The organism is Arthrobacter sp. SAFR-044, from assembly GCF_051965175.1.
GTDB lineage: Bacteria > Actinomycetota > Actinomycetes > Actinomycetales > Micrococcaceae > Arthrobacter.
In genome coordinates this window covers 393,123-450,127 of record NZ_JBQCMK010000002.1, presented here as the reverse complement: position 1 = coordinate 450,127, position 57,005 = coordinate 393,123, and the positions used below count along the sequence as shown (strand labels likewise).

General features: G+C 67.1%; 50 protein-coding genes and 1 tRNA gene (1 of these 51 only partly in view). 33 read left to right on the top strand and 18 right to left on the bottom strand.

Annotated elements, in window-relative coordinates:
- Positions 1-65: the 5' end (the start) of a hypothetical protein gene (locus ACTHQS_RS04840; RefSeq protein ID WP_440166545.1), read on the bottom strand. Its footprint begins 367 nt before the window's first position; the window shows 65 of its 432 coding nt (coding positions 1-65); the start codon lies at positions 63-65; the stop codon falls past the left edge of the window.
- A gap of 51 nt (positions 66-116) precedes the next feature.
- Positions 117-770, bottom strand: a complete 654-nt coding sequence (locus ACTHQS_RS04835; RefSeq protein ID WP_440166543.1) for a trimeric intracellular cation channel family protein — start codon at positions 768-770, stop codon at positions 117-119.
- A 61-nt stretch (positions 771-831) separates the two neighbouring features.
- Between ACTHQS_RS04835 and ACTHQS_RS04830 the strand changes: the two genes are divergently transcribed.
- Genes ACTHQS_RS04830 through ACTHQS_RS04810 form a run of 5 tightly spaced genes read left to right on the top strand, consistent with a single transcriptional unit; the run spans position 832 to position 6,573 of the window.
- The gene (locus ACTHQS_RS04830; protein WP_440166541.1) at positions 832-1,689 is read left to right on the top strand and encodes a sirohydrochlorin chelatase; all 858 of its coding nucleotides are present in this window, start codon (positions 832-834) and stop codon (positions 1,687-1,689) included.
- A 54-nt stretch (positions 1,690-1,743) separates the two neighbouring features.
- Positions 1,744-3,489, top strand: coding sequence for a nitrite/sulfite reductase (locus ACTHQS_RS04825; protein WP_440166539.1), 1,746 nt, complete (start codon positions 1,744-1,746; stop codon positions 3,487-3,489).
- Positions 3,489-4,217 carry a phosphoadenylyl-sulfate reductase gene (locus ACTHQS_RS04820; protein ID WP_440166536.1) on the top strand — a complete coding sequence of 243 codons (729 nt, stop codon included), beginning with the start codon at positions 3,489-3,491 and terminating at the stop codon, positions 4,215-4,217. The genes ACTHQS_RS04825 and ACTHQS_RS04820 overlap by 1 nt, the downstream gene beginning before the upstream one ends.
- A complete protein-coding gene (cysD, locus tag ACTHQS_RS04815; RefSeq protein ID WP_018769004.1) occupies positions 4,214-5,158 on the top strand; it encodes a sulfate adenylyltransferase subunit CysD in 945 nt (314 codons plus the stop codon). Before ACTHQS_RS04820 ends, cysD begins: the two co-directional genes overlap by 4 nt.
- Positions 5,158-6,573, top strand: a complete 1,416-nt coding sequence (locus ACTHQS_RS04810; protein ID WP_440166534.1) for a sulfate adenylyltransferase subunit 1 — start codon at positions 5,158-5,160, stop codon at positions 6,571-6,573. Before cysD ends, ACTHQS_RS04810 begins: the two co-directional genes overlap by 1 nt.
- Before the next feature lie 91 nt (positions 6,574-6,664).
- Here ACTHQS_RS04810 and ACTHQS_RS04805 read toward each other — a convergent pair whose 3' ends face one another.
- Entirely contained in the window at positions 6,665-7,102 is a 438-nt protein-coding gene (locus tag ACTHQS_RS04805; RefSeq protein ID WP_440166532.1) for an SRPBCC family protein, read from the bottom strand.
- Positions 7,103-7,177: 75 nt separating this feature from the next.
- On the opposite strand from ACTHQS_RS04805, the gene ACTHQS_RS04800 reads away from it, so the two are divergent.
- The 6 genes from ACTHQS_RS04800 to ACTHQS_RS04775 all read left to right on the top strand — a co-directional run bounded on the left by ACTHQS_RS04800 (position 7,178) and on the right by ACTHQS_RS04775 (position 14,371).
- Positions 7,178-8,344 (top strand): RtcB family protein, encoded by a 1,167-nt coding sequence (locus ACTHQS_RS04800; RefSeq protein ID WP_440166530.1) that lies wholly within the window; start codon positions 7,178-7,180, stop codon positions 8,342-8,344.
- A gap of 130 nt (positions 8,345-8,474) precedes the next feature.
- Positions 8,475-9,602, top strand: a complete 1,128-nt coding sequence (locus ACTHQS_RS04795) for an ABC transporter substrate-binding protein (RefSeq protein WP_440166673.1) — start codon at positions 8,475-8,477, stop codon at positions 9,600-9,602.
- Between the two features lie 27 nt (positions 9,603-9,629).
- On the top strand, positions 9,630-10,355 hold the full coding sequence (locus tag ACTHQS_RS04790) for an ABC transporter ATP-binding protein (RefSeq protein ID WP_159631168.1): 726 nt from the start codon (positions 9,630-9,632) through the stop codon (positions 10,353-10,355).
- Positions 10,345-11,283: an ABC transporter permease gene (locus ACTHQS_RS04785; protein ID WP_440166528.1), complete on the top strand. Its 939-nt coding sequence runs from the start codon at positions 10,345-10,347 to the stop codon at positions 11,281-11,283. The genes ACTHQS_RS04790 and ACTHQS_RS04785 overlap by 11 nt, the downstream gene beginning before the upstream one ends.
- A 271-nt stretch (positions 11,284-11,554) precedes the next feature.
- Positions 11,555-12,817, top strand: coding sequence for a uroporphyrinogen-III C-methyltransferase (cobA, locus tag ACTHQS_RS04780; protein WP_440166526.1), 1,263 nt, complete (start codon positions 11,555-11,557; stop codon positions 12,815-12,817).
- An 87-nt stretch (positions 12,818-12,904) separates the two neighbouring features.
- Entirely contained in the window at positions 12,905-14,371 is a 1,467-nt protein-coding gene (locus ACTHQS_RS04775) for an FAD-dependent oxidoreductase (RefSeq protein ID WP_440166524.1), read from the top strand.
- Between the two features lie 69 nt (positions 14,372-14,440).
- Here ACTHQS_RS04775 and ACTHQS_RS04770 read toward each other — a convergent pair whose 3' ends face one another.
- The 3 genes from ACTHQS_RS04770 to ACTHQS_RS04760 are packed head-to-tail and all read right to left on the bottom strand — an operon-like array spanning position 14,441 to position 16,808.
- Positions 14,441-15,658, bottom strand: coding sequence for an SRPBCC family protein (locus tag ACTHQS_RS04770; RefSeq protein ID WP_440166522.1), 1,218 nt, complete (start codon positions 15,656-15,658; stop codon positions 14,441-14,443).
- A 28-nt stretch (positions 15,659-15,686) separates the two neighbouring features.
- Positions 15,687-16,514 carry a DUF1206 domain-containing protein gene (locus tag ACTHQS_RS04765; RefSeq protein ID WP_440166520.1) on the bottom strand — a complete coding sequence of 276 codons (828 nt, stop codon included), beginning with the start codon at positions 16,512-16,514 and terminating at the stop codon, positions 15,687-15,689.
- 3 nt (positions 16,515-16,517) lie between these two features.
- A complete protein-coding gene (locus ACTHQS_RS04760; protein WP_440166519.1) occupies positions 16,518-16,808 on the bottom strand; it encodes a hypothetical protein in 291 nt (96 codons plus the stop codon).
- Positions 16,809-16,964: 156 nt separating this feature from the next.
- On the opposite strand from ACTHQS_RS04760, the gene ACTHQS_RS04755 reads away from it, so the two are divergent.
- Positions 16,965-17,504: a hypothetical protein gene (locus ACTHQS_RS04755; RefSeq protein ID WP_440166517.1), complete on the top strand. Its 540-nt coding sequence runs from the start codon at positions 16,965-16,967 to the stop codon at positions 17,502-17,504.
- A 75-nt stretch (positions 17,505-17,579) separates the two neighbouring features.
- Here ACTHQS_RS04755 and ACTHQS_RS04750 read toward each other — a convergent pair whose 3' ends face one another.
- The 3 genes from ACTHQS_RS04750 to ACTHQS_RS04740 form a co-directional block, all read right to left on the bottom strand.
- A complete protein-coding gene (locus ACTHQS_RS04750; protein ID WP_440166515.1) occupies positions 17,580-18,827 on the bottom strand; it encodes an AI-2E family transporter in 1,248 nt (415 codons plus the stop codon).
- A gap of 134 nt (positions 18,828-18,961) precedes the next feature.
- Positions 18,962-19,642, bottom strand: coding sequence for a FadR/GntR family transcriptional regulator (locus tag ACTHQS_RS04745; protein WP_440166513.1), 681 nt, complete (start codon positions 19,640-19,642; stop codon positions 18,962-18,964).
- A gap of 4 nt (positions 19,643-19,646) precedes the next feature.
- On the bottom strand, positions 19,647-20,921 hold the full coding sequence (locus ACTHQS_RS04740; protein WP_440166511.1) for an MFS transporter: 1,275 nt from the start codon (positions 20,919-20,921) through the stop codon (positions 19,647-19,649).
- 136 nt (positions 20,922-21,057) lie between these two features.
- Here ACTHQS_RS04740 and ACTHQS_RS04735 point away from each other — a divergent pair, with 136 nt between their 5' ends.
- A complete protein-coding gene (locus tag ACTHQS_RS04735) occupies positions 21,058-22,647 on the top strand; it encodes a CYTH and CHAD domain-containing protein (RefSeq protein WP_440166510.1) in 1,590 nt (529 codons plus the stop codon).
- Positions 22,648-22,668: 21 nt separating this feature from the next.
- On the opposite strand, the gene ACTHQS_RS04730 is transcribed toward ACTHQS_RS04735, so the two are convergent.
- The gene (locus tag ACTHQS_RS04730) at positions 22,669-24,105 is read right to left on the bottom strand and encodes a PucR family transcriptional regulator (protein WP_440166508.1); all 1,437 of its coding nucleotides are present in this window, start codon (positions 24,103-24,105) and stop codon (positions 22,669-22,671) included.
- Positions 24,106-24,273: 168 nt separating this feature from the next.
- Between ACTHQS_RS04730 and ACTHQS_RS04725 the strand changes: the two genes are divergently transcribed.
- The 7 genes from ACTHQS_RS04725 to ACTHQS_RS04695 all read left to right on the top strand — a co-directional run bounded on the left by ACTHQS_RS04725 (position 24,274) and on the right by ACTHQS_RS04695 (position 34,873).
- Positions 24,274-25,704 carry an aminobutyraldehyde dehydrogenase gene (locus ACTHQS_RS04725; protein WP_440166506.1) on the top strand — a complete coding sequence of 477 codons (1,431 nt, stop codon included), beginning with the start codon at positions 24,274-24,276 and terminating at the stop codon, positions 25,702-25,704.
- Between the two features lie 56 nt (positions 25,705-25,760).
- The gene (gabT, locus tag ACTHQS_RS04720; protein ID WP_440166504.1) at positions 25,761-27,131 is read left to right on the top strand and encodes a 4-aminobutyrate--2-oxoglutarate transaminase; all 1,371 of its coding nucleotides are present in this window, start codon (positions 25,761-25,763) and stop codon (positions 27,129-27,131) included.
- 530 nt (positions 27,132-27,661) lie between these two features.
- The gene (locus ACTHQS_RS04715; protein WP_440166502.1) at positions 27,662-28,162 is read left to right on the top strand and encodes a hypothetical protein; all 501 of its coding nucleotides are present in this window, start codon (positions 27,662-27,664) and stop codon (positions 28,160-28,162) included.
- A gap of 3 nt (positions 28,163-28,165) precedes the next feature.
- Positions 28,166-29,506, top strand: a complete 1,341-nt coding sequence (locus ACTHQS_RS04710) for a glycosyltransferase family 2 protein (protein WP_440166500.1) — start codon at positions 28,166-28,168, stop codon at positions 29,504-29,506.
- A gap of 22 nt (positions 29,507-29,528) precedes the next feature.
- On the top strand, positions 29,529-31,310 hold the full coding sequence (locus tag ACTHQS_RS04705; protein ID WP_440166498.1) for a polysaccharide deacetylase family protein: 1,782 nt from the start codon (positions 29,529-29,531) through the stop codon (positions 31,308-31,310).
- A gap of 55 nt (positions 31,311-31,365) precedes the next feature.
- Positions 31,366-33,153 (top strand): polysaccharide deacetylase family protein, encoded by a 1,788-nt coding sequence (locus ACTHQS_RS04700; protein WP_440166496.1) that lies wholly within the window; start codon positions 31,366-31,368, stop codon positions 33,151-33,153.
- Between the two features lie 37 nt (positions 33,154-33,190).
- Complete coding sequence (locus ACTHQS_RS04695) at positions 33,191-34,873, top strand: endo-1,4-beta-xylanase (RefSeq protein WP_440166494.1); 1,683 nt, start codon at positions 33,191-33,193, stop codon at positions 34,871-34,873.
- 50 nt (positions 34,874-34,923) lie between these two features.
- Here ACTHQS_RS04695 and rarD read toward each other — a convergent pair whose 3' ends face one another.
- Positions 34,924-35,994 (bottom strand): EamA family transporter RarD, encoded by a 1,071-nt coding sequence (gene rarD / locus ACTHQS_RS04690; RefSeq protein ID WP_440166671.1) that lies wholly within the window; start codon positions 35,992-35,994, stop codon positions 34,924-34,926.
- 103 nt (positions 35,995-36,097) lie between these two features.
- Here rarD and ACTHQS_RS04685 point away from each other — a divergent pair, with 103 nt between their 5' ends.
- From ACTHQS_RS04685 to ACTHQS_RS04645, 9 genes are all read left to right on the top strand, one after another.
- Positions 36,098-37,093 carry a DNA topoisomerase IB gene (locus ACTHQS_RS04685; protein WP_440166492.1) on the top strand — a complete coding sequence of 332 codons (996 nt, stop codon included), beginning with the start codon at positions 36,098-36,100 and terminating at the stop codon, positions 37,091-37,093.
- Positions 37,094-37,138: 45 nt separating this feature from the next.
- The gene (locus ACTHQS_RS04680; protein ID WP_440166491.1) at positions 37,139-38,599 is read left to right on the top strand and encodes an FAD-dependent oxidoreductase; all 1,461 of its coding nucleotides are present in this window, start codon (positions 37,139-37,141) and stop codon (positions 38,597-38,599) included.
- 40 nt (positions 38,600-38,639) lie between these two features.
- Positions 38,640-39,245 (top strand): TetR/AcrR family transcriptional regulator, encoded by a 606-nt coding sequence (locus ACTHQS_RS04675; RefSeq protein ID WP_440166489.1) that lies wholly within the window; start codon positions 38,640-38,642, stop codon positions 39,243-39,245.
- Positions 39,245-40,519 (top strand): glycosyltransferase, encoded by a 1,275-nt coding sequence (locus ACTHQS_RS04670; protein WP_440166488.1) that lies wholly within the window; start codon positions 39,245-39,247, stop codon positions 40,517-40,519. Before ACTHQS_RS04675 ends, ACTHQS_RS04670 begins: the two co-directional genes overlap by 1 nt.
- A gap of 81 nt (positions 40,520-40,600) precedes the next feature.
- Entirely contained in the window at positions 40,601-41,941 is a 1,341-nt protein-coding gene (locus ACTHQS_RS04665) for a GAF domain-containing protein (protein WP_440166486.1), read from the top strand.
- Positions 41,942-42,089: 148 nt separating this feature from the next.
- The gene (exaC, locus tag ACTHQS_RS04660) at positions 42,090-43,613 is read left to right on the top strand and encodes an acetaldehyde dehydrogenase ExaC (RefSeq protein ID WP_440166484.1); all 1,524 of its coding nucleotides are present in this window, start codon (positions 42,090-42,092) and stop codon (positions 43,611-43,613) included.
- 40 nt (positions 43,614-43,653) lie between these two features.
- Positions 43,654-44,676, top strand: a complete 1,023-nt coding sequence (gene adhP / locus ACTHQS_RS04655) for an alcohol dehydrogenase AdhP (protein ID WP_440166483.1) — start codon at positions 43,654-43,656, stop codon at positions 44,674-44,676.
- A complete protein-coding gene (locus ACTHQS_RS04650) occupies positions 44,676-45,083 on the top strand; it encodes a DUF779 domain-containing protein (RefSeq protein ID WP_440166482.1) in 408 nt (135 codons plus the stop codon). The genes adhP and ACTHQS_RS04650 overlap by 1 nt, the downstream gene beginning before the upstream one ends.
- Before the next feature lie 174 nt (positions 45,084-45,257).
- On the top strand, positions 45,258-46,820 hold the full coding sequence (locus tag ACTHQS_RS04645) for an amino acid permease (RefSeq protein ID WP_440166480.1): 1,563 nt from the start codon (positions 45,258-45,260) through the stop codon (positions 46,818-46,820).
- Positions 46,821-46,938: 118 nt separating this feature from the next.
- On the opposite strand, the gene ACTHQS_RS04640 is transcribed toward ACTHQS_RS04645, so the two are convergent.
- The 3 genes from ACTHQS_RS04640 to ACTHQS_RS04630 form a co-directional block, all read right to left on the bottom strand.
- Positions 46,939-47,574: a DUF2461 domain-containing protein gene (locus ACTHQS_RS04640; RefSeq protein WP_440166478.1), complete on the bottom strand. Its 636-nt coding sequence runs from the start codon at positions 47,572-47,574 to the stop codon at positions 46,939-46,941.
- A gap of 138 nt (positions 47,575-47,712) precedes the next feature.
- A complete protein-coding gene (locus ACTHQS_RS04635) occupies positions 47,713-49,209 on the bottom strand; it encodes a catalase (RefSeq protein ID WP_440166476.1) in 1,497 nt (498 codons plus the stop codon).
- 7 nt (positions 49,210-49,216) lie between these two features.
- Positions 49,217-49,702 carry a Fur family transcriptional regulator gene (locus ACTHQS_RS04630; RefSeq protein ID WP_440166474.1) on the bottom strand — a complete coding sequence of 162 codons (486 nt, stop codon included), beginning with the start codon at positions 49,700-49,702 and terminating at the stop codon, positions 49,217-49,219.
- A gap of 80 nt (positions 49,703-49,782) precedes the next feature.
- On the opposite strand from ACTHQS_RS04630, the gene ACTHQS_RS04625 reads away from it, so the two are divergent.
- Both ACTHQS_RS04625 and htpX read left to right on the top strand, forming a co-directional pair.
- Positions 49,783-51,054, top strand: a complete 1,272-nt coding sequence (locus ACTHQS_RS04625) for an MFS transporter (RefSeq protein ID WP_440166473.1) — start codon at positions 49,783-49,785, stop codon at positions 51,052-51,054.
- A 28-nt stretch (positions 51,055-51,082) separates the two neighbouring features.
- On the top strand, positions 51,083-51,949 hold the full coding sequence (gene htpX / locus ACTHQS_RS04620; RefSeq protein ID WP_440166471.1) for a zinc metalloprotease HtpX: 867 nt from the start codon (positions 51,083-51,085) through the stop codon (positions 51,947-51,949).
- 33 nt (positions 51,950-51,982) lie between these two features.
- On the opposite strand, the gene efeB is transcribed toward htpX, so the two are convergent.
- From efeB to ACTHQS_RS04600, 4 genes are all read right to left on the bottom strand, one after another.
- Positions 51,983-53,359 carry an iron uptake transporter deferrochelatase/peroxidase subunit gene (gene efeB / locus ACTHQS_RS04615; RefSeq protein WP_440166468.1) on the bottom strand — a complete coding sequence of 459 codons (1,377 nt, stop codon included), beginning with the start codon at positions 53,357-53,359 and terminating at the stop codon, positions 51,983-51,985.
- Complete coding sequence (efeO, locus tag ACTHQS_RS04610) at positions 53,356-54,567, bottom strand: iron uptake system protein EfeO (RefSeq protein WP_440166466.1); 1,212 nt, start codon at positions 54,565-54,567, stop codon at positions 53,356-53,358. Before efeO ends, efeB begins: the two co-directional genes overlap by 4 nt.
- 30 nt (positions 54,568-54,597) lie before the next feature.
- Complete coding sequence (gene efeU, locus ACTHQS_RS04605; protein WP_440166464.1) at positions 54,598-55,458, bottom strand: iron uptake transporter permease EfeU; 861 nt, start codon at positions 55,456-55,458, stop codon at positions 54,598-54,600.
- A 238-nt stretch (positions 55,459-55,696) separates the two neighbouring features.
- Positions 55,697-56,188 (bottom strand): YajQ family cyclic di-GMP-binding protein, encoded by a 492-nt coding sequence (locus ACTHQS_RS04600; RefSeq protein WP_440166462.1) that lies wholly within the window; start codon positions 56,186-56,188, stop codon positions 55,697-55,699.
- Positions 56,189-56,374: 186 nt separating this feature from the next.
- On the opposite strand from ACTHQS_RS04600, the gene ACTHQS_RS04595 reads away from it, so the two are divergent.
- Positions 56,375-56,629 (top strand): hypothetical protein, encoded by a 255-nt coding sequence (locus ACTHQS_RS04595; protein WP_440166460.1) that lies wholly within the window; start codon positions 56,375-56,377, stop codon positions 56,627-56,629.
- Between the two features lie 166 nt (positions 56,630-56,795).
- Positions 56,796-56,877, top strand: a tRNA-Tyr gene (locus tag ACTHQS_RS04590).
- Positions 56,878-57,005 lie beyond the last annotated feature (128 nt).

Genomic DNA, 57,005 nt, shown 5'->3' with positions numbered 1-57,005 from the left:
TGCCATTCATCCTCGAGATACTTCGGAACAAGCGCGCGGAACTTCTCGAGGAACATGTCAGTCATGCTCATATCCTAGCTAATCGCGGCGCTCCCAAAATGACATCGAAACCAACGTCACAGCCCCGAATCGCTGGCCCTCCGGTGCCACCCGCGGACGGCGAGCGGCGCCTGCCAGGAGCGCCGCCAGGCCAGGACACGGAACGTGAAAACCAGTGCCGCAATGCCGGCTGCGGTCAGCACATTGAACACGCCGAGGACCCACAGCACGGCTGTCAGCGAGGAACCCACGAATGCCGGCAGAGCGTAGATATCCTTCGGGTTGAACAGCTCGGGTACCTCATTGGCCGTGATGTCGCGGAGCAGGCCGCCGCCCACCGCCGTCGTCACCCCCAGCAGCACGGATGCCACCGGGTTCAGGTCGGTGGCGAGGGCCTTGAGCGTGCCGGTCATGCAGAACAGGGCCAGACCGGCGGCGTCGAAAAGGATCAGCAGCGAGGTGTAGCGCTGCACGCTGGAGAACAGGAAGAACACCAGCACCGTGGCCAGCAGCGGCGGGGCCAGGTATGCCGGGTTGGTGAACGCCGCGGGGACAAGGGCGAGGATGATGTCCCGGATGACGCCGCCGCCGAGCCCCACCAGGGAGGCGAGCAACAGTGATCCCACAATGTCGATCTGCTTCCGCGCCGCCAGCAGCGATCCCGAGACGGCAAAGAAGAACACGCCGAGCAGATCCAGCCACACCGGGGAGTTGTCAAAGGCGAATGTCATGGGGCGTCCCCGGTATTTCAAAGAGGGCGGACAGGGCGGCTCCAACGTTACGCTAGCCCCTATGAACAGCCCCATCATGATTGCCTGTGCCCATGGGACGTCCAACACACAGGGGGCCGCGGAGGTCAATGCCCTGCGCGCCGCCATTGCTGAACTGCGGCCGGGCCTTGATGTCCGGGAAGCCTATGTGGACGTCCAGCAGCCGGACCTGGTGGATGTGGTGGCGGGCCTGCCTGAGGGGGAGGCCGCCGTGGTGGTTCCCTTGCTGCTGAGCGTCGGCTACCACGTCAAGGTGGACATCGCCCGGGCCGTGAAGAGCCGTCCGGGCAGTGCGGCCGCCGCGCCGCTGGGCCCCGACCCGCGGCTGGCCAAACTGCTGGACCAGCGGCTGCGCGAGGCCGGCGTGACGGACAACGATGTGATCGTCCTGGCCGCGGCGGGCTCCTCCAACCCCAACGCCGCCGTCAGCGTCGAGGAACTGCTGGGCCAGCTGCGCGAGTTGCGGTCCAACCGGATGGTGGCCGCCTATGGTGCCTCGGCCAAACCGTCAGTGCCCGACGCCGTCGCGATGCTTCGTGAGGAACTGGAAGGAGGTGCCGGGGCGGGGGAGTCCGCAGGGGCTGTGGACGTCGGCGGCCGCGTGGTGATTGCCTCCTACCTCCTGGCACCGGGGTTCTTCCACGACCAGCTGGCCAAGGCGGGGGCCGACGTCGTGACCGAACCCCTGCTGCCGTCCCCGGTGCTCGCGGAAATCGCGCTGGACAGGTACGACGCCGCCGTCGCAAAGATGAACGAAGCGCCCGCAGCAGCACCCCGGGAACCGGCTGCGGCGGCCCCCGCGGAAGCGCCAGCAAATGCACAGGAGGGTGGCTTCTTCAAGGCCGTCCGGCGTTTCGTGACGAAATATTTCCCTAGGTGACTTAGCGTTTCCGGGCCTTTGTGACGCGATTCGGGCGGGACCTACAGTCGATGCATGACTGATACAGCTCTAGCCGGAGCGTCTGCGGACTCCGCTGCCGCCAAGCGCCCCGCCCGCCCGTCACGACCCGCTGCGAAGCCGCACGGGCAGTGGAAAGTGGACGGCAAGACGCCCCTGAACGCCAACGAAACCTGGAAACAGGAAGACGACGGCCTTAACGTGCGCGAGCGTATCGAAACCATTTACGCCAAAGAGGGCTTCGACGCGATCCCCGGCCAGGACCTGCACGGCCGGTTCCGCTGGTGGGGCCTGTACACCCAGCGCAAGCCCGGGATCGACGGCGGCAAGACCGCAACCCTTGAGCCGCACGAGCTCGAGGACAAGTACTTCATGCTCCGCGTGCGCATCGACGGCGGCGCCCTCACTACCGAACAGCTGCGCGTCATCGGCCAGATCTCCGTGGACTTCGCCCGGGACTCCGCCGACCTCACCGACCGGCAGAACATCCAGCTGCACTGGATCCGCGTCGAAGACATTCCGGAAATCTGGAACCGCCTGGAAGGCGTTGGCCTGTCCACCACCGAGGCCTGCGGTGACGTTCCCCGCGTCATCCTGGGCTCCCCGGTGGCCGGCATTGCCAAGGACGAGATCATCGACCCCACCCCGCTCATCGAGGAGCTGGGGGAGCGGTTCATCGGCAACCCGCTGCTGTCCAACCTGCCGCGCAAATACAAGACCGCCATCACCGGCCACCCCAGCCAGGACGTGGTGCACGAGATCAACGACTGCGCCTTCGTGGGCATTGAGCACCCCGAACTGGGCGTGGGCTACGACCTGTGGGTGGGCGGCGCGCTGTCCACCAACCCGATGCTCGGCAAGCGGCTGGGCGCCTTCGTCCAGCCGGACCAGGCAGCGGACGTATGGCTGGGCGTCACCAGCATCTTCCGCGACTACGGCTACCGCCGCATGCGCACCAAGGCCCGCCTGAAGTTCCTGCTGGCCGACTGGGGTCCGGAGAAGTTCCGCCAGATCCTCGAGGACGAATACCTGGGCTACAGGCTGGCCGACGGTCCCGCCGCGCCGAAGCCGACCACCCCGGGCGACCACATTGGCGTGCACGAGCAGAAGGACGGCAAGTTCTTCATCGGCGCCACCCCGCTGGCCGGCCGCCTCTCCGGCTCCGGTCTGGTCAAGCTCGCGGACACGCTCGAGGCCCGCGGCTCCTACCGGCTGCGCACCACCCCGCACCAGAAGCTCGTGGTCCTGGACGTCGAGAAGGACCACGTGGAGCCCCTGGTGGCCGAGCTGGATGCCCTGGGCCTGTCCGCCCGCCCGTCCGTGTTCCGCCGCGGCACCATCGCCTGCACCGGCATCGAGTACTGCAAGCTGGCCATCGTGGAGACCAAGCACACCGCCGCAACCGCCGTGGCCGAGCTGGAACGCCGCCTGGCCGACCTCGCCGGCTCGGGCCAGCTGCCGCAGGCACTGTCGCTGCACATCAACGGCTGCCCCAACTCCTGCGCCCGCATCCAGACGGCGGACATCGGCCTGAAGGGCATGATGCTGCCAACGCCCGACGGCGACCCCTCCCCGGGTTTCCAGGTCCACCTGGGCGGCGGGCTGGCTTCCAACGACCGCGAGGAAGCAGGGCTGGGACGCACCGTCCGCGGCCTGAAGGTGTACGTGGACGACCTGCCCGACTACGTGGAGCGCGTTGTCCGCCGCTTCGTCGCCGACCGCGCCGAAGGCCAAACCTTCGCCGAATGGGCCCACGCAGCAGACGAGGAGGCACTCCAGTAATGGCGAAACACCTGGCACCCGCACCCGCCAAGCGCCCCGTGGAGGAGCTCAAGGCCCTGGCCGAAGCCGGCGCTGCCGAACTCGGCTGGGACGCCCCCGCCCGCGACGTGATCGCCTGGGTGGAGCGCAACTTCGAACTGCCCGCCGTCGCCGTCGCCTGCTCCATGGCCGACGCCGTCCTGCCCGCCCTCGTGGCAGACCAGATGCCCGGCGTCGACGTCCTTTTCCTGGAGACCGGCTACCACTTCCCGGAAACCTACGCCACGCGCGATGAGGTGGCCGCGAACCTCCGCGTCAACGTGGTGGACGTGCTCCCCGAGAACACGGTGGAGCAGCAGGACCGGCTGCTGGGCAAGGACCTCTTCGCCCGTGACGCCGCCCAGTGCTGCGCCCTCCGCAAGGTGGCCCCGCTGCAGCGCACCCTGGCCGGCTACGAACTTTGGTTCACCGGCGTCCGCCGCGACGAAGCCCCCACCCGGACCAACACGCCGCTGGTCTCGTGGGACGAGAAGAACGGCCTGGTCAAGGTCAATCCCATGGCCGCCTGGACGTTCGACCAGCTGGTCCAGTACTCCGACGACAACCTCCTGCCCGTCAACCCGCTGCTTTCCCAGGGCTACCCCTCCATCGGCTGCCAGCCCTGCACCCGCAAAGTGGCACCCGGCGAGGATCCCCGCGCCGGCCGCTGGGCAGGATCCGACAAGACAGAATGCGGGCTACACGTATGAGCACTTCACTTACCGAGGAGACCCAGGTGACTGACGCCGCCGTATCCACGCGCCTGTCCAGCCTGGACACCCTCGAGTCCGAGGCCATCCACATCATCCGCGAGGTTGTTGCCGAGTTCGAGAAGCCTGCGCTGCTGTTCTCCGGCGGCAAGGACTCCGTGGTGATGCTGCACCTGGCCACCAAGGCGTTCTGGCCGGGCAAGGTTCCGTTCCCCGTGCTGCACGTGGATACCGGCCACAACTTCCCCGAAGTCATCGACTTCCGCGACCGCACGGTGGAGCGGCTGGGCCTGAAGCTGGTGGTGGGCTCCGTGCAGGAGTTCATCGACCGCGGCGAACTGGCCGAGCGTGCCGACGGCACCCGCAACCCCCTGCAGACCGTCCCGCTGCTGGACGCCATCCAGCAGAACAAGTTCGACGCCGTGTTCGGCGGCGGCCGCCGCGACGAAGACAAGGCCCGCGCCAAGGAGCGCATCCTGAGCCTGCGGGACGAGTTCGGCCAGTGGGACCCGCGCAACCAGCGCCCCGAGCTCTGGAACCTGTACAACGGCCGCCACACCGTGGGCCAGCACGTCCGTGCGTTCCCCATCAGCAACTGGACCGAGCTGGACATCTGGCGCTACATCGAGCGTGAGAACATCGAGCTGCCCGGCCTGTACTACGCCCACGAGCGCGAGGTCTTCGCCCGTGACGGCATGTGGCGCGCGGTGGGTGAAGTGTCCCAGCCCCGCGACGGCGAAGAGGTCATCACCAAGACCGTCCGCTACCGCACCGTTGGGGACATGTCCTGCACCGGCGCCGTCGAATCCAACGCCTACACCGTGTCCGACGTCGTGGTGGAAGTCGCCGCGTCCACCCTCACCGAACGTGGCGCCACCCGTGCAGATGACCGCATCTCCGAGGCCGCCATGGAAGACCGCAAGAAGGACGGGTACTTCTAATGACCACCGCAACTGTTTTGTCCGGCTCCGCCGGTGGCCTGGAAACAGCCCTGCCCACCACGCTCTTCCGGTTCGCCACGGCAGGGTCGGTCGACGACGGCAAGTCCACTTTGGTGGGCCGCCTCCTCCACGATTCCAAGGCCATCCTGGCTGACCAGCTCGACGCCGTCGCCCGCACGTCTGCCGACCGCGGCTTCGGTGGCGAGAAGGGCGGCATCGACCTGGCCCTGCTGACCGACGGCCTGCGCGCCGAACGCGAACAGGGCATCACCATCGACGTGGCCTACCGCTACTTCGCCACCGACCAGCGCAGCTTCATCCTGGCCGACTGCCCCGGGCACGTGCAGTACACCAAGAACACGGTGACCGGCGCCTCCACTGCGGATGCCGTCGTCGTCCTCATCGACGCCCGCAAGGGTGTCCTGGAGCAGACCCGCCGGCACCTGTCCGTGCTGCAGCTGCTGCGCGTTGCGCATGTGATCGTGGCCGTGAACAAGATCGACCTGGTGGACTTCAGCGAATCCGTGTTCCGCGGTATCGAGGCTGACGTGCAGCAGGTGGGCCGCGAACTGGGCCTAGGATCCGACGGAATCAGCGACCTGCTGGTCATCCCCGTTTCCGCGCTCGACGGCGACAACGTGGTGGAGCGCTCGGAGCGCACCCCCTGGTACACGGGTCCCGCGCTGCTGGAGGTCCTCGAAACCCTGCCCGCTGCGGACGAACTCGAGAGCCACCTGGAAAGCTTCCGCTTCCCGGTGCAGCTGGTCGTCCGGCCCCAGGGAGCCCTGGCTCCCGACGCCGTGGCCGCCGGCCTGAACGTGGAGGCCTACCGCGACTACCGCGCGTATGCAGGCCAGATCACCGAAGGGTCCGTGAAGGTAGGGGACCAGGTGTCCGTGCTCACGCCGGGCCAGTCGCCGAGGACCACCGCCGTGGTGGGCATCGACTTCGCCGGGAAGTCCCTGGAGGAAGCTGCCGCCCCCCAGTCGGTAGCCATTCGCTTGGCCGACGAGTTCGACGTGGCCCGCGGTGACACCATTGCCGCTGCCGGCACTGTCCGCGAAGCCTCCGCCGACCTCTACGCGGCCCTGTGCTGGCTGTCCCCGAAGCCGCTCCGCGAGGGCCAGAAGGTGCTGGTCAAGCACGGCACCCGCACCGTGCAGGCGATGGTCCGCAGCGTCTCCGGCAAGCTGGACCTGGCCACCTTCAAGCTCGAGGGCGCGTCCAGCCTGGAGCTCAACGACATCGGGCACGCGCAGCTCCGCCTTGCCGCCCCGCTGCCGCTGGAGAACTACCTGCACCACCGCCGCACGGGCGCGTTCCTGGTGATCGATCCGCTGGACGGCAATACGCTGGCCGCGGGCCTGGTCAAGGACCACCCCGGCGACCACGAGGACGAGCGGTACTCGATCTAGTCGTCGCCCAAATCGCCGGAATGCTGCGGGTTCGCCGGATCACTACGGCTATCCCGCAGCAGTCCGGCGATTTCGCGTTAAGAAGAGGCTGCTATCGCCGGCCCTCAAGGATCGATTTCAGCCGCTGCAGGTCCTTCCGGTTCTCGCGGCGCATCACCGGTTCCATGACCAGTCCGGCCAGCCGCGAGAAACCCGAGGGGCTCCCGCTGTTGCCGAGCGTCATCCGGGTCCCGCCGCCGTCGTCCGTCCAGGTGTAGGTGGTTTGCATGGGAAACGGGCCCTGGTCGGTGCGCATCACCAGCTTTTCGCCCGGGACGTACTCCACGAACTCGTACGTGTAGTTGAGCTCGCGGCCCAGGAACTTCGCCGTGAAGGCCACCTTGGAACCCGGGCGGAGGGGGCCGCCGTCCAGCCGCTGGGATTTGTGGATGTTGACGTACCACCGGGGCGCATTCTCCGGGTCCGCCGCAAAGCCGGCCACCTCGGCGCACGGCCTGTCGATGTGGATGTCCGTCTGGACGCTGACCATTGCTGCATCTCCTTTCGAAGCCCGGGTTAGCCTAGGACTTACCCTAGCCCTGGTGATCGAAGCAGGAGGCGGCACGTGGAAACCATCAGCCCGAAGCTGCTCAACTGGGCGTCCATCCTGGATGACAAGACCCGCGAGCAGGCGGTCATGACGGCCGGACTGCCGTTCATCTACCCGCACCTGGCACTGATGCCGGACGCGCATCTGGGCAAGGGGGCCACAGTGGGCTCCGTCATCCCCACGCTGCGCGCCATCATTCCGGCAGCGGTGGGCGTCGACATCGGCTGCGGCATGATTGCGGTGCGCACCCAGTACTCCGTGCAGGACCTGCCGAAAGACCGGAAGAGCCTGCGGGAGGACATCGAGCGGGTCATCCCGCTGTCCGCCGGGCACAACAACAAGCAGGTCCTGCCCACCGCGGAGCCGCGGATCGCCGAGCTGAAGCAGCGGGCGGCGAAGGCCGGCTTCAACCCGGCCCAGTATGTTGCCAAGTGGGAGCTGCAGCTGGGGTCCCTGGGCTCGGGGAACCATTTCATCGAAATCTCCGCGGATGAGGGCGACGGCGTGTGGCTCTTCCTGCATTCGGGCTCGCGGGGCATCGGCAACAGGATTGCCCAGCACCACATCGGAGTGGCCCAACATGTGAGCCGGAAGAACCAGGTCTACCTGCCGGACCCGGACCTGGCATACCTGGACGAAGGGACGCCCCAGTTCGAGCGGTACATTGCCGAGCTGCGGTGGGCCCAGCACTTCGCGCTGCTGAACCGGGAGGAAATGATGGACCGGGTGGCTGCCCAGTTCAGCCGCTGGGTGGGCGGGCCGGTCCGGGAGCTCGAACGGATCAACTGCCACCACAACTTCACCCAGCAGGAGACGCACTACGGCAAGCCGGTCTGGGTGTCCCGCAAGGGAGCCATCAAAGCCGCCCCCGGCGATCCCGGACTGATCCCCGGATCTATGGGGACGGCGTCGTACGTTGTGGAAGGCCGTGGCAACGCTGCGTCCCTGAACTCCTCCCCGCACGGGGCCGGGCGTGAGTACTCGCGCAACGCCGCCCGGAAAACCTTCACGCTGGAGGAGCTGAAGCGGGCCATGCGCGGGATCGAGTTCCGGGCGTCGGAGGCCTTCATCGATGAAATCCCGGCCGCGTACAAGCCGATCGACCAGGTCATGCAGGACGCCGCGGACCTGGTCACGGTGCGGCACAAGCTGCGGCAGTTGGTCAACGTCAAAGGCAACTGAATCTGCCAAACCGGGCGGCCGTGCGGCGAAATGTGACGCCGGATGAACGTGCGTGACCCCCCGTTTCCGCTTCATTGAACGGGTTTGGGCCACTCCCTATGGTGAAACAATGACTAGTTCCAAGCCCGGGATGACCCGCATCGTGGCAGGCGAAAGCGCGGTCCCTACGCGCAGGCGCGCCTTCGAGGCTGCCCTGGCCATAGGGCTGGTCCTGCTGATCGCCGTCGGGGCCATTGTTGCCTCGAACATCTCCCGCAACACCGAGGCACAGGCCGCCGAACCCACCCCGGCCGCGGAACTGAAACTCGGCTACTTCGGCAACGTCACGCACGCCCCGGCCCTGGTGGGCATCAGCAAGGGGTTCCTGGCGGAGGCGCTGGGCGGCACAAAGCTCAGCTCCGAGACCTTCAATGCGGGACCGGCAGCGATTGAGGCGCTCAACGCAGGTGCCATCGACGCCGCCTACATTGGTCCCAACCCGGCCATCAACTCGTTCGCCAAGAGCCAGGGCCAGTCCGTGCGCGTGATTGCCGGAGCCGCGGCAGGCGGGGCGCAGCTGGTGGTCAAGCCCGGCATCACCTCCGCCGCGGACCTGCGGGGCAAGACCCTGGCAACGCCGCAGCTGGGCGGGACCCAGGACGTTGCCCTGCGCGCGTGGCTCACCAAACAGGGCTACAGAACCAACGTTGACGGCAGCGGCGACGTCGCCATCAACCCCACGGACAACGCCCAAACCCTCAAGCTGTTCCAGGACGGAAAGCTCGACGGCGCGTGGCTGCCTGAGCCGTGGGCGTCACGCCTGGTGCTCCAGGCCGGAGCCAAGGTGCTGGTGGACGAAAAGGACCTGTGGGACGGAAGCGGCACCGGCAAGCCCGGCGAGTTCCCCACCACCGTGCTGATCGTGAACCAGAAGTTTGCTGCCGACCACCCGGACACGGTCAGGGCGCTGCTGGCCGGGCATGCCAAGTCGGTCGCGTGGCTCAACTCGGCACCCTCTGACGAGAAAGCCAAACTGGTCAATGAAGCCCTGCAGGAATCCGCCGGGGCCGCACTACCGGCTGATGTGCTGAACCGTTCCCTTGCCAACATCACCTTCACCCTCGACCCGCTGGCCGGCAGCTATCCCAAGCTGCTGCAGGACGGTGTGGACGCCGGCACCACCAAAAAAGCCGACATCAACGGCCTCTTCGACCTCACCGCGCTCAACCAGGTCACCGGCGCCGGCAAGATTTCGGCAGCCGGCCTCGGCCGGGACTGACCCCCACCACTACATAAGGACGCCACCATGCCAGTCGTACTGGAACACCTGGGCAAGCGCTTCGGCGACGGCGCCCCGGTACTGGACGACGTCAACGCCAACATCAAGCAGGGCGAGTTCGTTGCCCTCCTTGGTGCCTCCGGCTGCGGCAAATCCACCCTCCTGAACATCATCGCGGGACTGGAAGCGCCGACGTCGGGCGCCCTGGAAGTACCCAGCGACGGCGCCGCCTTCATGTTCCAGGACGCGGCACTGTTCCCGTGGCTCACCGCCCGGGAGAACATCGAGCTGGCCCTGAAACTGCGTGGCGTGGGCAAGGCCGAACGCCGCACCAAGGCCCAGGAACTCCTCGAACTGGTGCACCTGGGGTCCGCCGGGGACAAGCGCCCGCACGAACTGTCCGGCGGCATGCGGCAGCGCGTATCCCTGGCCCGCTCCCTGGCCCAGGACCGGCAGCTGCTGCTCATGGATGAACCCTTTGCCGCCCTCGACGCCATCACCCGTGACTTGCTGCACGACGAGCTGGAACGCATCTGGAAGGAAACCGGGCGGACCATCGTCTTCGTGACCCACAATGTCCGCGAGGCCGTCCGGCTGGGCCAGCGCGTCCTGCTGCTGTCCTCCCGCCCCGGACGCGTGGTCCAGGAATGGGACGTCACCGAGGAACACCGAACCGACGCCGGGCTCGCCGGCCAGCTGACCGGGGTCATCACCGCCCGGCTGCGGGAGGAGATTCGCCGCCATGCCAAGTAACCCGACGCCGCTCGCCGAGGTGACCGAAACCCGCGAGCACGTGCATGCCGCCTTGACGCGGACGTCCACGGGCAATGAGGACCTCCGGGAGCTTGAGTCCGGCCTGGACTCGCTGCAGTCCGACGCCGACCGCAAGCACCGCGTCGACTGGAGCCGGATCCTCCTGCCAGTGGCCGCGCTGGTGGTCCTGGTGCTCGTCTGGCAGTTTTACGTCTCGCTCGGTGTGAAGCGGCGCGACCTGGTTCCGGGCCCGCTGGACGTGCTGGGCCAGATGGGAGTCCTCTGGAATGAGGGTAAACTCCAGGAATCCGTCTGGACATCACTGCAGCGTGGGCTGGTGGGCTTCCTGATTTCGGTGGCCATTGCCACTCCCGTGGGCCTGCTGCTGGCCCAGGTGGCACCGCTGCGCCGCGCCTTTGGACCCCTGATTTCCGGACTTCAGGTCCTGCCGTCCGTGGCCTGGGTTCCCGCCGCCATCATCTGGTTCGGCCTCACCGACGCCACCGTCTATTTCGTGGTGTTCATGGGAGCCATTCCGTCCATCATCAACGGACTGATCTCCGGCGTGGACCAGATTCCGCCGCAGTACCGCCGAGTGGGGACCGTCCTGGGTGCGTCCCGGCTGCAGATGGCCTTGCAGGTGATTCTTCCTGCCGCATTGCCCGGCTACCTCAGCGGCCTCAAACAGGGCTGGGCCTTCTCCTGGCGTTCCCTGATGGCGGCGGAAATCATTGCCGTGGGCGGCACGATCGGCTTCGGCCTGGGCTCGCTGCTGGACCAGGGCCGGGACCTGTCCGACATGACCATCGTCATGGCCGCCATCCTGCTGATCCTCGGCGTCGGCATCCTCATTGAGCTGCTGGTCTTCGGGCCCATCGAGAAGCGGCTCCTGCGCCGCCGCGGCCTCCTGGCCGGCAGCACCCGCTGACCCGGCCCCCCCTCCAAAGGCACCCAAGAGCCCGACTGCGACCTCCCGCCGTCGGGCTTTGCCGTTCCCTGACGCGTTTGCGTCACTTTTAGCCCCGCCAGGGCCCTGGCCCCCTGATTTTGCAGGGCGCGCCCGGCCAGAAGGCCCTGAAAGTCCCGCAAATGCGTCACGCCCGCTGCACGGCAGATTCTTTGTGACGCAGCGTTACCTTACGTGAACTGGTGTTGCTGACCCTTTGTGGGCCAATGTGACGCCGCCCTACCGTTGATTCATGGCAATTCAGGACATATACCCCACGGCGCTGCGGCTGCTCGGCCGCCCCGTGCTGGTGGTGGGCGGCGGCCCCGTTGCAGCCCGCCGCGCCAAGGGACTGCTCGACGCCGGTGCCGTGGTGACCGTCGTGGCTCCGGTTGCCTCGCCTGCGCTGCGGGAGATGGCCGACGCCGGCCTGGTCACCTGGGAAGCGCGGCCCTACCGCTCCAGCGACATCGACGGCGTCTGGTTCGTCCAGACCGCAACCGGCGCACCGGAGGTGGACGCCCAGGTGTCGGCCGACGCCGAGGGCCAGCGGGTGTGGTGCGTCAACGCCTCCAACCATGAAGCTTCCGCCGCCTGGACACCCGCTGTGGCCGTGGTGGATGACGTCAAGATCGCCGTCAACGCCGGGGGAGACCCGCGCCGTGCCATGGCCGTCCGCGACGCCGTCGCCACCGCCCTCGAAACCGGAGACCTTCCCCTGCGCCGCCGCCGCGCGCACCAGGGAAGCGTGGCGCTGGTTGGTGGCGGTCCCGGCGATACCGGCCTCATCACGGTCAAGGGCCGCCGTCTCCTGGGCCAGGCCGACGTCGTCGTCGCTGACCGCCTGGGCCCCCGCGAACTGCTGAACGAACTGGCCCCCGACGTCCGCGTCATCGAAGTGGGCAAGACCCCCGGCCACCACCCCGTGCCGCAGGCCGAAATCAACCGCGTCCTGGTGGAGGAAGCCCTCAACGGCCACCGCGTGGTCCGGCTCAAGGGCGGCGACCCGTACGTCCTGGGACGCGGCGGCGAGGAAGCCGAGTACTGCCGGCAGCACGGCGTCGAGGTTGAGGTGGTCTCCGGCGTAACATCTGCCATCTCGGTACCCGCAGCAGCAGGCATTCCCGTCACCCACCGCGGCCTGGCCAAGGGCTTCAGCGTGGTCACCGGCCACGAGGAACTCTCCGAGGTTCCTGCCCGGGCAGATCACACCATCGTCCTGCTCATGGGAGTGGGCCAGCTCCGCGAATCCGCGTCCGCGCTGGGCGAAGCCGGCCTCCCCAGCGACACCCCTGTTGGTATCGTGGAAAACGGCTATTTGCCGGACCAGCGCGTCACCATCGGCACGCTCGGTTCCATCGCCGACCAGGCCCAGGCGGCCGGCGTCGCAAATCCTGCCGTGATTGTCATCGGTGACGTGGTGCGCGTGAGCCCGTTCGCGCCGTCGCACTTCAAAACCGCTGACTACAGCACCACCACCCCGAACCGCCCCCGCAAGACCGCCCTCACCACCTGAAACCCATCGATTGCTCCGTATCGGCCGTTATGAGCCTTCAAAACGACAAGTACTCAGCAATAGATGCAGAAGAAAAGGAACACAGCCGTGTCATCCAGCACAACCGTAGGATCTGCTGCGCGTCCGCTGCGCGTCGCCGTCGTGGGCTCCGGCCCGGCCGGTGTCTACGCCGCCGACATCCTCACCAAGAGCGAAGCCGTCAAGAGCGGCGAGCTGACCGTCAGCATCGACCTCTTTGACCGCTACCCGGCACCCTACGGCCTGATCCGCTACGGCGTGGCCCCGGACCACCCCCGCATCAAGGGCATCGTCAACGCCCTGCACAAGGTGCTGGACCGCGGCGACATCCGCTTCTTCGGCAACGTCGACTACGGCACGGACCTCACCATCGAGGACCTCCGCAAGCACTACGACGCCGTCATCTTCGCCACCGGCGCCATCAAGGATGCGGACCTGAACATCCCCGGCGTCGAGCTGGAGGGCTCCTTCGGCGGCGCCGACTTCGTCTCCTGGTACGACGGACACCCGGACGTGCCCCGCGAGTGGCCCCTGGACGCCAAGGAAATCGCCGTCATCGGCAACGGCAACGTGGCCTTGGACGTGGCCCGTGTCCTGTCCAAGCACGCGGACGACCTGCTGGTCACCGAAATCCCTGACAACGTCTACGCCGGCCTGAAGGCATCGCCCGTCACCGACGTGCACGTCTTTGGCCGCCGCGGCCCCGCCCAGGTTAAGTTCACCCCGCTGGAGCTGCGCGAGCTGTCCCATTCCAAGGACGTGGACATCATCCTGTACCCGGAGGACTTCGAGTTCGACGAGGAATCGGACCGCCAGATCCAGACGAACAACCAGACCAAGACCATGGTGGGCACCCTCACCAACTGGATCGCCGAGCAGCCCGAGGACCTTTCGGAGCTCAAGGCCTCCCGCCGGCTGCACCTGCACTTCCTGCACAGCCCGGTGGAGATTTACGACGACGCCGAAACGCCGGGCAAGGTGGCCGGCATGAAGTTCGAGCGCACTGAGCTGGACGGCACCGGCAACGCCCGCGGCACCGGCGAGTACGTGGACTACCCGGTGCAGGCCGTCTACCGCGCCATCGGCTACTTCGGCTCCGCCCTGCCGGACGTCGAGTTCGACCACAAGAAGGGCGTGGTAACGAACGACGGCGGCCGCGTCCTGGATGCCGACGGCCAGCACGTGCCGGGCCTCTACGCCACCGGCTGGATCAAGCGCGGACCGGTGGGCCTGATCGGCCACACCAAGGGTGACGCCCTGGAGACCGTCACGTACCTGCTGGAAGACCGCGCAAACCTTCCGGTCGCCGAGGCACCCGCAGAGGACGCCGTCACCGAACTCCTCGACGCGCGCGGCGTGAAGTTCACCAGCTGGGAAGGCTGGCTGGCGCTGGACGCCCACGAGCTGGCCCTCGGCGCTGCAGCCACCGACGCCGGCGGCTCCCACGGCGTCGAGGTCAAGCGTGAGCGCATCAAGGTGGTGCCGCGCGAGGACATGGTTGACATCTCCCGCGACGGCGTAGCCGCCCAGGTCTAGGCCTAAGGCAGGAACATAAAGCAGGAACCGCGGGCCCCGCGGTTCCTGCTTCCATTTAACCCGGCTGCGCTATTTACCTGCCCCGCCGATGGCCATGAGCTCCAGGCGCCGGAGGGTCTCGCGGTTGCGTGCTGAAATGATCCGGTCGCGCAGGAACTTGGGCATCAGCTTGCCGGGCCCGTGGATGGCGTCCTCGGCAATGGTCACCAGGCACTGGTTGCCCCGGTCCTCCAGCTTGATTTCCACTTTGGCCTCGCCCATGGGCCAGCCCCGGGCGACAAGGTCCAGTGAACGGCCGGGCTCCACGGCGGTGACGCGGGTGCTGTCGTCGATCACGAACGGCCAGGCACCCACGGAGTGGTGCAGGTTGGCTCCCACCCGGGGCCACTCGGCGTCCACATCCCTGATCCGGGACGCGCCCACCACCCAGCCCGAATAGAGCCAGCCGTCGGCGATGACGCGCCAGGCGTCTGCCGAGGGGGAGTTGAACAGCAGCGAGACGGTGGACATAAACTTCCTTCCGGTTGCGGTTGTGCTTTCCTGAAGCGGGTGGTCTTCGGGTGCGCGGCCGGGTTCCGGGACGCGTCCGACGGCGGGAGGTGCGGGCCGCCGTGCGGCCCGGTAGGACGGCTTCCGCAGGCGCCGGGTCCATCCATACGCTTCAGCCCCGGGCGGCTGGTGCTCCAGGGGATCGAAACGCACAGGGATGTCGGCAGGGTTCTTACCGGCGTGCAGCCGCAGTTCCCCGCACTCCTGCCAGCGGCCGCCCGGCGTGGCCCAGTGCAGACCCAGGACCCATTCCCCGGACGCCAGCGAACCCGGCGGAAGGCTCCGCGTCCGCAGGCCCAGCAGTATAGGCCCCCGCCGGCCGCGGTACGGCATGAGCGTGGTCATGGAGGCTTCCGCCACATCCCGGCGCGGCATCAGCAGGTACCGGCCCGGCAGGCCCCACCCGGTGGAGGCAAGCAGGACGTCCGCGGGCCCGTCGGCATCCGGTCCGGTGGGCGAAACCCGCAGGGCCAGGCCCAGGATGTCCGGCAGTGCCTGCGGCAGCCCCACGGACCGGGAGAAGCGGGCCACCACCTGGTCCGCTCCGGCAGAGTCCAGCCAGTCAATGCCGCTGGGTCCGGCAGGGTTGCCGGTCCTGGCCAGTGTTCCGGCCAGGCCCAGTCCCTCCGGATGGATGGGGCGGCCGGGCCTGGCCAGTTTCAGGAGGCGGAAGAGGGCAGCGAAGGCCTGGCCGGCACTCCCGGTGACGGCGGAACCAACGCGCAGCTGCTGGGTCATACTTCCTTCCTACCCACAAACCCCTGGACTACATGCGGCCAAACCGGGCCCTGATCAGTGCGAAGATCCCGTAGGCGATGAACCCGGCACCGATCGCCACCAGCAGGGTGGGCCCGAAAGGGTGGTCCTGCAGGGCCTTGAGGCTGCCGTCAAGCCCGGTGGATTCGTCGGGCCGGTGCTTGGCGGCGGCGATGATGAACAGCAGCCCGGTAAGGTCCAGGGCAATCCCCTTGGCCACGTGGCCGGTGACGCCCAGGGTGTCGATGAGCCGGCCGCGCCGGGTGCCCTCGAAATGGTACAGCTCCTCCTTGAACCCGCGCCTGAGTCCTTTGACCACGAAGTAGATGCCGATGCCAAGGATGGTCAGCCCCAGCGCGACTAGGACCCACGGCCCAACCGGGTTGTCCATCAGGCTGGCACTGAAGTCCCGGGTGTTGTCACCCGAGTCGCTCCGCTGCCCCAGGGCAAACCCCGCGAAGGTCACGCCCACACTGCCGTACGCGATGGCCAGGAAACCTGAGGAGATGAGTTTGGCGACCCGTTCCTTGTGGGGTTCGCCGCGCATGCGAAGCGTCGCCTCGCTGGCCTGCCACAGCGCAAGGCCGAAGCAGGCCACCACGCACAGCCACATGACGGCCGGACCCCAGGGGTTGTCCGCCAGCCGGGCGATGGCGCCGGTGGGCTCCGCCTCGCCAGGCTGCCCGAACGCGATGGCAATGGCAATGGACCCGATGATGATGTGGAGCAGCGCCATGACGGCAAACCCGGCGCGGGCCAGGACATCCAGGACCTTGTGGTTGGATGCCTCCTCGACAGCATCGGCTGCCTGGCTGAGGGTGGATTCGCCGTCGGACATCTCTTAGCCGTTCATGGGACCTTCGGCCCGCAGCTTCTCTGCACCCGGTCCCTCCACGTGCACGGTGCAGCGGACCACCAGTTGGCCGGGAGCGTTGTCCAGCTCCACCAGGGAATCATCCGCGCTGAGGACGGTGAACACCTCTGACCCTGCGACAACGTCCACGCCCTTGGCCTTTGCCGTTTCCCGCGCGTTCCGCAGCGCCTCACGCTCCAGTCCGTCCACGTAGCCGCTGTCACTTTCACGCGCCGGGTCTCCGAAGGCCCAGCCGAACAATGTCCCTGTATTTCCCATGTCGACGATATTACGCGGTTGCCCCTCTCCGGGACGGGCTTTCGTAATATTAGTAAGTGTGCTTACCATGGGCGGACCATACCTCGAAGGAACACGGCAAGTGAAGTCCGCGGCAGCGGCAACCGGAACCAGTTCACAACGTTAGGAATGCACATCATGGCAGGAAATCTCATTGCCCGTTCAGTTCACGACCTGACGGCAGCAGCATGGTTTGGTGGATCCCTGATGGGCGCCATCGGGCTCAACGGCGCGGCGGCGCAGGCCAAGGACCCCGCCGAGCGCACCCGGCTTTCCAGCGCCGGCTGGATGAAGTGGGCGCCGTTCCAGACCGCAGCCTTTGCCTCCCACCTGGCGGCGGACCTCGCCATTGCCTGGGAGAACAAGGGCCGCATCGCCAAGCAGGAGGGCGTTGCCCGCGACACCGTCATCAAGACTGCCGTGACAGTGGTGGGCGCCGCGGTGACGCTGTACTCGGGCATTGTGGGCAAGAAGGTGGAGAAGCTGGCCGGTGAAGGTGCCGAAGGTGCCACCGAGCCGCACGGCGCAGCCTCGGACGAGCTGAAGGCAGCCCAGCAGCAGCTCAAGCTCCTGCAGTGGGCCATCCCCGGCTTCGCTGCCCTGGTGATCATCCTCGGTGCCAAGCATGGCGAGATGCAGCGTCCCAAGAACGTGTTTGCGGGCCTGCGCGGCGAGTAGCCAAGCGGCCAGGACACAGCGGACGACGGCGGCCCGGCACCAAAGTGCCGGGCCGCTGCTGTGTCCGGTGGATGGCTAGACCGGCTGGGTGTTGGCCGGCGTCAGGTCCGGGTTCATGTCTTTCAGGTCGGGGTCTTCTGCTGTCCATACCTGGATGATGGCCCAGGCTACCGCTGCCAGCGGCACGGACAGCACCGCGCCCACGATCCCGGCCAGGATAGTGCCGGCAGTCAGTGCCATCAGGATCACCAGCGCATGGAGCTGCAGCGACTTGCCCATGACGATTGGCTGCAGCAGGTCGCCCTCAAGCTGGTTGACGGCGATGACCACGGCCACCACGATCAGTGCCACCACCGGCCCGTTGGCCATCAGGGCCACCAGCGCTGCGAGGATACCCGCGATCGTGGCGCCCACCAGCGGGATGAACGCGGTGATGAAAACAATGATGGCGAGTGGAATGGCCAGCGGAACCTGCATGATCAGCAGTGCAGCGCCGATGGCCACGGTGTCCACCAGGGCCACGATCGCGGTGCCGCGAACGTAGCCGCCGAGGACCTCGAGGGTGCGGCGGCCTGCCCGGCGCAGCTTGGCCTCGCGCTGCCCCGAGAAGGGGCGGAGGAAGAAATTCCAGATCTTGGCGCCGTCCTTGAGGAAGAAGAACAGAATGACCACCATGAGGCTGGCGCCGGCGATGAACTCGGTGACAACGGACAGCCCGGTGACGGCGCCGGAGCGGACCTGGCTGCTGGTGGCGAACTGCATTACGGCTTCCCGAGCCTGGTCGAGCTGCCCCTGTTCAATGGGAATGGGTCCCGTCAGCAGGAACTTCTCCAGCTCGTCGAGGCCGGATGACGCCTGCGCCGCAAGCTCGCCCCATTGGTTCCGCACGGAGAAGTAGATCACGGTGGAGACGCCGCCCAGGATCACCAGCAAGGCGACGAAGGCAAGCCCGGTGGCCAGGCCGCCGGGTATCCCGCGGCGGCGGAGCATGTTCACGAAGGGGCCGATCGCTGCGGCCAGGATCAGGGCGATCAGGAGCGGGATCACCAGGAGCTTGATCTGCATCAGGGCGAAGACGGATACCGCGACGACCGTCAGGACCAGCAGGACCTGCGCTGCGCGGGTGCCCACCCTGCCCAGGCCGTCCGCCCAGAGAGCGCCCGGCGTCCTCGGTTCCTTCACCGCCGGTGTCGCTGCCTTTCGGGGCGCGGCATCGGAGGGTTGCTGCGCGTCCGGCGTGCGGGCCTCGGATTCGGGCCAGCGGGCCTCGGATTCGGGCCAGCGGGCCCGTTGCTGGTCGGTGGGGCGTGCTGGTCGTGCCATGGGGGCTCCTCAATCGTCAGGGCGCCGGGGCCGGGACCGGCACGGCGGACGTACCCCTGCCTGATAGTAAGCCTACTGACTGATATGGCCGGGAGTAACCGGCATGCGCCGCCACGCGGAGTTTCCGGGCGGCGCTATTCCGCCAGCCACTCCGCGCACGAGTTCAGGTTCCGGTTCACGCTGGCCACGGCAGCGTCTTCGTCCCGCTGCGTGATGGCATCGAGCAGCGTCTCGTGGCCGTCCCGGGGGAGTCCGTTGAAGCCCGGCCGGCGATGCTGCGTGAGCAGGTCCTGGTGGAACACGGTTCCGAAGCTGGCATAGAGTTCGTGCAGCAGCGGGTTGCCGGACGCGCGGGCGACGCCTTCGTGGAAGCTCCAGTCCGCGTCCGCCCAGGCCTCGAAGTCGCCCTTGTTCCAGGCCGCGTCCCGGGTGGCGAGGAGGGCACGCAGGGAGGCGACGTCGTCGTCCGTGGCATTGCGCGCGGCCAGCCGGGCAGCCTGGGTGTCCAGGCCCAGCCGGACCTCCAGGATGTGCTGCTCGGTGTGGTCCTGGTACATCCGGCGGGCGGCGCCGGACATCTCGCTGGTGGCGCGCACGTAGGTGCCGTCCCCCCGCCGCACCTCCAGCATCCCGCCGTGGGCAAGGGCTTTGACCGCTTCGCGGAGGGTGCCGCGGGAAACCCCCAGCCTGGCCATGAGCTCAGGTTCGGACGGGATCCGCTGGTTCAGCGGCCACTCGCCGGAGTGGACCATGCCCCGCAGCTTGGCCGTGACCTCGGCCGCGAGCGGCGGACGGACGGATGGGCTCAGGGTCATGGGATTACTTCCTCTCCGCGGGTTTGCCGGACATCGCAGGGCCGGTGATCAGGTGGGACACCACGATCTGGACCAGGGCCAGTGCCAGCAGCAGCACCAGCGGCAGGGACCAGCCTCCGGTGGCGCTGTGCAGCAGGCCCATGCCGAACGGGCCCGCGGTGGCCAGCAGGTAACCGGAGGACTGGGCCAGGGTGGACAGCGCGGTGGTCTCGGCGGTGCTGGTGCCGCTGCGGCTGATCATCACCATGACCAGCGGGAAGATGCCCAGGCCGAAGCCCAGCAGGACAGCGGGGACGGCCGCCAGTCCCACGGGGAGGAACAGCAGCGCCGCAATTCCCACGGCCATGGTGATGCTCACCAGGTAGAACGCGGGACGGAGCATCCGGGGCCGGGCGCCGATGGCGATCAGCACCATGCCCGCGGGGACGGAGACCAGCTGCATGAGGCCGAACAACAGCCCGCTGTCCGAGGCGCTGACGCCCATGGTGGTGAGCATGTAGGGGAACCAGCTCAAGAGGGCGTACGCCAGCAGGGCCTGCAGGGTGAAGATCGCGGTGAGGAGCTGCCCCTTGCGGGTCCGCAGCAGCTGCCACGGCGACACATGGCCGGCTGTGGTCCGGACCGTATGGCGGTGGGCATGCAGTGCCACGGGCAGGAAGCCCAGGAATGCAGCCACGGCGGCGATGCCCACGGCGCCCACCGCGGCGGACGGGGAACCCAGGGCCTGTGCCAGCGGGACCACTGCGACGGAGGTCAGGGTGCCGCCGGTGGTCATGGTCACCGTGTAGACGGCGGTCATCAGCGACGTCCGGGAGGCGAAGTGCTCGCGGATGAAGGACGGCATGGCCACGTTGCAGACGGCCAGCCCGGACATGCCCACCACGCTGCCGGCTACCAGCATGCCGGTGGCCGGGATGCCGCGCAGCAGGAGCCCGCCGGCCAGCAGCGCCAGTGACAGCAGGATTGCCTTCTCCACACCGATCCTGCCGGTCAGCCAGGATGTGGCGGCACCGGCAACAGCGAAACAGAGGGTGGGAATCGACGGAATGATGGATGCCACGAGCACCCCGTAGCCCAGCACGGCCTGGAGGTCGTGCAGCAGCGCGGACGCGCCCGTGATGCCTGCGCGCAGGTTCAGCCCGATCAGCACCAACGCGATGACAGCGAAGACGACGGCGGAGCGTGGCCTGGCAGCTGGGGTGCCGGTTGCCGGGGTGGCGGCCACCGCGGCGGGTGCCTGGGCTGTTGCGGGCGCGGAAGAGGGGGGAGTTGCGGGCATACCTTCCACCGTAAAGGTTAGACGTTTGATGTTTGCGCTTTTGTGGCCAACCTCTCCGTGTTTCCAGAGCCTGCAATAGACTGCCAACGGATTGTCAGAGGGCCTGGCGCGGACCAGGTGGTGCGGAAGGACGGCTGTGGAGGCTTCCCGGGGACTCGAGATTGAGCAGAAGTACGACGTCGGCGCCGGCGCCGTGGTGCCGCCCCTGGAGCAGGCCGCGGGGGTGGCCCGGACCGGCAAGCCGCACACGGACCTGCTTGAGGCCATTTACTTTGATACCCCCGGCCATGCCCTGGCCGCGCGCCGCATTACGCTCCGCCGCCGCACCGGCGGTAAGGACGCCGGCTGGCACCTGAAGCTGCCGCCCCAGGTGCCGGTACCCGGGGAAGGCCCGCAGCAGCGGACGGAACTGCGCGCCCCCCTGGGCCGGCCCGACGTCGTCCCGGACGCCCTGCTGGCCCACCTTCATGCCTATCTTCGGGGCGCCGTCCCGGTGCCGGTGGTTCGCCTGGAAACCCGGCGCACCACGTACCCCTTGTATGGGGACGACGGCGTCCACCTGGCCGACCTCGCCGATGACGTCGTCGCCGCAGTGCGGCTGCAGGAGGGACACCCCGATGAGGCGACGCGGCAGGAATGGCGCGAATGGGAGCTGGAACTGGTCCACGGAAGTCCGGACCTTTTCGGCCCCGTGGAGGAACTGCTCGCCGCCGCCGGCGCCCGGCCCGCAGGGCACGCCTCCAAGCTGGCGCGCGCGCTGGGCCCTGACACTAAAGCGGGAAAGCGGGCCGCCGCCGGGGAGGCTGCTGCCGACGACGAAAGCACCCCCGCACTCCTGTCCGGCAAGCGGGCTCCGGCCGCCGCCGTCGTCACCGTTTATGTGGGCGCCCAGATCGACCAGATGCTGGCCAGCGACCCCGCTGTCCGGGGGGAGGAGCCCGAGGCGGTGCACAACATGCGCTCCGCCACACGCCGCATCCGCTCGGTCCTGGCAGCGTACGCCAAGCTCTACCGGGCATCACCGGTGCGCAAACTGCGGGCCGAGCTGAAGTGGCTGGCCCAGCTGCTCGGGCAGCCGCGCGACGCCGAGGTCCTGCGGGCGCAGCTCGGTGAACAGCTGGGTGGACTGCTGCCCTCGGACGGGGTTAGCGGTGCCACGGCCACGGTGGAACAGCGCACCGGCGCGGACTACGACGCCGCGTACCGCCTCCTGCAGGAGGCCCTGGGCTCTAACCGCTATTTCCGGCTCCTGGACAAACTCGAGGATTTCCGTGACAACCCGCCAGTGCGCGCCGATGCGGTGGCGCCGGGACGGCGGGCGGCCGCAAAAGCAGTGGACAAGGCCGCCAAGCGGCTGCAGCGCTCGCGCAAAGCTGCCAAGCGCGCTCGGCGTGGCAAGGAACAGGAACTTGCCCTCCACCGCGTGCGCAAGGACGCCAAGCGGCTGCGCCACGTGGCTGAATCAGCGGTGCTGGTGCACGGCAAACGGGCGGGCAAGGTGGCCAAGGCCGCCCGCAGGCAGCAAAAGATCCTGGGCCAGTTCCAGGACGCAGTGGTGGCCCGCGACCTGCTGGCAGCCATCGCCGCGGACTACAGCGAACCCGTCACGGCAGGCATTTATGCGGAATTGCTCAACCAGCAGGAAGAGCGGATGCTGGCGGCCCAGGCCGGATACCGGAAGGCCTGGAAGAAGTCGCGCGACCTGTTGGGCCACGGCGTCCTCTGAGGCTAACCCGCCGCCGCCGGCCTACTTGCCCTGGCGGGCAGACAACCGGGCCACCGCCAGGGCCAGCCAGAGCTGCACCCGGTCCGCGGTCACGGCGGGGTCATACCCGGTGAGCTCGGTGATCTGCGCCAGCCGGTACCGGACCGTGTTGCGGTGCAGCGTGAGTTCCTCGGCCACCGCAGCCACCGAGCCGTTGTTGTTCAGGTAGCTCTCCAGCGTGGCCATCAGCTCCGACCCGTGCGCGGCGTCGAAGGAACGCAGGGGATTCAGGGACTCATGCGCCATATCGGCCAGGGGCACATCCTCGCTGGCCAGCAACAGCGACGTCAGGCTCAGCCGCTCCGGCTCGTTCACAGGCAGGCCGTGGCTGGCGGCATCGCGGGCCTCGAAGTAGCTCCAGCGCAGGCCGTTCGGTTTGGTGTACGCGCCGCCGATGCCAATCGTGGCGTGGATCCCCGCTTCGGCAAGGTGGTCGCTGAGCTTGCGTGCCAGCGCCGGCGCCGTCCCGCCGTCGTCATTGACCACCAACACCAGGTCCTTGCCCACGACGGCGGCAACGGCCTTCTCCAGTTCCTGCGGCACCGAGGTGCTCCCCAAGGCCTTTCCGTGGGCCGCCGAAACGGCCAGCAGCACCACGTTCTTGCGGGTGCTGTTCACGCCCACGCCGGCCAGGCGGCGCTGCGCCTCGCTGGTCTCCAGTGCCCCGTGGATCACGTCCTCCAGGACCTGCCCGCAGAGGGCGCGCTGGGCCTGGCGCTGCTTCACCATGTTGTTCAGCTCCACACTGATCAGGTTCTGCGCGTAGCCGATGATGCCGGTGTCCTCGAAGGGCTGGCGCACCCAGAGAGTGCAGGCGTCACGCCGCCCGGTGGGCACGGGGTAGCTGGACCAGGTGTCGGCCGTCGGCTGGGCCGTGCTGCTGCTGAACAGCTGCGCCGTGAACTGGGTGAGCGCCACGTCCGTGCGCAGCATGCCGCCCAGGTTCTTCAACAGCTCGGCCAGGCCGCCGCCTGTCAGCAGTGCCCGGGCCAGCACCTGATGCCCGGCGATCAGCCGTTCCAGCTTGGCGTAGTGGTCTGCCGACTGGGCATCCGCCACCAGCTTGGTGATGGCGATGAAGGGGGTCTCGTACGGCACTTCCACCACCGGCAGGCCCCAGCGGTTGGCCTCCGCGAGCAGGGCCGGCGGCACCGCCTCATGGGAAAGGCCCACGCCGAATCCGATTCCCACCGCCCCGGCCCGCTGCACCTGGCGCACAAAACGCCGCTGTTCAGGAGCGGAACGCAACCGCAGGCCGGTGGTGAGCACCAGCTCGCCTCCATTGAGGAAGCGCTGCGGATCCTCCAGTTCCGTGACGGCCACCCAGTTGATGTCCTGGTTCCAGGTAGTCTCCGCCACGCCCGCCTTGGACAGCTTCAGGGACGTCACGCCCACCAGGGCAGCAAGGGAAATGGCCATGAAGCAAGGATAAACGTGAGCTGGGCAACCGCACTAAACCTGTTTGGGAAGGGTGTGCAGGTGGCTATTCACCCCGCTTGGGCGCTGGCATAGGCTCAAGGCAGTTCCATCCATCCGTCCTGGTCTCCGCCCGGCCGCCGATGGCCCTTACGAAAGAGGTTGCACACCGTGGTCCAAACCTTGCAGAACTTCATCAACGGGAAGTTCGTCACCCCCGCCGGCACCACGCTGCTGGACGTGGTCAACCCCACCAATGGGGAAGTGGTGGCGCAGGCTCCCGTATCGGTGCAGGCGGACGTCGATGCCGCGATGGCTGCCGCCAAGGACGCCTTCAGGACCTGGAAGCATGTCACCCCCGGCCAGCGCCAGCTCATGCTGCTCAAGCTCGCCGACGCCATTGAGGCCAACAGCGACGAACTCGTCGAAGCCCAGCACCGCAACACCGGCCAGGTCCGCTCCCTCATCGCCTCCGAGGAAGTTGCCGCCGGCGCCGACCAGCTGCGCTTCTTCGCCGGTGCCGCCCGCATCCTGGAAGGCAAGTCCGCCGGCGAGTACTTCGAGGGCCACACCTCCTATGTCCGCCGCGAACCCATCGGCGTTGTGGCCCAGGTGGCGCCGTGGAACTACCCGTTCCTGATGGCCATCTGGAAGATCGGGCCCGCGCTCGCGGCCGGCAACACCGTTGTCCTGAAGCCCTCCGACACCACCCCCGAGTCCACCCTGGTCCTGGCCCGGCTGGCCGGTGACATCCTGCCTGCGGGCGTCCTGAACGTGGTGCTGGGCACCGGCGAAACCGGCGCCATGATGGTGGAGCACAAGGTCCCCGGCCTGGTATCCATCACGGGCTCTGTCCGCGCGGGAATCGCGGTGGCATCAGGCGCCGCCAAGGGCCTCAAGCGCGCCCACCTGGAACTGGGCGGCAAAGCTCCGGCCATCGTCTTCGCGGACGCCGACATCAAGAAGAGCGCAGCCGCCATCGCCGAGTTCGCGTTCTTCAACGCCGGCCAGGACTGCACGGCCATCACCCGGGTGCTGGTGCAGGACTCCGTGCACGACGACGTCGTGGCTGCCATGGTCGAGCACACCCGGACCCTGCGCACCGGCTCTCAGAACGACGAAGACAACTACTTCGGCCCGCTGAACAACGTGAACCACTTCAACGCCGTGACCTCGGTGGTGGAGAACCTGCCTGCCAACTGCCGGATCGAAACCGGCGGACACCGGGCAGGGGAGAAGGGCTACTTCTTCGAACCCACGATCATCACCGGCGCCAAGCAGACCGACGATGTGGTGCAGAAGGAAACGTTCGGCCCCGTCATCACCGTCCAGAAGTTCAGCACCGAAGAAGAAGCGGTGGCCCTGGCCAATGACGTGGACTACGCGCTGGCCTCCAGCGTCTGGACCACCAACCACGGCACCGCCATGCGGTTAAGCCGGGACCTGGACTTCGGCGCCGTCTGGATCAACACCCACATCCTCCTTACCGCCGAAATGCCGCACGGCGGCTTCAAGCAGTCCGGCTACGGCAAGGACCTCTCCATGTACGGCGTGGAGGACTACACGCGCATCAAGCACGTGATGTCCGCCCTCGACGCCTGACCATTTCCCCGCTGGTTGAGCTTGCCGAAACCCGGAATCGTAGAAAGAAAAGAACCATGACCACCACCGCAGCAGACATCACCTACCGCCTGGAGCAGAAGCGCAACGTCCAGGCCGACTTCCCGGGTCCCAAGTCCGTGGCACTGACCGAACGCCGCAAGTCCGTGGTGGCCGCCGGCGTCGCCTCCAGCGTCCCGGTCTACGTTGCAGACGCCGACGGCGGCATCATCCACGACGTCGACGGCAACTCCTTCATCGACCTGGGCTCAGGCATCGCCGTGACCAGCGTGGGTGCCTCCGACCCCGCCGTCGTTGGCGCCGTCAAGGAAGCCGTGGAGCACTTCACCCACACGTGCTTCATGGTCACCCCCTATGAGGGCTACGTGGCCGTTGCCGAGCAGCTGAACCGACTCACCCCGGGCGACCACGAAAAGCGCACCGTCCTGTTCAACTCCGGCGCCGAGGCAGTGGAAAACGCCGTCAAGGTGGCCCGCCTGGCAACCGGCCGGGACGCCGTCGTCGCCTTTGACCACGCCTACCACGGCCGCACCAACCTGACCATGGCGCTGACCGCCAAGGCCATGCCGTACAAGACCAACTTCGGCCCGTTCGCCCCCGAGGTCTACCGCATGCCCATGAGCTACCCGTACCGCGAGGAAAACCCCTCGATCACGGGCGCCGAGGCGGCCAAGCGCGCCATCACCATGATCGAGAAGCAGATCGGCGGCGACCAGGTTGCCGCGATCATCATCGAGCCCATCCAGGGTGAGGGCGGCTTCATCGTCCCGGCCGACGGTTTCCTGCCCGCGCTGGCCGCATGGGCCAAGGAGAAGGGCATCGTGTTCATCGCCGACGAGGTCCAGTCCGGCTTCTGCCGCACCGGTGAATGGTTCGCAGTGAACCACGAAGGCGTCGTCCCCGACATCATGACCATGGCCAAGGGCATCGCCGGCGGCATGCCGCTGTCCGCCATCACGGGCCGCGCCGACCTCCTGGACGCCGTGCACCCCGGTGGCCTGGGCGGCACCTACGGCGGCAACCCGGTGGCCTGCGCCGCAGCGCTGGCTTCCATCGGATCCATGGAGGAGTACGACCTGAACGGCCGCGCCCGCCACATCGAATCCATCGCCACCGCACGCCTGCGCGGGCTGCAGTCCGACTTGGCCGGTGCCGGCAACGCCGTGATCGGCGACGTCCGTGGCCGCGGTGCCATGCTCGCCGTCGAACTCGTCCAGGCAGGCTCCAAGGAGCCCAACCCGGAGCTGACCAAGGCTGTTGCCGCCGCCTGCCTGAAGGAAGGCGTCATCATCCTCACCTGCGGTACCTACGGCAACGTCATCCGCCTGCTGCCCCCGCTGGTCATCACCGACGAACTGCTGCTGGACGGACTGGACGTCCTGGCCGCCGCCATCAAGGCCAACGCCTGACAACAACCAAACCCGGTCCGCGAAAAAGGCAGCACCCTCAGGGTGCTGCCTTTTTTGCATTGCCTGGACGCAGCTTTGGGGGATACCTATGCCCCCGCGCCGGGCTGCGCGAACTACCCAATATCCCGTCCTGGCCGGCGGGCAGGCAGCGGTTCCCCCAAAATCCTTTCGGTAAGTAGCCCCAAGAATCTTTATTGAGTACCCGCTACTCGTGCCTGTCCCACGCACGGATACGTAGTTTTGACCTATAAACGGGTGTGCAGTGCGCGACGCCGATTGCCTCAGGCGCCACCTGCCACCCCACAGTAAGTCCGGAGCTGCTTTCGCGCTCCCATCCACGTCAGCTACAGGGTAATGACGCTGCCCTGCCTTGGCGCTGACGACAGGAACTTCCACCAACGACTGGTTATGGGCACACCAGCCGGCGACACCCCGCAGCCCAATGACGCACATCTTGCTCAAGACAGGGGGAAGGCGATGACGCGGCCTTCAACAATGACGCAAGCTTCAAGGGGAAACGGGGAAGCCCAGTGCTGACGCACCCCGGGTCCTTCGCCGTGCCTGCAGCCGCCACCTTTGGCAGGGACGGCGCCATGTTCGAAAGCCTGCTAAGTTTCGTGGCCCAGATGAGCCTGGTGCTCTGGGGCCTGGTCACCCTCACCGTGGTCATCCGCTTCCTGGGGATCCGGTTCTACCGCCGCGCCGCACGACGGGCCCTCGCCCGGATGGCGGCAGCGGGCACTGCCGTCCCCGCCATAGCAGTGGCGAGCATCGGCGCCCCCGTCACTGCCGCTTCCCGCACGGCTCCCGCTGACGCCGCGGCCACTGCCCGGACTGCCCGGACTGCCGGGACCGATGCCGAACCAGCCGAAACCCAGGCCGCCGCTGCCGTGATGCCGGCCGCCGTCGTGAGGCCGGCCATCGCCGTCGTACCTGCCATTGCGGCCGGGATCGACCTGGTCCAGCCTGCCAACGTCCCGCTGCCCGATGCCTTCACGATGGTGTTGGCAGCCAACTCCGCGGACGGATGAGCGATGGATATCGCGCTCCTGGTCTTCTGGCTGTTCGCGGGCGTCAGCATCCTTTACGTCGTGCACTTCGGCCTGTATCTGGCAGGCGCCAATTTCTATGACATCTGGCAGCAGCGGCGGAAAGGACTCCGGGGCTTCCGGCTTCCCGCCGCCTACGAGCCGGAGTGCGCTGCGAGCGCAACCTGGACGCGACGGGCCCTCCCCGAGGTGCCCGGGCTGGTCTCCATCGTCATTGCCGCCCACAACGAGGAAGCAGTGATCGTCCGGACGCTGGACTCCATCCGGTGCAGCACCTACCCTTCCTTCGAAGTCCTCGTGGCGGACGACGCCTCCGGTGACCTCACCGGCCGGCTGGTCCGCGACTACCAGCTGCGGCACCCCGGGATGAACCTGCGCCTCGTGCGAATGCACCGGAACGTGGGCAAGGGCGCCGCGCTCAACTCGGTGCTCCGCAGGTTCGCGCGCGGACAGTTCGTCATGACGCTCGACGCCGACTCGGTCATCCAGCCGGATGCCATCACCAACGCGCTGTGCTACTTCGACGACCCGTACGTGGCGGGTGTCGCTGCCAATGTCCAGATCATGGAGGAGACCACGGCACTGGGCATCCTGCAGCGGTTTGAGCACATGATCGGCTACCGGTCCAAGAAGCTCTATTCGCTGCTGAACTGCGAGTTTGTGGTGGGCGGGGTGGCCTCCACCTACCGGATGCGCGTGCTGCGCAAAGTGGACTTCTACGACACGGACACGGTGACCGAGGACATCGGCCTGAGTGCAAAGATCACCCACCTGGGTAACCGGCGCTTCCGCCTGGTCTACGGTGCCGACGTGGTGGCGAAAACCGAGGGCGTGCTCACATTCCGTGCCCTGGCCAAGCAGCGCTACCGCTGGAAGTACGGAAGCATCCAGAACCTGATCAAGTACCGCAGCATGACGTTCAACCCGAGCCGGCGGTACAGCCGCGCCTTGGCCTACTACCGGATGCCCATGGCCGTGCTGAGCGAGTTCACCCTGCTTGTCTCACCCCTGGCGTGGACGTACGCGGTCTATTGGTCACTGGCGACCTACACGCCGGCCCTGATCATCGGGTCCTACGCCACCATCACCGCCTACACGCTTCTGACGGTCCTGATGGATGAGAACCTGTCGCCGCGTGAACGCACCAGGCTGTGCCTGTACGCGCCCACCGCCTACTTCCTGTTCTACATCATGGACCTGGTGCAGCTGACGGCAGCGATCCGCTGCATCGCCCGCTCCCGCGGGTTGGTGCGGCGTCCGGCGATCAACACCTGGAGCTCTCCGCAGCGGTCCGGAGGCGTGGCGGTGGTAAGCCGTGCCGCCTAGGAACCGGAGGGTCCGCCGGGTATTGCTGAATCCGCTCGTGGTCATCTCGGTCCTGGTCCTCCTGATCACCGCCGCTTGGTTCGCGTATACGGGCAGGCTGGGCAACTTCGCCCAGGCACGGCCCGGGGCCAACCTGCTTCCGGCGCTCTTTCCCGCCCTGGCCGGACCTGCCGCGACACCCGGCCCGTCGCCGTCGGCCGGTTCTTCGGTGGCCCCATCAGGGGGCTGGACCGCCGGCCACAGCGCAGGCGCAAAAACGACCCTCGCGCTGGTCCCCGGGCAGATGGCCACCCAGGCGCTGAAACTCGACATCACGGAGTACGCCTCGGGCGACGTGACCCTCACCAGCCCACGCGTGGACCTGGCTCCCGGCAAGACCTACTTCTTCAAGGTGTTCACCACCACGGACACCGATTTCCGGCTCCTGGCCCGGAAGTACCACAAGGATGGCAGCACCACCCTGGAGCAGCTGCGAAACCCCGTGGAAAGGCCCGGCACCTCCGCGTTCACGGTGAGCGACGCGTTCAGCAGCGGCGAGACTGTCAGGGCGGTGGAGTACGTCTTCCGCTTCGCATCCGCGGGCACCGCCCGCCTGGAAGGTGCCTACCTTGAGGCAACGGACGACGTCCAGCTTCCGCCGCCGCCAGCGGCAGGCCCCAACGTGATCCCCAACCCGGGATTCGCCGGCATGCAGCCGAACCAGCCCGCCTTCTGGTCCCCCTATTCATCGGGGACCTCAACAGTGGAGTCAGGACGAGGCGAGGACGGTCGCGGCAGCTTCCTGTGGACCCGCATCGGCAACTATCAGAGCGGGGAGGCGAAGTGGCAGTACCAGCCCATCCCGGTGACCCCGGACCGCTACTTCAGGTTCGGCGCGGCCTACAAGTCGGACCGCGGGGTGGATGTGGTGGCCGAGTTCGAGCTCGCCGGTGGCGGACGCACGTTCCGGAACCTGGAGACCGTGCCGCCGGCGGGGGAATGGACCACCATCAGCGAGGCATTCCAGGTCCCGGCAGGCGCGGCCAACGCCATGGTCACCCTGGTTGCACATGGCAACGGCAGCACCGCCGTCCGCGACTATTCCCTTACGGACATCACCAAGCCGGGGCCTCTGCGGTGGAACCAGCCCATGGTTTCCATAACGTTCGACGACGGGTGGCAGTCAGTGTACGACCGGGCGCTGCCCCTCCTGGACAAGCACGGCTTCCGGTCCACCCAGTACGTCAACGCCAGCTCCATTGAGACGCCGGACTTCATCACGGGCGCGGAAGTCCAGCAGCTGCACCAGGCCGGACATGAAGTCGCCGCCCACGCCTACCAGCACGTCGACCTCACATCCCTGGGCACTGACCGGCTGGACCAGGAGCTGCGCAGGAGTGAGGAAGCGCTTGCCGCAGCGGGGCTCCCCACCGATGACCTGGCACCGCCGTACGGCCGCTCCGACGCCCAGGTGGACTGGTACGCGGCCAAGTACTTCAAGATCATGCGGGGGACGGACAACGGCATCAACACCAGGCAGAACATCAATCCGCATGACCTGAAAGTCCTGTACGTGACCGACGCAACCACTCAGGACACCGTGAAGGAAGCGCTTGCCGAGACATCCCGGTCCAACGGCTGGCTCATCCTGGTCTACCACCAGATTGCCAACCCCGATTCGTCGGGGACCCAGAAGAACACCATTGCGGCGGACAGGAGCACCATCACCAGCGACGTCCTCGCAACCCAGCTGCAGCTCATCGACGAAAGCGGCATCCAAGTGAAACCGGTCGCCCAGGCGTTCGAGCAGTTGCAGGGCCCGTGACCACCACCAGGCGGTGACACGCGGTGCCTTCGCCACCCGAAAGAAGGAGAAAGTCATGATCAAATCCAGATCCAGCCTGGTGCGGAGCCGCGCCAGGCTCCTGACCATCGGGGTAGCCGTGTGGGCCATAGCCGCCGCCCTGCTGTCCCCTGCGGCCGCGAACGCCGCCGTGGACAACCCTGCCCCAACTCCGCTCGTGTCCTTCACCTTCGACGACGGCATGCAGAATGCCCTGACCCAGGCTGCCCCCACACTTAAGAAGTACGGGCTCACCGGCACCAGTTACGTCATCACCAACTGTGTGGGGATGACGTCCGTGCCGAACACCTGCCGGGCCAACACCGACGTTCCGTATATGACCTGGGACCAGATCACACAGTTGCAAAACAGCTACGGCTGGGAGATCGGCTCGCACACCGTTGACCACCAGTGCCTCGTGAGCGTGGGCAACGACTGTCAGGCAACCAAGCTGACCGCCGCCCAGGTGGACGCCGAGCTGGCGAACAGCAGGGCCGTACTGGCAGCACACGGATTCAACGCCGGCGCCCTGGCCACGCCCTACGGAGACTACGACATGTCGGCGCTGGCCCGGATAGCGAAGTACTACAGCTCGATGCGCGGGTTTGCGGACGTGGGCAACAACATCTGGCCCCTCGGCGACCTGTTGCTCCACAACACGCCGGTGCAGGAAGTCACCACCCCGGTCGCCACGCTGAAGTTGAAGGTTGACGAGGCCATCGCCAATAAGACGTGGGCCATCTTCACCTTCCATGACATCAGGCCGTCGCCGAGCCAGACCCCGGATGACTACCAATACGGGACGGCTGAGCTGGACCAGCTGGCAGCGTACGTGCAGACCAAAGTGGCGGCCGGGCAGATCAGGAACGTCAACGTCAGCAAGGGCCTGGTCAACGGCAGCCCCAACATGCTTCCGAACCCGACGTTCAATAGCGGCATCGCCGACGGATGGCGGACCGACGCCCCCGCAGCAATCACAGCGGATTCCGGCAACAACGGCAGCTACCCCGATCCCGCCAAGTCCGTGAAGCTGGTCTCCGGATCCGCTGTGGGCCATCTGTTCTCGCCAAAGATTGCGGTTTCGGCGGCCAACAGCTATCTGTACAAGGCCTTCCTCAACGTCGCCGCGATCTCCTCCGGAGAAGTGGGCTTCTACGTGGACGAGTACAACGCGGCCGGGCAGTGGGTTTCCGGGCAGTTCCGCAAGCGGGAAAACAGCCGGTGGGTGGAGTCGATGAACTTCACCTATACGCCCAGCTCCACCAGCGTGGCGTCAGCCAGCCTGCAGGTCTACGTGACCGGCACGGGCATCACCGCTTACCTGGACAACATGCAGATGATGGCCCTTGGGGCGGCAACGCCTCCCACGCAGTCACCCAACCTCGTGGCCAACGGCACGTTCGACGCCGGCATCGGGTCGGGCTGGAGGACGGACTCGGCTTCCACAATCCTGGCTGACGCAGCCAGCCACGGGAGCCCGGCCAACCCGGTGAACTCGGTCAAGATGGCAGCCACCACGGCCAACAAACACCTGTTCTCGCCACAGGTGGCGGTCGCAGCCGGCAGCTACAAGATCGCCAGCTACCTCAACATCACGGCGCGGAACAGCGGTGAGATGGGCTTCTACATTGACGAATACAACTCCGCCGGGCAATGGGTCTCCGGGCAGTGGAAGCTCGGGGTCGCGGCCGGCGGCGTCACCAACGTGGACCTGACGTACTCACCGAGCAGCACCGCCGTGGCCAAGGCGAGCCTGCAGGTCATCGTCCAGGGCAACTCGGGACTGCAGGCGTACTTCGACGACGTCCGCTGGACCAAGTCGTAGCAGCACCACGTACTGGCAACAGGGGAGAGGACGAAGGATGGCCGGGCGCCCGCAGGCACTTACGGTGTTGCTGGTGTCCGCCCTCCTCGTCATCCTCGCATCCTGTTCCCCACCCAAGCCTGACGTGACGCTGGACCTGCTGCACGGGGACTGGCAGGACGTTCCCGGTGTCCGGGCCGGGAACGGGGCACTCCAGGTGACGCCCACCGCCAGGCGCATCGTGGAACAGAGCGGGGAAGGCGGCCAACCAAACCCTCCGCTCAACCTCGCCGGCACACACCTGGTGGTCGGCGGGGACTTTTCGCTCAGCGCAACGTTCGCGAACGTCACAGCGGACGCATCCTGGGCGCTGTACGACCGGCCGCCCGTCATCGCGGACGAGTTCCGCGTGGAGCCGGCGGGCCTGCGGCTTACCCTCCAGGGCAGCGACCTGAAGATCGCAGTCTTCGACGGGACGCAAAAAAAGGACGTGACCCAGCCGGTGCCCGTCCATGAAGAGCACGTAACCGTGAAAGACGCCGGCGCTCCGCTTACGGTGCGGCGCTCCGGCGATAGCCTGGCCGTCGCCAGCGGGAACGACGCTATTTCCTCACTCCCCCTCGGCAAGGTGTTTTCATCCGGGGAGCTGTGGCTGGGGTTTTCCAGCGATTCGGGTGACTTTGAGATCACCTCGCTTACGGCGGTTGCGCCGGGAAACGCCGGCCTGCGAACCTCGGGCGCCGCCGCAGCGGACGTCCAGCGGTCCAAGGATGGTCTGCAGGCGCTCGCCGCCAGGACCCGGCCGGACTTCCTGGTGGGCGCGGCTGTGGCACTGGGACCCCTCACCGGGGACGTTGACTATGCGCGGGTGTTCGTCGAAAACTTCGGCGCCCTCACCCCGGAAAACGCCATGAAGCCGCAGTTCCTCTCCCCGCAGCAGGGCGTGTATACCTTCGAAGAGGCTGACGCGATCCTGGCGATTGCCCAGAGCAAAGGCATGGCGGTCCACGGCCACACCATCGCCTTCACGGAGGCCATGCCCCGGTGGATGCAGGAGCTCCCCGCCGGCTCAGAAGCGGAGCGTCGGGCCAGTGCGGCCGCGCTGCTCGGCTACATCAGCACCGTGGTGACGCACTTCAAGGGGCGGCTGGCATCCCTCGACGTCGTCAATGAGCCGTTCGACGTCAACCAGGGCACCAGCATGCAGCAGAACATCTGGTACCGCGTCTTCGGCCCCGGCTATCCCGCCGTGGTCTCCAAGGCTGTCTACGCGGCCGACCCGGGCGTCAAGCAGTACATCAACGAGAACGGCGCCGACGTGCCCGGGCGGCGCCAGGACGCACTGCTCAAGCTCATCCTCGATACCAACGCGCAGGGCGGGCACATCTACGGCGCAGGCCTCCAGGCGCACGTATACGACCTCAAGACGGACGCCATCTCCGCCGATGACCTCACCCGCACACTCGACCGTTTCGGGGACGCCGGGCTGCACGTCCGCATCTCCGAGAACGACGTTACCGACGACCAGGGGACGGACGCCCAGGCGAAGCAGTACGCCACCGTGCTCGCCACCTGCCTGCGCTCGCGCACCTGCGTCTCCTACACCACCTGGGGAGTGGATGACCGCTACGACTGGTGGATCGACGACGGCGGGAGCCTGCAGCAGGGCCACGACCACCTGTTCAACGACGGGAAGCCGACCCCGGCGTACGACGCCGTAAAGCGCGCCCTGGGCGGCTGACGGACGGCCCCTGCCGTGGAAACGGGCTGGCGGGAAGCGGGTGCGCCGGTTCAGGCGCCTTGGCGGAGCGCGGCCCTGCGGGCCAGCGAGTTCCTGCGCGCCGCCCGCAGCATGTCCAGGGTCAGCACCAGCAGGGCCAGCCACACCACCCCGAAACCGATCCACCTCTCAAGGGTCATGGCCTCGCGGAACACCAGCAGCGCCACCAGGAACTGCAGGACGGGAGCGAAGTACTGAAGCAGCCCGATGGTGGTCATGGGCAACCGCCGTGCCGATGCACCGAAGAAGAGCAGCGGGACGGCGGTGATCACGCCCGATGCCAGCAGCAGCCAGAAGTGTCCCGCTCCCTGGGACGTCAGCGTGGAGCTGCCGCCTGCGGCGAGGACCACCATGGCCACGGCGGCCAGCGGCGCAAGCACCATGGTCTCCACGCTGAGGCTGGTGATGGCGTCCACCCTCGATCCCACCCGGTTCTTGACGAAGCCGTAGAGGCCAAAGCTGAATGCCAGGGTCAGGGCGATCCACGGCAGTTTGCCGTAGGAGTAGGTGAGCACGCCCACCGCCACGAAGCCGACGCCGACGGCGGTCCACTGGAGCGGCCGCAGCCTCTCCTTCAGGACCAGCACCCCCAGCAGCACGGAGACCAGCGGGTTGATGAAGTAGCCCAGGGACGTTTCCACAGCCTGCCCCGTGGTGACGCCGTAGGTATAGGTCAGCCAGTTGATGGCGATCAGGAAGGCGGCCAGCGCCAGCGAACCAAAGACCCGCCGGTCCTTCAGCGCCGTCGCAAGTACGCCCCATGCCCTGGTCACCGTAATCAGGAGGGCGCAGAAAAGCAGTGACCACACCACCCGGTTCGCTACGATTTCGACGGCGCCCGCCGGCATCAGGATAAAGAAGTACAGCGGGAGCAGCCCCCACAATACGTACGCGCCGATGCCGAACAGCATTCCCGCCGTCGAATCCTTGGCCACGGGCTTTGGACCCGCCGGCGCGGAGCCTGCCGAAGCCCCACCCGCCGAGGACTTTAAGGCCGGGGTCTCCACCGAAGGCGGCGCGGCTGCGGAGGTGGCAACGGGGGTGGCGGGGGAGGTTCCTTCTGGCGTAGGCACGAAGTCAATAACAGCATCAGATGGGCAGGTATTCCAGCAGACAGGCGGTAATCCAGAAAATAGTCAGTAGGCTTGCTTTCATGACATGTGCGCCTTTCCTGGAGCCCACTCCATGAGGCTCCGGCGCAGCAACGCCTCAGGCCGCGGCTACCGCAGGGTGGCCGCCGGCAAGGGCTTCAGTTACCGGGACCTGGATGGTTCAACCCTGCCGCCCGGCCCCATCCGGGACCGCCTGGAAAGCATCGGCATCCCGCCCGCCTGGACCGACGTCTGGATCGCCCCGTTCGAAAACGGCCATATCCAGGCGACCGGCGTGGATGCGGTGGGCCGCCGCCAGTACATCTACCATCCGGAGTGGCGCGAGCGGAAGGACCGCGTGAAGTTTGACCGTTCCCTCCAGTTGGCCGAATCGCTGCCCGCGGCCCGCCGGCAGGTCACCATGGACCTGCGCAGCGAGGGCTTCACCCGCGACCGCGTCCTGGCGGGGGCATTCCGGATGCTGGACAGCGGATCCCTGCGGGTGGGTTCGGAGCGGTACACCAACGAGAACGGCAGCCGGGGCCTGGCCACCCTGCTCTGCGCCCACGTCCAGGTGCGGAAGGACCGGATCCTGCTGCGCTTTCCGGCCAAGAGCGGCAAGGACTGGGAATCGGAACTCCGCGACGCCGACCTCGCCGTACTCCTGAGACTGCTCAAGCGGCGCGGCCCCAACGCCCGGTTGCTGGCCTACAAGGAAGGCAGGACCTGGCGCCCGGTCACCAGCGCGGACATCAACGCCTACGTGAAGGAACGGACCGGCTCCGACTTCACTGCCAAGGACTTCCGGACGCTGCGCGGGACCGTGGCCGCTGCGGAAAGCCTGGCCCGTACGGGAGTCCAGCGGACGGCTGCCAAACGGAAACGCGCCATCAGCCGCGCCATGTACGACGCGGCGGAGACGCTGGGAAACACCCCCTCCATCGCCCGCAAGAGCTACGTGGACCCGCGGGTGGTGGACCACTACCACGACGGCGAAACCATCGACCCGAAGCGGCTGGATTCGGCGGAAGCTGAACTCCGGGCACTCCTGTACCGCGAAGGCAAGGTAGTGGCCCTGGCTGCCAACTAGAATGGGGGACTGTGCGCTGCAGCATGCCGCGCGCCGTCATGAAACATGAGCAGGACCAGTTCAGAAGGGTTCCCGGTGTCCAATCACAGCGAAACCGCCGCCAACCGTCCCCTCCGCGTCGCCATTATCGGCGCGGGACCGGCAGGAGTCTATGCTGCGGACATCCTCACCAAGTCCAGCGGGGTCAAGGACGGCGACTTCCAGGTCAGCATCGACCTCTTCGAGGCCTACCCGGCGCCCTACGGACTGATCCGGTACGGCGTAGCCCCGGACCATCCGCGGATCAAGGGCATCGTCAACGCCCTGCACAAGGTCCTGGACCGGGGCGACATCCGGTTCCTGGGCAACGTGACCTACGGCCGGGACCTCACGCTGCACGATTTCCGGGCCTTCTACGACGCCGTCATCTTCTCTACGGGCGCCATCAAGGACGCGGACCTGGAGATTCCGGGCATCAACCTGCGCGGCTCCTTTGGCGGCGCCGACTTTGTGTCCTGGTACGACGGCCACCCGGACGTGCCCCGCGAGTGGCCGCTGGAGGCCAGGGAAATCGCGGTGATCGGCAACGGCAACGTGGCCCTGGACGTGGCCCGCATGCTGGTCAAGCACCCCGAGGAACTGCTCACCACCGAGATCCCGGACAACGTGTACGCCGGCCTGAAGGCGTCCCCGGTGACGGATGTCCACGTCTTTGGCCGCCGCGGCCCCGCCCAGGTCAAGTTCACCCCGCTGGAGCTGCGGGAACTGAGCCACATGGACGACGTCGACATCGTCCTCTACCCCGAGGATTTTGAATTCGACGAAGCCTCGGACGAGGCCATCCGCAGCAACAACCAGGTGAAGACCATGGTGAACACCCTCACCAACTGGCTCGTGGAGGAGCACGCGGAATCCGAGAACCCCTCCTCGCGCCGGCTGCACCTGCACTTCCTGCACAGCCCCGTCGAAGTGCTCGACGACGGCTCGGGCAAGGTGGGCGGCATCAAGTTCGAGCGCATGCAGCTGGACGGGACCGGCAACGCCAAGGGTACGGGGGAGTACATTGAGTACCCCGTCCAGGCTGTCTACCGGGCCATCGGCTACCATGGCTCGGCGCTGGATGAACTGGAGTACGACGCCAAGCGGGGCGTCATTCCCAATGAAGGCGGCCGCGTCCTGGATGCCGACGGCAACCCGGTCCCGGGCATCTACACCACGGGCTGGATCAAGCGCGGACCTGTGGGGCTGATCGGGCACACCAAGGGTGATGCGCTGGAGACCATCGGCTTCCTGCTGGAGGACCGGCTCAGCCTCCCGGCAGCCAAGAACCCGGATCCGCAGGCCATCATCGACCTGCTCGAAGAGCGCGGCATCGAATACACCACCTGGGAAGGGTGGAACAAGCTCGACGCCCACGAGGCAGGCCTGGGTGCCGCCTGGGCCGGACCCGACGGCCTGGACCACGTGGTCCGTGAGCGCATCAAGGTGGTGCCGCGCGAGGAGATGATCCGCATCTCCCGCGCGTAGACCCTATCCGCGGGGCCGCATTGGAGTTAATCTGATTAACATGAATGCGGCCGGGACCGGAACGCGCAACTACAGCTCCCCGAAACGTGCCACCTCCGCGGCGGAGACAGGGCGCCGGATCCTGCAGGCCACCGAAGACCTGTTCATGGAGGGTCCGCTCGCCGAGGTCACGCTGGGCGCGGTGGCCGACCGCGCCGGCGTCACGGTCCAGACCGTCATCCGCAGGTTCGGGGACCGTGCGGGCCTCATTGATGCCACCGCCCGGGCGGCCACGGCAAGGGTGGACAGCCAGCGCAACGCTGTCCCTCCCGGCGACGTTCGCGCCGCCGTCGGCAACCTCCTGGAGCACTACGAAACCACCGGTGCGATGGCCCTGAAGCTGCTCGCCGAGGAACAAACCTCTCCCGTCCTCGCAGAAATCACCGGGGGAGCACGCCGCCTGCACCGCGAATGGTGCCGCCGCGTTTTCGACCCCTTCCTTGACCCCCTGAAGGGCAGCCCGGACCACGACCGCCGGCTGGCCCAGTTCGTCGCCCTCTGCGACGTCTACACCTGGAAGCTGCTCCGCCTGGAGGCCGGGCTCAGCCGCGACCAAGTGGCCCACTCCCTGCTCGAAATGCTGGAACCCTTCACGCGGAGGCCCTGATGTCCACCGTCCTTGCCTACACCTCACCCGCCATCGGCCACCTCTTCCCCATGGTTCCGCTGCTCCAGGAGCTGAAGGCCCGCGGCCATGACGTCCACATCCGCACCCTCCCACGGCAGGCGCCCCAGCTCATGGAGTCAGGGTTCCACGCCGGACCGGTGGACCACCGCATCCTGGCGGTCGAGGCCACCGACTACCGCGCCGGGAACGCGAAGGCCGCATTGGCTTCCAGCGTGGAGACCTTCACGGCCCGCGCCCGCTTCGATGCCCCTGACCTGCAAAAGGCCATCGCCGACGTGGACCCCGACCTATTGCTGGTCGACATCAATGCGTGGGGAGCCCGCATCCAGGCCGAGTCCGCCGGCCTGCCGTGGGCCACCTTCAGCCCCTACACTCCACCGCTGCAGTCGAAGGGAACGCCTCCGTTCGGTCCGGGACTCGCCCCCATGCCGGGCCCGCTGGGACGCGCCCGCGACGCCGTGGCCCGCCGCCTGGTGATCGGAGCCGTCGAAAAATTGATGTTGCCGCGCATCAACGCCCTGCGGGCCGAAATCTCCGGCGGCATCCTTCCACCGGTCAGCGGCGCCGATTCCATGTTCCGCACGGCGCCGCTGATGCTGGTGGCTACGTCCGAGCCGTTCGAGTACCCGCACCCTGACTGGGGTCCGGACGTGCGCATGATCGGTGCGCTCGAATGGGAACCGCCGGCCGGACCTCCAGCCTGGCTGGAAGAGGTCACCGCTCCCCTGGTCCTGGTGACCACGTCCTCCGAGTACCAGGCGGATGACGCCATCGTCCGGACCGCCCTGGCGGCCCTCGCGGGGGAGCCCTTTACCGTCGTCGCCACCTTGCCTGCTGCCCATGCCGGCTCTGCGGGCGCTGCCAGGGCCGCCGGCCTGGACCGGTTCCAGCCCGTTCCGTCCAATGCCCGGCTGGAGCATTTCGTGCCGCACGGCCCTGTCCTCGATCGCGCCGCGGTTGCCATCACCCACGGCGGCATGGGGGCAACGCAGAAGGCGCTCTCAAAGGGAGTCCCCGTGGTGGTGGTCCCCTTCGGCCGCGACCAGCACGAGGTAGCCGCACGGGTAGTGGCGGCCGACGCCGGAGTGCGGCTCAGCCGGAAGCACCTCACCCCCGAGCGGCTCCTGGCAGCCGTCCACCAGGCCGTGGGCAAGGCGCTGGGGGCGCGCCGGGTGGCGGCGGGCTACGCGGCCGCCGGGGGAGCAGCGGCGGGAGCGGATGCCCTGGAAGAGCTCGTCCGGGCCCACCGATGACACAGGGTTGTTGTCCAGCTATGCTGGCTGGGCCACCCTCCGGCCCTGCATCGCCGGACAAGACTCCGGAACGGGAGTTCGATGACGAACCTGCTCCACCCTGAACCGCGCCAGCGAGCGGCGCTGGCCGGACATGAGCGCCTGGGATCGGATCCCGCCGCCTCAACCCCCGAGATTCCGGGGCTGCGCAACCTCATCAGGGAGTCCTGGCAGCGCTCGGCGAGCTTCAAGGCCAACCCGGACAACGCGGCCGCGCCGCTGGCCTTCGACTGGGACCAATTGGAGGACTACCGCCGGCAGCACCCCCTGGCCGCGATCATGCCGGTCATCAACAAACTCCTGGTCCAGCCCAGCCATGACAGCGGACTCCTGGTTGCGGTGGGCGACGAGGTGGGCAGGCTCCTGTGGGTGGACGGCGACCCCACCCTCCAGCGCCGGGCGGAAGGCATGATGTTCGTTCCCGGTGCCGACTGGTCCGAAGCCAGCGTCGGCACCAGCGCGCCCGGCACCGCCCTTGCCTTGGGCAGGGGCATCCAGATCGCCGGGGCGGAGCACTACCAGCGGGCGGTCCACCCCTGGAGCTGCACCGCCGTCCCCTTCCACGACCCCGACTCGGGCGCCGTGCTCGGCGTCGTGGACATTACCGGGACGGCCACCGCGGTGGCGCCGCACACGCTGTCGCTGGTGGAAGCCACCGTTGCTGCCGCACAGGCGCAGCTGCGGGTGGAGCGCCTGCAGCTTGCGGCGGAGCTCGCCAGCAAACCCGTCCGACGGCGGTCCCCGGCTGCCGCCGGGCGCAGTCGGGGGGCCACGGAAGGCAGCCTCTACCGCAACAGCCTCCAGCTGCTGGGCCGGGACCAGGCCCTGCTCAGCCTGGGCGGCAGGACCGTTTCCCTGTCCGCGCGGCACAGTGAGATCCTGGCCCTGCTGAGCGCGCATCCGGATGGGCTCAGCGCCGAGGAACTCGGTTCGCTGCTGTACCCGGGGGAGGGTTCCACCATCACGCTGCGGGCCGAGATGGTCCGGCTGCGCAAGGTCATCCAGCAGCTGAGTCCCGACGCTGTCCCCGGCTCACGCCCCTACCGGCTCCCGCTGGACCTGGTGCCGGATTCGGGCCAGGTTCTCAGCTGCCTGCAGCGCGGTGCGCACCGGATAGCCCTGGAAATCTACCGCGGCGAGGTGCTTCCCCGCTCGGAGGCTCCCGGCATTCTCGACCTGAGGCACAGGGTGTCCTCCCTGCTCCGGGAAGCGGTCCTTACGGACGGCAGCGCCGAGTCCCTGCTCAGGTACGCTGCCCTCCCGGAGGCAAGGGCCGACGTCGTCATCCGCCGCGCCGCGCTCCGCCTCCTGCCGCCGCGCTCACCCAAGCGGGCCGCCGTCGTGGCCGACCTGGAACGGCTGGAAGCCGAACTGCGCGCCTGACTTCAGACGTTTCACAGGGCCGGCCATTGTGCACTGTGATCTGCATCGCACCGTTGCAACCTTGCTGCAACCTCCGCGCTCCTACGCTGGCTTCATCGGCGAGCGCCCCTTCGGGGCCAGCCTTCTGCACAGCAAAGGAGCTAAGCACATGACCGTTTACGCACAGCCGGGAACCGACGGTTCGAAGGTCACCTTCAAGGACCGGTACGAGAACTGGATTGGCGGCGAATGGGTGGCCCCGGTGAAGGGCCAGTACTTCGAGAACATCACCCCGGTGACCGGCAAGGCGTTCTGCGAGGTGGCCCGCGGCACCGCTGAGGACATCGAACTGGCCCTGGACGCGGCACACAAGGCCGCACCCTCCTGGGGCAAGACCTCAGTGGCGGAACGCGCCGCCATCCTGAACAAGATCGCCGACCGCATTGACGAGAACCTGGAGATGCTCGCCGTCGCCGAAACCTGGGACAACGGCAAACCCGTCCGGGAAACCCTCAACGCCGACCTGCCGCTGGCCTCGGACCACTTCCGCTACTTCGCCTCCGCCGTCCGGGCCCAGGAGGGCAGCCTCTCCCAGCTCGATGACAACACCACCGCCTACCACTTCCACGAACCGCTCGGCGTGGTGGGCCAAATCATCCCCTGGAACTTCCCCATCCTGATGGCCGTCTGGAAACTGGCGCCCGCGCTCGCCGCCGGCAACACCGTGGTGCTCAAGCCCGCGGAGCAGACGCCCTCGTCGATCCTGGTGCTGATGGAACTTATCGGGGACCTGCTGCCGGCCGGCGTGGTGAACGTGGTCAACGGGTTCGGTGTGGAGGCCGGCAAGCCGCTGGCATCCAGTTCCCGGATCCGGAAGATCGCCTTCACCGGTGAAACCACCACCGGGCGGCTCATCAGCCAGTACGCCAGCCAGAACCTCATCCCCGTCACCCTGGAACTGGGCGGCAAGAGCCCCAACATCTTCTTCAATGACGTTGCCCAGGAAAACGACGCCTTCTACGACAAGGCCCAGGAAGGCTTTGCGCTGTTCGCCTTCAACCAGGGCGAAGTCTGCACCTGCCCGTCACGGGCCCTGGTCCAGGAGGACATCTACGACTCCTTCATGGCCGACGCCGTGGCCCGGGTGGAAAAGATGATCCAGGGCAACCCGCTGGACACCGACACGCAGGTCGGTGCGCAGGCCTCCAACGACCAGCTGGAGAAAATCCTGTCCTACATCGACATCGGAAAGCAGGAAGGCGCCAAGGTGCTCACGGGCGGCGCGCGGGCCGAACTTCCGGGTGACCTCGCCGGCGGCTTCTACGTCCAGCCCACTGTGTTCGAAGGCCACAACCGGATGCGGATCTTCCAGGAGGAGATTTTCGGCCCCGTGGTGGCCGTGACCAGGTTCAGCGACTACAACGACGCCATGGGCATCGCCAACGACACCCTGTACGGACTGGGCGCAGGCGTCTGGTCCCGCAGCGGCAACGTGGCCTACCGCGCAGGCCGTGAAATCCAGGCCGGCCGCGTCTGGGTCAACAACTACCACGCCTACCCGGCAGGTGCTGCCTTCGGCGGCTACAAGTCCTCGGGCATCGGGCGTGAGAACCACGCCATGATGCTGGACCACTACCAGCAGACCAAGAACCTGCTGGTCAGCTACGACGAAAACAAGCTGGGCTTCTTCTAGGCCCAGCCCGCACCACTACAACGACGCAAGGATTTCGCCAATGACGACGACAATGCAAGCAGCAGTAGTAACCGAATTCGGCACCGACCTTAAGGTCAAGGACGTCGCCATTCCCGAGCCGGGGCCGGGACAGGCCCTTGTCAAGGTCCTGACCACCGGCGTCTGCCACACCGACCTCCACGCCGCGGAAGGCGACTGGCCGGTCAAACCCTCCCCTCCGTTCGTTCCCGGGCATGAGGGCGTGGGCGAAGTAGTCGCCTTGGGCGAGGGGGTTACCGACCTCGCCATCGGTGACCTGGTGGGCAACGCGTGGCTGTGGTCAGCCTGCGGCGACTGCCAGTACTGCCGCACCGGCTGGGAAACCCTCTGCGAGGCGCAGCAGAACGGCGGTTACAGCGTGGACGGCTCCTTCGGCGAGTACATGCTGGTTGACTCCCGGTTCGCCGCGCGCATACCGGCGGGATCCGACCCCGTCGAGGTGGCGCCGGTGCTGTGCGCCGGCGTCACCGTCTACAAGGGGCTGAAGATGACCGAAACCCGGCCGGGCCAGTGGGTCACCATTTCCGGCATCGGCGGCCTGGGGCACATCGCGGTCCAGTACGCCGTGGCCATGGGACTCCGTGTAGCGGCTGTGGATATCGCCGACGACAAGCTCGCGCTGGCCAAAGTCCACGGCGCTGAAGTGACGGTCAACGCCCTGCATGAGGACCCGGCGGAGGTGATCCAGCGGGAGACAGGAGGCTGCCATGGAGTGCTGGTCACTGCGGTGCACCCGTCAGCGTTTGGACAGGCCATTGGGATGGCCCGCCGCGGTGGCACCATCGTGTTCAATGGACTGCCGCCGGGCGATTTCCCGGCGCCGATCTTCGAGATTGTGCTCAAGGGACTGACTGTCCGCGGCTCGATCGTCGGCACCCGGCAGGACATGGAGGAAGCCCTGGATTTCTATGCCCGGGGGAAGATCCACCCCACGGTGTCGGTCCGGGAGCTGTCGGAGGTCAACGCTGTGCTCGATGAGATGAAGCACGCCAAGATCGACGGCCGCGTGGTGCTGAGGTTCTGATGCCGGCCGAAGGGCTGGCTGCCGCCGTGACGCTGCCCGGGGAAGATTTCTCCCGGGTGGCGCTCACGCCGGCTGCCGTGGACCTGCTCCGGATGCTGTGGGACAAGCATGGCCCGCTCATGTTCCATCAGTCCGGCGGCTGCTGCGACGGGTCCTCGCCTATGTGCTATCCGGCCGGGGACTTCATCACCGGGGACGCGGACGTCCTGCTGGGGCTGTTCGACCTTTCGGACGGATTGCAGCCGCTGCCGCTGGAGTTCTGGATGTCCCGGGAGCAGTTCAACTACTGGAGCCACACCCATCTGACCATCGACGTCGTACCGGGACGGGGGAGCGGCTTCTCCGTTGAAGCACCTGAGGGTAAACGCTTCCTGATCCGGTCCACGCTGATGGAATGGCCCTCCTAGGAAGTTCGATCGATAGGCACTCGGGGCTCTCCATTCGGAGGGCCTCGAGTGCTTTGGCAGAAGAATGTTCGGCATCGGGGCTGTCTCACTATTCGGGACAATTGGGACCGTCCATTGGATGGACAGTATCGTTGATAGGTCTGTTTCCCTCACAAACCAGGATTGTGACCCCCAATGAACCTTCTGCGGACAAAATCCATCGAGCAGTCGATCGCCGACGCCGATGAACCCGGACGCAAGCTTAAGCGTTCCCTCAGCACCTGGGACCTCATGATCATGGGCGTCGCCGTTGCTGTCGGCGCCGGTATCTTCTCGGTCGGCGCAAAGGCTGCCGCCAACTTTGCCGGTCCCGCTGTTACGCTCTCCTTCGCGATCGCCGCGGTCACCTGCGCGCTGGCCATCATGTGCTACGCCGAGTTCGCCACCGCCATTCCCGTGGCGGGATCTGCCTACGTTTTCACCTACGCCACGATGGGCGAACTCCTTGCCTGGATCATCGGCTGGAACCTGATCCTTGAGCTGTTCACGGCCGCTGCCGTGATCGCCAAGTACTGGGGCATCTACCTCAGCAAGGTGTTTGCCCTCACGGGCCTGGACATCCCGCCGGCCATCTCGCTGGGCGGGGTGGACCTCTACTGGGGTGCATTCCTGATCGTGGCCATCTTCACCGTGCTGCTGGTGCTGGGCACCAAGCTCTCCGCCCGCGTGGGCAACATCTTCACGCTGATCAAGATCGCCGTGGTGCTGTTCGTGATCGTGGTGGGCTTCACCTACGTGAAGTTCGAGAACTACAGCCCGTTCGTTCCGGCAGCCGAGCCCACGGCCGGCACCGGCGCCGCAGACGTCCTGAAGCAGTCCTTCTTCGGCTTCCTGACAGGAGCTGCCCCTGCCCAGTACGGCACCATGGGCATCTTCGCCGGTGCCGCCCTGGTGTTCTTCGCCTTCATCGGCTTCGACGTGGTGGCCACGTCCGCTGAAGAAGTGAAGAATCCGCAGAAGACCCTGCCCCGAGGAATCTTCGGCGGCCTGGCTTTGGTGACGCTGCTCTACATCCTCGTGTCCCTCGCCCTCACCGGCATGGTGTCCTACACCCAGCTGGCCGAGGCCAAGAGCCCCACCCTCACCACGGCCTTCGAAGCCGTGGGCGACACTTCCGCGGCCAAGGTCATCGCCTTCGGTTCCCTGGTGGGCCTGACCACCGTGATCATGGTGCTCCTCATGGGCCTGTCCCGCGTGGTGCTGGCCATGAGCCGCGACGGCCTGCTGCCCCGGGCGCTGTCCAAGACCAGCGACAAGCGGTCCACCCCGGTCCGCCTCCAGGTCATCTGCGGTGCCGCGGTGGCCCTCGTGGCCGGGCTCACCAACGTGGACCTGCTCGAGGAAATGATCAACATCGGTACGCTGTCCGCGTTCGTGGTGGTCAGCCTGGGCATCCTGGTGCTCCGCAGGAAGCGCCCGGACCTGAAGCCTGCGTTCCGCGTTCCGTTCGGCAAGGTGGTCCCCATCGTGTCTGCCGTGCTGTGCCTGTACCTGATGACCAACCTCGCCGTGGAAACCTGGATCTTCTTCGCCTTCTGGCTGGTCCTGGGCCTGGCCATCTACTTCGCCTACGGCCAGCGCCACTCACGGCTCAACGAGCGCTTCGCCGAAGCCAACGCGACGGTCAACGGCACCCTTGGTTCCGCTCCGAGCAAAGCCGCGGAACCTGAGGACGAGGATGAGCTGAGCCGGACCTGATGGCCGGCCGCACCAGCTGCTGAACTGCCCGCCCGGCCTCCGCCGGGCGGGCAGCCGCGTTTACGGACTTTCATTGTTTCCCGCCCGGCGCCCCGGCTCTGCTGTTGCAGTGTTCCGGTTACGGCGCCGCGTACCGTCCCACCCATTCCACGAGCGGCCGCAGCTGCCGCCACCGTTCCGCGATCTGCTCCTTCGCGGCCGGTGTGGACACCCACTCCGGCTGGCCCACCTCGACACCCGCGGACAGCGATTTGTGCTTGAGCAGTTCGGCGCGGGGATGCTCCTTGTCGAAACCCCGCGGGACGGTTTTCAGCTTCTCGCCCTCGATGGCAAAACCGGCCCCGGCCGCGGCATCCACGATGTCCTGCAGGGCTGCGCCGCTGGCGGACGCATCAGCGGCCGCGCGGAACCGGGCCAGCTGCGCGGGCGTGTGGGAGTGGTAGCCGCCACCGATCAACAGCCCGTCTGCGTTGATTTGGAGGTAGAAACCCACGCCTTCCTGGCGCGCGGCGAAGGCTCCCTGGGCAGTCTTGTACGGTGACTTGTCCATCGAGAAACGGATGTCCCGGTTGGGGCGGAAGAGCTTGGCAGGTCCGAACTCGGGCTCCAGCTCGGAGAGCAGGAGGGTGAGCGGCTCCTTGACCGATTCGTCGTACGTGGCTTTGTGTTCCAGCCACCAGTCGCGGTTGTTGTTCTCTTCGAGCTCCGCATAAAACCCGAAGGCTTCCGGGGGAATGCCTGAAAATGTTTCCATGAAGGGAGCCTAGGGTCCAGCCGCGCGATCGGGCCAGAGCGCCAGGACCGTATGTGCAAAAGGGCCAGCAAAAAGACCACCCCGCCACAGGAAGCCTGTGGCGGGGTGGTCTTTTCTGTCAGCAGGCAGGAAGCCTGGTCAGCCGATCTTGTTGGCGGACTCTGCATCCGAGGTGGGAGCCGAGGGGGCAGCCACCGTGCCGAGGTTGGCGCGCAGCTTGGCGCCCAGTTCGGCGTCGACGTTGGTCCAGTACTGGATGGCGCGTTCCTTGATGTCGGAGCGCTTTACACCGCCCACGGCACCGGTGATGGTCTCCAGGAAGCGGGCTTTTTCTGCTTCGTTGTAGACCTCGCGGTACAGCGTGCCGGCCTGGACGAAGTCGCCGTCCTCGGCGTGGAGGGAGTGCGCAGCAAGGGTCAGCTCGCCGTCGTTCTCCCAGCCGCCGGCCGGGTTCTGCGGCTCAAGTGCAGCCGGTCCCCCAAAAGTGTTGGGGGCGTACACGGGAACCGAGGGTGCGTTGAACAGGAAACGTCCCTGGCCGTCCTGGCTGTAGTTGTTGACCTGGTTCTTGGGCTGGTTCACCGGGATCTGGGCGTGGTTGGTGCCCACGCGGTAGCGGTGTGCGTCCGCGTAGGAGAAGATGCGGGCCTGCAGCATCTTGTCCGGGGAGGCGGCGATGCCGGGCACGAAGTTCGACGGCGCGAAGGTGGCCTGCTCGATCTGCGCGAAGTAGTTCTCCGGGTTCTTGTTCAGCTCCATGGTGCCCACCTTGATCAGCGGGTAGTCAGCGTGCGGCCAGACCTTGGTGAGGTCGAACGGGTTGAAGCGGTAGGTCTTGGCATCCTCGTACGGCATGACCTGCACGTGCAGGTCCCAGGACGGGAAGTTGCCGGCCTCGATGTTCTCGGACAGGTCGCGGATGTAGAAGTCCGCGTCAGAGCCGGCAAGCTGTTCGGCCTGCTCGGAGCTCATGGAGTTCACGCCCTGGTTGGACTTGAAGTGGTACTTGACCCAGAAACGCTCACCCTCGGCGTTGATCCACTGGTAGGTGTGCGAGCCGTAGCCCTGCATTTCGCGCCAGGAGGCGGGCAGGCCGCGGTCACCCATCAGCCAGGTGACCTGGTGTGCGGACTCGGGGGAGAGGGTCCAGAAGTCCCACTGCATGTCGGCGTCGCGCAGGTGCGTGCCCGGCAGGCGCTTCTGGGAGTGGATGAAGTCCGGGAACTTGATGCCGTCGCGGATGAAGAAGACCGGGGTGTTGTTGCCCACGAGGTCGTAGTTGCCCTCGCTGGTGTAGAACTTCACGGCGAATCCGCGGGGGTCGCGCCAGGTGTCCGGGGAGCCGTTCTCGCCGGCCACGGAGGAGAAGCGGATCAGCATCTCGGTCTCGACGCCAGGCTGCAGGAACGCGGCCTTGGTGTACTTGGAGACATCCTCGGTGGTCTTGAAAGTACCGAATGCACCGCCGCCCTTGGCGTGCACTACGCGCTCCGGAACCCGCTCACGGTTGAACTGGGCGAGCTTTTCCACCAGGTAGTGGTCAGTCAGGATGATGGCACCGTCGGCACCAACTGACTTTGAGTGTGCGTCGGACGTAACCGGTGCACCTGACTGGGTTGTGGAAACGGCAGTCATTGTTCTCCTATTTCTCTTTTTCTTGCGAGGGACTGTGGGGAGGAAGCTGTTGGGCCTGCTGGCATTCCTGGCAGATGCCCTGGTACATGACGTCGGCGATCTGGATGGTCATCGGCTTGGCGTCCGGGTTCCAGTGCGGCGTGAGGCAGGGGGCGTGGCCGACGGCGCAGTCCACGTCTTCCACGCGTCCGCAGCTGATGCAGATGGCGTGGTGGTGGTTGTCGCCCACGCGGGTTTCATACAGGGCGGGGGAGTGCGGCGGCTCGAACCGGCGCAGCATGTGCAGGTCCGTCAGGTCGCCCAGGACCACATAGACGGACTGGGCCGTGAGTTCGGGCAGTTCCGTGCGGGCGGCGGCGAGGATGCTTTCGGCAGGGGAATGGGGGTGGCGTTCGACGGCGGCGAGTACAGCGAGCCGCTGCTTGGTCACCCTGCGGCCGTGGGCGCGCAGGGCTGCAGCCCACGCTTCCTGGCCGTCAAAGTGCTCCGTCATGGCTCCATTGAAGCACTTATTATTAATAACTCACAATAAGGCGCGGCTTACTTCATCGTGTCGCCCGCTAATGTTGCGGGGTGGGGAAAATACTTGCCGATGTCACACCGCTCAAGGAAAGCCCCGCATTCCGCCGGCTCTGGCTGGGATCGGCGGTGTCCGCCGTCGGCAGCCAACTGACCCTGGTGGCGGTGAGCCTTGAGGTGTACCGCCTGACCCAGGACAGCTTCTACGTCGGGTTGCTCGGCATCTTCGCCCTGGTTCCCCTGGTGATAGGCGGCCTGATGGGCGGCTCCATCGCCGACGCGCATGACCGCCGCCGCATCGCCCTGCTGGCTTCCACCGTGCTGTGGCTGACCACCGGCCTGATCGCGCTCCAGGCCTGGCTGCACCTGGGCAACGTATGGGTGCTGTACCTGCTGGTGGCACTGCAAAGCGGGGCCCAGGCCATCAACCAGCCGGCCCGCAGCGCCATCATCCCCATGCTCATCCGCAAGGAACTCCTGCCGGCGGCCAACGCCCTGAGCATGCTGTCCCTGGGCCTGGCCATGACCGCCGGGCCGCTGCTGGCCGGCGTCCTGGTGGCCTGGCTCGGGTTCGGGTGGACCTACACCATCGACTTCGCCAGCTTCGCGTTCGTCCTGTGGGCCGTTTACCGCCTCCCGCCCATGCCGCCCACCGGCGACCACAGCAAGCCCGGCCTGTGGTCCGTCATTGAGGGGTTCCGGTTCCTGGGGACCCGGCCCAACCTCCGCATGACCTTCATCATCGACCTCGTGGCCATGGTCCTCGCCCAGCCGCGCGCGCTGCTCCCCGCCGTAGCGGCGCTCATGATCGGCGGCGGGGAGGCCACCGTGGGCATCCTGCTGGCCTGCACCGCCGTCGGGGCCTTCCTGGCCGGCCTGTTCTCCGGGCCGCTGGGCAGCGTGCGCCGCCAAGGGACCGCCGTCGTGGTTTCCGTCATGGGCTGGGGTGCGTCCATCGGCGCGTTCGGCCTGGTGGTGCTGCTCGCCGGGCCCGCGCCGGACGGTGCCGTCACCCTATGGCTGCTGGCCGCCGCCGCCTGCTGCGCCCTGGCCGGCATCGCCGACTCCATCAGCAGCGTCTTCCGGAACACCATCCTGCAGGCCGCAGCACCCGACCACCTGCGCGGACGGCTGCAGGGCGTCTTCATCGTGGTGGTGGCCGGCGGCCCCCGGATCGGGGACCTGCTGGCCGGCGGCGCGACTAAGCTTTTGAATGAGGGCTGGGTCCTGCTGCTCGGCGGTGCGCTGTGCATCGCGGGGGCATGGCTCGCTGCGAAACTCCAGCCAGGCTTCCGGAAGTACGATGCCCGGAACCCGGTGCCCTAGCAAGCCGTTCCTTAAGCAAGGAGGAAACGTGCATAACCATCACAACGGCCTGAAGACCGCGGCACTCTTCGGGGTGCTGTGGGCGGTGTTGCTGGGCCTTGGCGGGCTGATCGGCGTGGGTACCCGCAGTTCGGCGCCCATCTGGATCATGGCCCTGATCGGCGTCGGCACCACGTTCTACGGCTACTGGAACAGCGACAAGATCGCCATCCGCTCCATGCAGGCCTTTCCGGTCACCGAAGCCCAGGCACCGCAGCTGTACCAGATTGTCCGCGAGCTCTCGATGCGCGCCAACCAGCCCATGCCGCGCATCTACGTCTCGCCCACCATGAACCCCAACGCCTTCGCCACCGGCCGGAACCCACAAAACGCCGCCGTCTGCTGCACCGAGGGCATCCTGCAGCTGCTGGACCCCCGCGAACTCCGCGGCGTCCTGGGTCACGAGCTCATGCACGTCTACAACCGCGACATCCTCACCTCGTCCGTGGCCGCCGCCGTCGCCGGCGTCATTACGTCGGTGGGACAGATGCTGCTGTTCTTTGGCGGTGGCGACCGGCGCAACGCCAACCCGCTGGCCATGATCGCCATGGCCCTTCTGGCGCCCTTTGCGGCGTCGCTGATCCAAATGGCCATCTCCCGCACCAGGGAGTACGACGCCGACGAGGACGGTTCGCAGCTCACCGGCGATCCGCTGGCGCTCGCCTCAGCCCTGGCCAAGATCGAGCGCGGCGTCAGCATTGCCCCGCTGCCGCAGGACCAGCGGCTAGTCAACGCCTCGCACCTGATGATCGCCAACCCGTTCCGCGGCGGCGGCATGAACAAGCTGTTCGCCACCCACCCGCCCATGCGGGACCGGATCGCACGGCTGGAGCGGATGGCGGGCCGGCAGCCGTAGCCGGGACCCCGCCGTCGGAGGTCGGGCAACCGGCTACGTGAACAGGCCGTCCCCGATGAATCCGCCGGGCTTCACCCCGCCGGGGGCGGCGAACAGCCCCGAGCCCGTGTGTTTCAGGTACTCCACGGCCAGGGTGTCGCCCTTGGCCATCGCCATCTGCATCGGGACGTAGTGGGTACGGGGATCGGTCACGAAGGCAATGAAGAACAGGCCCGCATCGAGGTGGCCCACGCCGTCGGAACCGTCCGTGTAGTTGTAGCCCCGGCGAAGCATCCGCACGCCGCTGTTCTGGCTGGGGTGGGCCATCCGCATGTGCGAATCGAGCGGAATCAGGGGTTTGCCGCCCTTGCCCTGGCGGGTGAAATCCGGCTCCGTGAACTCCTCGCCGCCGGACAGAGGTGCGCCGCTGCCCTTGGTCCTGCCGATCAGCCCTTCCTGCTCGCCCAGCGACGTGCGGTCCCAGATCTCGATGTGCATCCGGATCCGCCGGGCCACCAGGTAGCTGCCGCCAGTCAACCAGGCATCCTCGGGCCGCCCGGACTGGGCCCACACATGCTGGTCCAGCAGCTGCTCATCCTCGACCTTGAGGTTGTTGGTGCCGTCCTTGAAGCCGAAGAGGTTCCGCGGGGTCTGCTGGGCGCGGGAGGTGGACGAGGTCCGGCCGAATCCCAGCTGGGACCACCGCACCCGGACCTTTCCGAACCCGATCCTGGCCAGGTTCCGGATCGCGTGCACTGCCACCTGGGGATCGTCGGCGCAGGCCTGGACCACCAGGTCCCCGCCGCTGCGGGCCGGGTCCAGGTCGTCGCCGGGGAAGTGCGGCAGGTCAATCAGGGCCTCGGGCTTTCGCCCGTCCAGGCCGAAGCGGGCCACGCCGTCCTTCTCGAAGAGGGCCGCGCCGAAACCGAAGGTCAGGGTCAGCTTGCCCGCGTTGAGGTCCAGGGCCTCGCCGGTATCCTCGGGCGGGGCTCCATACGGGCCGTCCACCGCACCGGTCGCGCCGGCCGGGCGGCCTTCGGTCAGCGCTTCCGCAGCCCGGGTCCAGTCCTTGAGCAGCTGGATGAGTTCTTCGCGCTTGGTGGTGGTGACGTCGAACGCGGCCATGTGCAGGCGGTCCTGGGCCGGGGTGGTGATGCCGGCCTGGTGGTCCCCGTGGAAGGGGACCACCGGACTGTCCACGGCCGGCGGTGCGGCGGAAGCCGCCACCGCATCGTGGCCCAGGAAACCTGCGGCGAGCCCGGCGGCGGCACCGCCCAGTCCGGCGATGCCAAACAGGCCGCGCCTGCTCAGGCGGGCGCCCGCCGTCGGGCGTTCCCCTTCCGTGGAATCCGAGGATGCCTGAGCGGAAGCCGCGCCCGTGTTCGGCTCCGAAGCCTCACGCGGCGGGGCGCTGAACGGGCAGCCGGTCACAGGACCACCGCCGCCGTGAGCCGGGACAGTGGCTCCCCAAGGGCGTCCACCAGGGACGCCAGTTGCTGGACCTGCTCCGGCGCCAGCTTGTCGTAGGAGGTGAAGCCGGAACCCTGGGCATGCGTGGCAAGTTCCGCCTGCAGCGCGGCAAATTTGTCATCGAGCGAGGCTGCCAGGGCGGCATCCTTCTGCAGCAGGGCAGGCTTCAGGCTCTCAAAGGCGATGCGGGCGCCGTCCACGTTCGCCTGGAAGTCCCAAAGATCGGTGTGCGACCAGATCTCCTCCTCGCCTGTCACCTTTCCGGTGGCAACCTCATCCAGGAGTTCCTTGGCGCCGTTGCCCAGCATGTCCGCGGAGATCTCCAGCGTGCGGGTGCGCCCCACCAGGTCCTTGGTGTCGGCCACCATGCGGTCGGCGATGACCGAGCGCTCGGCGGCGGTCAAGGCCGTGTAGCCAGCCGGCGGGAACAGGTCCTTCTCCGCGCGGTGCCACCCGGTCCACTCCTGTCCGGGCTCAAGATCGGCCTCACGGGCATCAAGCTGCGGGTCCAGGTCCCCGAAGGACTCTGCCACGGGTTCAATCCGCTCCCAGTGCTGGCGGGTGGCCGCGTACAGCTCGCGCGCCTTCGCCGCGTCACCGGCTGCGAAGGCCGCCGCGAACTGCTCGGTCCCGGTGAGCAGCTGTTCGCTCTGGTCCTTGACGTAGGACGCGTACTGCGTGGTGGCGGTGTCCAGGAGCTTCTGGAAATCCGCGTCCGCCGAGGGCTGGTTGCCGGACTGGGTGACCTCCAGCGCAGCCCTGATGCCGTCGCCTTCCATGCCGGGCTTGCAGGCGGTGGTGTAGGTGCCGGCGGGGGCGGTCACCACCAGGTTGCGGCTCAGGCCCGGGCCAATGTTCTCCACCTCGCCAAGAATGCGCAGCCCGTCCGCCGCCAGCAGGTAGAACTCCGTGACCGCGGTGCCCTCATTCCTGACTGAAAACGTGAGGTTGCCGCTGGGCACACTGGTGGCGGAGACCTTGCATTCGGTGTTGGAGCTGACCACGTCGATGGCGCCTCCGGAGGTGTCCGAGGCCTTGGTGTTGTCCGTGCAGCCCGTGAGGATCAACGGCACGACGACGACGGCGGCGGCCAGGGCGGCGCGCTTGCTGCGGAAGGCGCAGGGGGCATTTTTGGGCAAGCTGTTCTGAGGCAGGGTGAAGCCAGGCATGGGGATTCCTTTGGTGCGGGTGAAGGGGACTTAGGCGGCGGCCACGGCCTTGGCGGCCGTGTTGCCGTGGGAGCCGGCGGGCCTGGATGGTGCCTTGTGGTTGGTGCGGAGGTACAGGAACAGCACGGGCAGCACGTAGAGCAGCCAGGCTCCGGCTTCCAGCCAGGTGGTGGCGGGGGAGAAGTTGAGGGTGCCCTTGAGCAGGGTGCCGTACCAGGACGACGGCGGGACGGCGACGCTGATGTCGAAGGCCAGGGAGTGCAGGCCCGGAAGCAGGCCGGCCTCCTGGAGGTCATGGATGCCGTAGGACAGGACGCCGCCGGCGATGACGATCAGGGCTGCCCCGGTCCAGGTGAAGAAACGCGAGAGGTTTACTTTCAGGACTCCCCGGTGCAGCAGGTAGCCGAAGCCGGCCGCGGCTGCCAGGCCCAGCAGGGCGCCGATGAGCGGCTGGGTGGACTCGCCGGTGGCCTTGGCCGCAGCCAAGAGGAAGAGGGCGGTTTCCAGGCCTTCGCGTCCCACCGCGATGGCGGCCACCACCGCCAGGCCCCAACCGGCGCCGCCCGCTGACTTGTCCACGCGGCTCTTTAGATCGCTTCCCAGGGTCCGCGCGGTGCGTGCCATCCAGAACACCATCCACGTCACCAGGCCGACGGCGGCGATGGACAAGGTGCCGCCGATGGCCTCCTGCGCTTCAAAGGTGAGGCCTTTCGGCCCGAAGGTCAGCAGGGCGCCGAAGGCAACGGACACGGCAACCGCTGCTGCCACGCCCACCCAGAGCCGGGGAATGAGGTGGCGGCGGTCCGTTTTGGCCAGGTAGGCCATGAGGAGGACCACCACCAGGGTGGCTTCGAGTCCTTCGCGCAGGCCGATGAGGAAGTTGGCAGTCATCAAGTGTTCTTTCGCTCAGGCTGCCCTTACTTAGGCAGGCCTAAGGAAGAGATTACCCGGCAGCGTCGATTACGCAAACTAAACGTGCCGTAATTGTCCTGAGGTTACTTTCCGGCAGTGCGCGTTGTGTAAAACCGGCCGGAATACGCAAAAAGGCTGGCGCACCCCGTATTCCGGGTGCGCCAGCCGTTCTGCGTGGCGTATATGTTTTTGCCGCGTCTCAGACGGCGGCGGAGTGCTAGCTGCGGAAGTTCACAAACTGCAGGTCTGCTTCATCGAAGTCCTTGAGCAGGGCCATGGTGGCCTGCAGGTCGTCCCGCGATTTGGAGGAGACGCGCAACTCGTCGCCCTGGATCTGCGACTTGACCGACTTCGGTGCTTCGTCGCGGATGAGCTTGTTGATCTTCTTGGCCAGGTCCTGGGCAATGCCTTCCTTGATGGAGGCCTCCAAACGGTATTCCTTGCCCGAGGCGTAGGGTTCGCCCTCGTCGAGGGACTTCAGCGAGATGCCGCGCTTGATCAGCTTGGACTGGAAGACGTCCAGGACGGCCTTGACGCGCTCTTCCGAGTTGGCCTTCATGAGGATCTTCTCGCCGCTGAAGTCGATCTCGGCGCCCACGCCCTTGAAGTCATAGCGCTGGGCGATTTCCTTTTGGGACTGGTTGAGCGCGTTCGCGACTTCCTGCTTGTCCACTTTGCTTACGACGTCGAACGTTGACTCGCCTGCCATGACTCTCCTTTGTTGATGGGAGCCCCGTGCGGGTACAGGGCCTGGATCACTGGCATCCAGCCTAGTACGGATGCCCCGGCTGGTGGGGGCGCCTGATTCACAGTTCCCTCTCAGCGGACGTACCGGAGGAACGAAGGAGGGCTGGCAAGAGTTGGAGCAGTTGTACCGCAGTTCGAAGGGAACACCATGCACCGCAAAGCCGCCCGTTACGTCACCCGGACCACTACCGCAGCGGCAGGGGCGGTGGCTACAGCGGCGTCGTCGGTGGCGGCAGCAGCGGTGGCGGCCTCCATCATCTTCAGTCCCGTGGCGGATGCTTCCTCCCGCATGGACGGGGTCCGTGCCGACCTGCAGCGCGCTGTGCAGCTGAACCAGATCACCGAGGAGCAGGCGCTGAGCTTTGAAGCCAAGCTGGCCGGGCGCATTCTGGGCGAGGGCTGACCGGCCTTAGTTCCGCATGGTTTCAAGGGATCTGGGCCACTGGAAGCCCCGATTCGATTCTTCGCCGGAAGTTCTGTAAAGTTGTCTTGCCCGCGGTTACTGAAGCGGAAAGCGCCGGAAACGGAGCTTCCCAACACTGCATCGGCGGGTACTTCTTTTGAAGTTCGGCAGATTACCCGAGCGGCCAAAGGGGGCTGACTGTAAATCAGCTGGCAACGCCTACGGGGGTTCGAATCCCTCATCTGCCACCCAAGGAAAGCCTCCGGAACCACCAGGTTCCGGAGGCTTTTTCGTTGCCCCCAAGACGCCCCACCACCTCCTGCCCCACATCCCTGGACGCGCCATCATGTCCTGCCCCAGTTCCGGGGACGCGCCA

Excerpts from the sequence above, each read along its gene's own strand:
- ACTHQS_RS04835 (WP_440166543.1), bottom strand. The coding sequence starts at position 770 with ATGACATTCGCCTTTGACAACTCCCCGGTGTGGCTGGATCTGCTCGGC.
- ACTHQS_RS04830 (WP_440166541.1), top strand. The coding sequence starts at position 832 with ATGAACAGCCCCATCATGATTGCCTGTGCCCATGGGACGTCCAACACA.
- ACTHQS_RS04825 (WP_440166539.1), top strand. The coding sequence starts at position 1,744 with ATGACTGATACAGCTCTAGCCGGAGCGTCTGCGGACTCCGCTGCCGCC.
- ACTHQS_RS04820 (WP_440166536.1), top strand. The coding sequence starts at position 3,489 with ATGGCGAAACACCTGGCACCCGCACCCGCCAAGCGCCCCGTGGAGGAG.
- cysD (WP_018769004.1), top strand. The coding sequence starts at position 4,214 with ATGAGCACTTCACTTACCGAGGAGACCCAGGTGACTGACGCCGCCGTA.
- ACTHQS_RS04810 (WP_440166534.1), top strand. The coding sequence starts at position 5,158 with ATGACCACCGCAACTGTTTTGTCCGGCTCCGCCGGTGGCCTGGAAACA.
- ACTHQS_RS04805 (WP_440166532.1), bottom strand. The coding sequence starts at position 7,102 with ATGGTCAGCGTCCAGACGGACATCCACATCGACAGGCCGTGCGCCGAG.
- ACTHQS_RS04795 (WP_440166673.1), top strand. The coding sequence starts at position 8,475 with ATGACCCGCATCGTGGCAGGCGAAAGCGCGGTCCCTACGCGCAGGCGC.
- ACTHQS_RS04790 (WP_159631168.1), top strand. The coding sequence starts at position 9,630 with ATGCCAGTCGTACTGGAACACCTGGGCAAGCGCTTCGGCGACGGCGCC.
- ACTHQS_RS04785 (WP_440166528.1), top strand. The coding sequence starts at position 10,345 with ATGCCAAGTAACCCGACGCCGCTCGCCGAGGTGACCGAAACCCGCGAG.
- cobA (WP_440166526.1), top strand. The coding sequence starts at position 11,555 with ATGGCAATTCAGGACATATACCCCACGGCGCTGCGGCTGCTCGGCCGC.
- ACTHQS_RS04770 (WP_440166522.1), bottom strand. The coding sequence starts at position 15,658 with ATGACCCAGCAGCTGCGCGTTGGTTCCGCCGTCACCGGGAGTGCCGGC.
- ACTHQS_RS04765 (WP_440166520.1), bottom strand. The coding sequence starts at position 16,514 with ATGTCCGACGGCGAATCCACCCTCAGCCAGGCAGCCGATGCTGTCGAG.
- ACTHQS_RS04760 (WP_440166519.1), bottom strand. The coding sequence starts at position 16,808 with ATGGGAAATACAGGGACATTGTTCGGCTGGGCCTTCGGAGACCCGGCG.
- ACTHQS_RS04755 (WP_440166517.1), top strand. The coding sequence starts at position 16,965 with ATGGCAGGAAATCTCATTGCCCGTTCAGTTCACGACCTGACGGCAGCA.
- ACTHQS_RS04750 (WP_440166515.1), bottom strand. The coding sequence starts at position 18,827 with ATGGCACGACCAGCACGCCCCACCGACCAGCAACGGGCCCGCTGGCCC.
- ACTHQS_RS04745 (WP_440166513.1), bottom strand. The coding sequence starts at position 19,642 with ATGACCCTGAGCCCATCCGTCCGTCCGCCGCTCGCGGCCGAGGTCACG.
- ACTHQS_RS04740 (WP_440166511.1), bottom strand. The coding sequence starts at position 20,921 with ATGCCCGCAACTCCCCCCTCTTCCGCGCCCGCAACAGCCCAGGCACCC.
- ACTHQS_RS04730 (WP_440166508.1), bottom strand. The coding sequence starts at position 24,105 with ATGGCCATTTCCCTTGCTGCCCTGGTGGGCGTGACGTCCCTGAAGCTG.
- gabT (WP_440166504.1), top strand. The coding sequence starts at position 25,761 with ATGACCACCACCGCAGCAGACATCACCTACCGCCTGGAGCAGAAGCGC.
- ACTHQS_RS04710 (WP_440166500.1), top strand. The coding sequence starts at position 28,166 with ATGGATATCGCGCTCCTGGTCTTCTGGCTGTTCGCGGGCGTCAGCATC.
- ACTHQS_RS04700 (WP_440166496.1), top strand. The coding sequence starts at position 31,366 with ATGATCAAATCCAGATCCAGCCTGGTGCGGAGCCGCGCCAGGCTCCTG.
- ACTHQS_RS04695 (WP_440166494.1), top strand. The coding sequence starts at position 33,191 with ATGGCCGGGCGCCCGCAGGCACTTACGGTGTTGCTGGTGTCCGCCCTC.
- ACTHQS_RS04685 (WP_440166492.1), top strand. The coding sequence starts at position 36,098 with ATGAGGCTCCGGCGCAGCAACGCCTCAGGCCGCGGCTACCGCAGGGTG.
- ACTHQS_RS04680 (WP_440166491.1), top strand. The coding sequence starts at position 37,139 with ATGAGCAGGACCAGTTCAGAAGGGTTCCCGGTGTCCAATCACAGCGAA.
- ACTHQS_RS04675 (WP_440166489.1), top strand. The coding sequence starts at position 38,640 with ATGAATGCGGCCGGGACCGGAACGCGCAACTACAGCTCCCCGAAACGT.
- ACTHQS_RS04670 (WP_440166488.1), top strand. The coding sequence starts at position 39,245 with ATGTCCACCGTCCTTGCCTACACCTCACCCGCCATCGGCCACCTCTTC.
- ACTHQS_RS04665 (WP_440166486.1), top strand. The coding sequence starts at position 40,601 with ATGACGAACCTGCTCCACCCTGAACCGCGCCAGCGAGCGGCGCTGGCC.
- exaC (WP_440166484.1), top strand. The coding sequence starts at position 42,090 with ATGACCGTTTACGCACAGCCGGGAACCGACGGTTCGAAGGTCACCTTC.
- adhP (WP_440166483.1), top strand. The coding sequence starts at position 43,654 with ATGACGACGACAATGCAAGCAGCAGTAGTAACCGAATTCGGCACCGAC.
- ACTHQS_RS04650 (WP_440166482.1), top strand. The coding sequence starts at position 44,676 with ATGCCGGCCGAAGGGCTGGCTGCCGCCGTGACGCTGCCCGGGGAAGAT.
- ACTHQS_RS04645 (WP_440166480.1), top strand. The coding sequence starts at position 45,258 with ATGAACCTTCTGCGGACAAAATCCATCGAGCAGTCGATCGCCGACGCC.
- ACTHQS_RS04640 (WP_440166478.1), bottom strand. The coding sequence starts at position 47,574 with ATGGAAACATTTTCAGGCATTCCCCCGGAAGCCTTCGGGTTTTATGCG.
- ACTHQS_RS04635 (WP_440166476.1), bottom strand. The coding sequence starts at position 49,209 with ATGACTGCCGTTTCCACAACCCAGTCAGGTGCACCGGTTACGTCCGAC.
- ACTHQS_RS04630 (WP_440166474.1), bottom strand. The coding sequence starts at position 49,702 with ATGACGGAGCACTTTGACGGCCAGGAAGCGTGGGCTGCAGCCCTGCGC.
- efeO (WP_440166466.1), bottom strand. The coding sequence starts at position 54,567 with ATGCCTGGCTTCACCCTGCCTCAGAACAGCTTGCCCAAAAATGCCCCC.
- efeU (WP_440166464.1), bottom strand. The coding sequence starts at position 55,458 with ATGACTGCCAACTTCCTCATCGGCCTGCGCGAAGGACTCGAAGCCACC.
- ACTHQS_RS04600 (WP_440166462.1), bottom strand. The coding sequence starts at position 56,188 with ATGGCAGGCGAGTCAACGTTCGACGTCGTAAGCAAAGTGGACAAGCAG.
- ACTHQS_RS04595 (WP_440166460.1), top strand. The coding sequence starts at position 56,375 with ATGCACCGCAAAGCCGCCCGTTACGTCACCCGGACCACTACCGCAGCG.